The 57,671-nt window shown below is 44.4% G+C and carries 51 protein-coding genes, 1 rRNA gene and 2 pseudogenes (1 of these 54 cut by a window edge); 9 read left to right on the top strand and 45 right to left on the bottom strand.

What is annotated here, in order from left to right; all coding sequences use genetic code 11:
* The 18 genes from DW981_RS06245 to DW981_RS06160 form a co-directional block, all read right to left on the bottom strand.
* Positions 1-855, bottom strand: partial view of a phosphatidylserine decarboxylase gene (locus tag DW981_RS06245; RefSeq protein ID WP_118507131.1) — the 5' portion only. It extends 15 nt beyond the left edge of the window; the window shows 855 of its 870 coding nt (coding positions 1-855); the start codon lies at positions 853-855; the stop codon falls past the left edge of the window.
* A gap of 24 nt (positions 856-879) precedes the next feature.
* Positions 880-1,590, bottom strand: a complete 711-nt coding sequence (locus DW981_RS06240; RefSeq protein WP_182434161.1) for a CDP-alcohol phosphatidyltransferase family protein — start codon at positions 1,588-1,590, stop codon at positions 880-882.
* A 72-nt stretch (positions 1,591-1,662) separates the two neighbouring features.
* Positions 1,663-2,688: a lysylphosphatidylglycerol synthase transmembrane domain-containing protein gene (locus DW981_RS06235; RefSeq protein ID WP_118507130.1), complete on the bottom strand. Its 1,026-nt coding sequence runs from the start codon at positions 2,686-2,688 to the stop codon at positions 1,663-1,665.
* Complete coding sequence (locus DW981_RS06230) at positions 2,669-3,436, bottom strand: phosphatase PAP2 family protein (RefSeq protein WP_118507129.1); 768 nt, start codon at positions 3,434-3,436, stop codon at positions 2,669-2,671. Before DW981_RS06230 ends, DW981_RS06235 begins: the two co-directional genes overlap by 20 nt.
* Before the next feature lie 145 nt (positions 3,437-3,581).
* Positions 3,582-3,887, bottom strand: coding sequence for a hypothetical protein (locus DW981_RS06225; RefSeq protein ID WP_118507128.1), 306 nt, complete (start codon positions 3,885-3,887; stop codon positions 3,582-3,584).
* Positions 3,884-5,215, bottom strand: coding sequence for a replication-associated recombination protein A (locus DW981_RS06220; protein ID WP_118507127.1), 1,332 nt, complete (start codon positions 5,213-5,215; stop codon positions 3,884-3,886). The genes DW981_RS06225 and DW981_RS06220 overlap by 4 nt, the downstream gene beginning before the upstream one ends.
* Before the next feature lie 102 nt (positions 5,216-5,317).
* Entirely contained in the window at positions 5,318-5,986 is a 669-nt protein-coding gene (locus DW981_RS06215) for a YigZ family protein (protein ID WP_118507126.1), read from the bottom strand.
* A 36-nt stretch (positions 5,987-6,022) separates the two neighbouring features.
* The gene (locus tag DW981_RS06210; RefSeq protein ID WP_022024908.1) at positions 6,023-7,057 is read right to left on the bottom strand and encodes a lysylphosphatidylglycerol synthase transmembrane domain-containing protein; all 1,035 of its coding nucleotides are present in this window, start codon (positions 7,055-7,057) and stop codon (positions 6,023-6,025) included.
* 59 nt (positions 7,058-7,116) lie between these two features.
* The gene (hydF, locus tag DW981_RS06205) at positions 7,117-8,364 is read right to left on the bottom strand and encodes a [FeFe] hydrogenase H-cluster maturation GTPase HydF (protein WP_118507125.1); all 1,248 of its coding nucleotides are present in this window, start codon (positions 8,362-8,364) and stop codon (positions 7,117-7,119) included.
* 31 nt (positions 8,365-8,395) lie between these two features.
* The gene (locus DW981_RS06200; protein ID WP_118507124.1) at positions 8,396-9,643 is read right to left on the bottom strand and encodes a glutamate-5-semialdehyde dehydrogenase; all 1,248 of its coding nucleotides are present in this window, start codon (positions 9,641-9,643) and stop codon (positions 8,396-8,398) included.
* 75 nt (positions 9,644-9,718) lie between these two features.
* Complete coding sequence (locus DW981_RS06195; protein ID WP_118507123.1) at positions 9,719-10,582, bottom strand: DegV family protein; 864 nt, start codon at positions 10,580-10,582, stop codon at positions 9,719-9,721.
* Positions 10,583-10,683: 101 nt separating this feature from the next.
* On the bottom strand, positions 10,684-11,571 hold the full coding sequence (locus DW981_RS06190) for a DUF3881 family protein (protein ID WP_182434160.1): 888 nt from the start codon (positions 11,569-11,571) through the stop codon (positions 10,684-10,686).
* 20 nt (positions 11,572-11,591) lie between these two features.
* Entirely contained in the window at positions 11,592-14,144 is a 2,553-nt protein-coding gene (locus DW981_RS06185; RefSeq protein WP_118507121.1) for a transglycosylase domain-containing protein, read from the bottom strand.
* 85 nt (positions 14,145-14,229) lie between these two features.
* On the bottom strand, positions 14,230-15,516 hold the full coding sequence (locus tag DW981_RS06180; protein WP_022024303.1) for an adenylosuccinate synthase: 1,287 nt from the start codon (positions 15,514-15,516) through the stop codon (positions 14,230-14,232).
* Positions 15,517-15,542: 26 nt separating this feature from the next.
* Complete coding sequence (gene purB, locus DW981_RS06175; protein ID WP_022024304.1) at positions 15,543-16,997, bottom strand: adenylosuccinate lyase; 1,455 nt, start codon at positions 16,995-16,997, stop codon at positions 15,543-15,545.
* A gap of 29 nt (positions 16,998-17,026) precedes the next feature.
* A complete protein-coding gene (gene purF, locus DW981_RS06170; RefSeq protein ID WP_347474519.1) occupies positions 17,027-18,454 on the bottom strand; it encodes an amidophosphoribosyltransferase in 1,428 nt (475 codons plus the stop codon).
* 143 nt (positions 18,455-18,597) lie between these two features.
* A complete protein-coding gene (locus tag DW981_RS06165) occupies positions 18,598-19,239 on the bottom strand; it encodes a glycoside hydrolase family 3 N-terminal domain-containing protein (protein WP_118507120.1) in 642 nt (213 codons plus the stop codon).
* Positions 19,227-19,997 carry a glycoside hydrolase family 3 protein gene (locus DW981_RS06160; RefSeq protein WP_182434159.1) on the bottom strand — a complete coding sequence of 257 codons (771 nt, stop codon included), beginning with the start codon at positions 19,995-19,997 and terminating at the stop codon, positions 19,227-19,229. The genes DW981_RS06165 and DW981_RS06160 overlap by 13 nt, the downstream gene beginning before the upstream one ends.
* 153 nt (positions 19,998-20,150) lie before the next feature.
* Between DW981_RS06160 and DW981_RS06155 the strand changes: the two genes are divergently transcribed.
* Complete coding sequence (locus DW981_RS06155; RefSeq protein WP_118507118.1) at positions 20,151-20,351, top strand: chorion class high-cysteine HCB protein 13; 201 nt, start codon at positions 20,151-20,153, stop codon at positions 20,349-20,351.
* A gap of 244 nt (positions 20,352-20,595) precedes the next feature.
* Here the strand turns inward: DW981_RS06155 and DW981_RS06150 are convergent, their stop codons facing one another.
* From DW981_RS06150 to DW981_RS06135, 4 genes and pseudogenes are all read right to left on the bottom strand, one after another.
* Complete coding sequence (locus DW981_RS06150) at positions 20,596-20,790, bottom strand: hypothetical protein (protein WP_118507117.1); 195 nt, start codon at positions 20,788-20,790, stop codon at positions 20,596-20,598.
* 144 nt (positions 20,791-20,934) lie between these two features.
* Positions 20,935-22,044, bottom strand: a complete 1,110-nt coding sequence (aroC, locus tag DW981_RS06145) for a chorismate synthase (protein WP_118507133.1) — start codon at positions 22,042-22,044, stop codon at positions 20,935-20,937.
* A gap of 55 nt (positions 22,045-22,099) precedes the next feature.
* Positions 22,100-23,274, bottom strand: a pseudogene (locus tag DW981_RS06140) (phosphoribosylaminoimidazolecarboxamide formyltransferase).
* A gap of 37 nt (positions 23,275-23,311) precedes the next feature.
* Positions 23,312-24,025, bottom strand: coding sequence for an IMP cyclohydrolase (locus DW981_RS06135; protein ID WP_022025387.1), 714 nt, complete (start codon positions 24,023-24,025; stop codon positions 23,312-23,314).
* A gap of 223 nt (positions 24,026-24,248) precedes the next feature.
* Here DW981_RS06135 and DW981_RS06130 point away from each other — a divergent pair, with 223 nt between their 5' ends.
* The 3 genes from DW981_RS06130 (at position 24,249) to DW981_RS06120 (ending at position 26,042) form a co-directional block, all read left to right on the top strand.
* Entirely contained in the window at positions 24,249-24,782 is a 534-nt protein-coding gene (locus DW981_RS06130) for a hypothetical protein (RefSeq protein WP_118507116.1), read from the top strand.
* On the top strand, positions 24,748-25,035 hold the full coding sequence (locus DW981_RS06125; protein ID WP_022025389.1) for a hypothetical protein: 288 nt from the start codon (positions 24,748-24,750) through the stop codon (positions 25,033-25,035). The genes DW981_RS06130 and DW981_RS06125 overlap by 35 nt, the downstream gene beginning before the upstream one ends.
* Positions 25,036-25,103: 68 nt before the next feature.
* On the top strand, positions 25,104-26,042 hold the full coding sequence (locus DW981_RS06120) for a hypothetical protein (RefSeq protein WP_118507115.1): 939 nt from the start codon (positions 25,104-25,106) through the stop codon (positions 26,040-26,042).
* Positions 26,043-26,047: 5 nt separating this feature from the next.
* Here DW981_RS06120 and DW981_RS06115 read toward each other — a convergent pair whose 3' ends face one another.
* The 3 genes from DW981_RS06115 to DW981_RS06105 all read right to left on the bottom strand — a co-directional run bounded on the left by DW981_RS06115 (position 26,048) and on the right by DW981_RS06105 (position 27,894).
* Positions 26,048-26,725 carry an HAD family phosphatase gene (locus tag DW981_RS06115; protein ID WP_182434157.1) on the bottom strand — a complete coding sequence of 226 codons (678 nt, stop codon included), beginning with the start codon at positions 26,723-26,725 and terminating at the stop codon, positions 26,048-26,050.
* Between the two features lie 13 nt (positions 26,726-26,738).
* Positions 26,739-27,620, bottom strand: coding sequence for an AraC family transcriptional regulator (locus DW981_RS06110; RefSeq protein WP_118507113.1), 882 nt, complete (start codon positions 27,618-27,620; stop codon positions 26,739-26,741).
* Positions 27,621-27,684: 64 nt separating this feature from the next.
* A complete protein-coding gene (locus tag DW981_RS06105) occupies positions 27,685-27,894 on the bottom strand; it encodes a small, acid-soluble spore protein, alpha/beta type (RefSeq protein ID WP_118507112.1) in 210 nt (69 codons plus the stop codon).
* 220 nt (positions 27,895-28,114) lie between these two features.
* Here DW981_RS06105 and DW981_RS06100 point away from each other — a divergent pair, with 220 nt between their 5' ends.
* Both DW981_RS06100 and DW981_RS06095 read left to right on the top strand, forming a co-directional pair.
* Positions 28,115-28,372: a hypothetical protein gene (locus DW981_RS06100; RefSeq protein ID WP_118507111.1), complete on the top strand. Its 258-nt coding sequence runs from the start codon at positions 28,115-28,117 to the stop codon at positions 28,370-28,372.
* A 35-nt stretch (positions 28,373-28,407) separates the two neighbouring features.
* Positions 28,408-28,674 (top strand): hypothetical protein, encoded by a 267-nt coding sequence (locus tag DW981_RS06095; RefSeq protein WP_147352615.1) that lies wholly within the window; start codon positions 28,408-28,410, stop codon positions 28,672-28,674.
* A 130-nt stretch (positions 28,675-28,804) separates the two neighbouring features.
* On the opposite strand, the gene scfB is transcribed toward DW981_RS06095, so the two are convergent.
* Both scfB and scfA read right to left on the bottom strand, forming a co-directional pair.
* Positions 28,805-30,166, bottom strand: a complete 1,362-nt coding sequence (scfB, locus tag DW981_RS06090) for a thioether cross-link-forming SCIFF peptide maturase (RefSeq protein WP_118507109.1) — start codon at positions 30,164-30,166, stop codon at positions 28,805-28,807.
* Positions 30,167-30,264: 98 nt separating this feature from the next.
* Entirely contained in the window at positions 30,265-30,414 is a 150-nt protein-coding gene (gene scfA, locus DW981_RS06085) for a six-cysteine ranthipeptide SCIFF (protein ID WP_022025397.1), read from the bottom strand.
* 253 nt (positions 30,415-30,667) lie between these two features.
* Here scfA and DW981_RS06080 point away from each other — a divergent pair, with 253 nt between their 5' ends.
* Positions 30,668-30,874 carry an alpha/beta-type small acid-soluble spore protein gene (locus DW981_RS06080; protein ID WP_022025398.1) on the top strand — a complete coding sequence of 69 codons (207 nt, stop codon included), beginning with the start codon at positions 30,668-30,670 and terminating at the stop codon, positions 30,872-30,874.
* Positions 30,875-30,992: 118 nt separating this feature from the next.
* On the opposite strand, the gene DW981_RS06075 is transcribed toward DW981_RS06080, so the two are convergent.
* The 11 genes from DW981_RS06075 to DW981_RS06030 form a co-directional block, all read right to left on the bottom strand.
* On the bottom strand, positions 30,993-31,493 hold the full coding sequence (locus DW981_RS06075) for a phosphatase PAP2 family protein (RefSeq protein ID WP_118507108.1): 501 nt from the start codon (positions 31,491-31,493) through the stop codon (positions 30,993-30,995).
* Entirely contained in the window at positions 31,490-33,286 is a 1,797-nt protein-coding gene (aspS, locus tag DW981_RS06070) for an aspartate--tRNA ligase (protein WP_118507107.1), read from the bottom strand. Before aspS ends, DW981_RS06075 begins: the two co-directional genes overlap by 4 nt.
* 81 nt (positions 33,287-33,367) lie before the next feature.
* Positions 33,368-33,751 carry a hypothetical protein gene (locus DW981_RS06065; RefSeq protein WP_022025401.1) on the bottom strand — a complete coding sequence of 128 codons (384 nt, stop codon included), beginning with the start codon at positions 33,749-33,751 and terminating at the stop codon, positions 33,368-33,370.
* A gap of 32 nt (positions 33,752-33,783) precedes the next feature.
* Entirely contained in the window at positions 33,784-34,893 is a 1,110-nt protein-coding gene (gene hemZ, locus DW981_RS06060) for a coproporphyrinogen dehydrogenase HemZ (RefSeq protein WP_118507105.1), read from the bottom strand.
* 22 nt (positions 34,894-34,915) lie between these two features.
* On the bottom strand, positions 34,916-35,554 hold the full coding sequence (locus tag DW981_RS06055; protein ID WP_022024187.1) for an MBL fold metallo-hydrolase: 639 nt from the start codon (positions 35,552-35,554) through the stop codon (positions 34,916-34,918).
* A 12-nt stretch (positions 35,555-35,566) separates the two neighbouring features.
* Positions 35,567-37,870 carry a bifunctional (p)ppGpp synthetase/guanosine-3',5'-bis(diphosphate) 3'-pyrophosphohydrolase gene (locus DW981_RS06050; protein ID WP_243034668.1) on the bottom strand — a complete coding sequence of 768 codons (2,304 nt, stop codon included), beginning with the start codon at positions 37,868-37,870 and terminating at the stop codon, positions 35,567-35,569.
* Positions 37,871-38,037: 167 nt separating this feature from the next.
* Complete coding sequence (locus DW981_RS15045) at positions 38,038-38,208, bottom strand: hypothetical protein (protein ID WP_022024190.1); 171 nt, start codon at positions 38,206-38,208, stop codon at positions 38,038-38,040.
* A 67-nt stretch (positions 38,209-38,275) separates the two neighbouring features.
* Positions 38,276-39,325: a GNAT family N-acetyltransferase gene (locus tag DW981_RS06045; protein WP_118507103.1), complete on the bottom strand. Its 1,050-nt coding sequence runs from the start codon at positions 39,323-39,325 to the stop codon at positions 38,276-38,278.
* 72 nt (positions 39,326-39,397) lie between these two features.
* Positions 39,398-41,152, bottom strand: a complete 1,755-nt coding sequence (locus tag DW981_RS06040) for a CDP-glycerol glycerophosphotransferase family protein (RefSeq protein WP_118507102.1) — start codon at positions 41,150-41,152, stop codon at positions 39,398-39,400.
* Between the two features lie 75 nt (positions 41,153-41,227).
* The gene (locus DW981_RS06035; RefSeq protein ID WP_118507101.1) at positions 41,228-43,201 is read right to left on the bottom strand and encodes a hypothetical protein; all 1,974 of its coding nucleotides are present in this window, start codon (positions 43,199-43,201) and stop codon (positions 41,228-41,230) included.
* Between the two features lie 20 nt (positions 43,202-43,221).
* Positions 43,222-44,346, bottom strand: a complete 1,125-nt coding sequence (locus DW981_RS06030; protein ID WP_118507100.1) for a CDP-glycerol glycerophosphotransferase family protein — start codon at positions 44,344-44,346, stop codon at positions 43,222-43,224.
* Positions 44,347-44,506: 160 nt separating this feature from the next.
* On the opposite strand from DW981_RS06030, the gene DW981_RS06025 reads away from it, so the two are divergent.
* A complete protein-coding gene (locus DW981_RS06025) occupies positions 44,507-45,412 on the top strand; it encodes a S8 family peptidase (protein ID WP_118507099.1) in 906 nt (301 codons plus the stop codon).
* Positions 45,413-45,556: 144 nt separating this feature from the next.
* Here DW981_RS06025 and DW981_RS06020 read toward each other — a convergent pair whose 3' ends face one another.
* Both DW981_RS06020 and DW981_RS06015 read right to left on the bottom strand, forming a co-directional pair.
* Positions 45,557-46,456 carry a chemotaxis protein gene (locus tag DW981_RS06020; protein WP_118507098.1) on the bottom strand — a complete coding sequence of 300 codons (900 nt, stop codon included), beginning with the start codon at positions 46,454-46,456 and terminating at the stop codon, positions 45,557-45,559.
* A gap of 121 nt (positions 46,457-46,577) precedes the next feature.
* Positions 46,578-47,897, bottom strand: coding sequence for a sulfotransferase domain-containing protein (locus DW981_RS06015; RefSeq protein ID WP_118507097.1), 1,320 nt, complete (start codon positions 47,895-47,897; stop codon positions 46,578-46,580).
* A 258-nt stretch (positions 47,898-48,155) separates the two neighbouring features.
* On the opposite strand from DW981_RS06015, the gene DW981_RS06010 reads away from it, so the two are divergent.
* Positions 48,156-48,647: a shikimate kinase gene (locus DW981_RS06010; RefSeq protein ID WP_118507096.1), complete on the top strand. Its 492-nt coding sequence runs from the start codon at positions 48,156-48,158 to the stop codon at positions 48,645-48,647.
* Here DW981_RS06010 and DW981_RS06005 read toward each other — a convergent pair.
* From DW981_RS06005 to DW981_RS05985, 5 genes and pseudogenes are all read right to left on the bottom strand, one after another.
* Positions 48,644-49,969 carry a chromate transporter gene (locus DW981_RS06005; protein WP_118507095.1) on the bottom strand — a complete coding sequence of 442 codons (1,326 nt, stop codon included), beginning with the start codon at positions 49,967-49,969 and terminating at the stop codon, positions 48,644-48,646. The two genes, DW981_RS06010 and DW981_RS06005, sit on opposite strands and share 4 nt — an antisense overlap.
* A complete protein-coding gene (cysC, locus tag DW981_RS06000) occupies positions 49,969-51,780 on the bottom strand; it encodes an adenylyl-sulfate kinase (RefSeq protein WP_022024658.1) in 1,812 nt (603 codons plus the stop codon). Before cysC ends, DW981_RS06005 begins: the two co-directional genes overlap by 1 nt.
* 132 nt (positions 51,781-51,912) lie before the next feature.
* Positions 51,913-52,814 (bottom strand): annotated as a pseudogene (cysD, locus tag DW981_RS05995) (sulfate adenylyltransferase subunit CysD).
* A gap of 446 nt (positions 52,815-53,260) precedes the next feature.
* Complete coding sequence (locus DW981_RS05990) at positions 53,261-54,058, bottom strand: ZIP family metal transporter (RefSeq protein WP_022024661.1); 798 nt, start codon at positions 54,056-54,058, stop codon at positions 53,261-53,263.
* A 582-nt stretch (positions 54,059-54,640) separates the two neighbouring features.
* Positions 54,641-57,530, bottom strand: a 23S ribosomal RNA gene (locus DW981_RS05985).
* Positions 57,531-57,671: the final 141 nt, after the last annotated feature.

The raw sequence follows: 57,671 nt of genomic DNA, 5'->3' as shown, positions 1-57,671 counted from the left end.
GGTTCCAATCTTTTCTCCCTGTTTAACAACCGTCTCAATACCTTCTGCACTATTTTGCCAAATATCCTCATCTATGCGTACCTGACCTGCTTGTACCGCTACAATGACCGTGGAGCCGCCAAATTCAAAATATCCTTTTTCTTCCCCGCGAGATACCGTTTGCTCGACGTCATGATTCACAATTCTACCAACAAGCAATGCCCCCACTTCCATCAACAATAAACGGCCAAAATGTCTGCTCTTTTGAATACAAAACTCTCTGGTATTTTCTTTATAGATCGGATAATATTCTCCTGCCACAGGATTCACGGTATGATATACTCCCGGAATATGAAACTCTCTGGAAAGCTCTCCATCATCTACAAACGCATATCGATGGTAATCATCCACCGTCAAACGAAATACGCACAGTATACCCCCCTCATATTCTTTGGCAACCCGCTTACTTCTCGTCAGACTTTCCATCGTATACTGTGTATCTTTGATGCAAAACTGCGCCTCCTCTGTGATCGGATACACCGAAAGCTTACTGTCACACGGTGCTGTAAACGCCTCTGCCGCCTCTGCAAACGGTCTGCTGCTCGGACGGATCTTCCGTGTAAAGAAATCATTATAACTGGTAAATTCCTGTTTTTCATATTGTGACAAGTCGATATGATTTTTCTGAACAAATGGGGAAACCAATACAGTAGACAAGCCGGAGTCCATAAATCGCCCTGCAATTCTTGAAACAACAGGCTGAACTAACACTGACAGCAGCTTGCGCCCCAGTGCTGTTCCATACAATTTTTGCAGGAATACATCCTGCTGCCCATTCGCACAAACTTCCTTGCCTGTCCGGTCTTTATAACGCATCGCTCGAATCCTCCCTTACTATGATCAGCCCATAATAAAATATTCTGTTATCCATTTCCAAAAAGAAGTACGTGGAAAATGCATTTTCGGTACCATCATCTTGGAATTAAAGATCACCAACAACACTGCAATTGCAACGACAACAACGATTCCTGTCAAGACCAGATTGCCCGGCTTGCGCAGCTTAAAATCTACGACAAACAACGTACCTACTGTCAACAGCATTACATGTAACAGTACCAAAAAGGTCGTATTGTTTAACACCATCTGTACAACAAAGATCAATGGAAGTACAATGGCAACCGTCGTGATCGGCAGCCCATGATAATAATGGTTGGCACCGTCCTCGTTTTGCTGGCGTTCAATTTCCAATACATTAAAAAATGCCAGTCGGATCACTCCACAAATTGTATAATATCCGATACAAAACCAGCCAAGTGCTCCACGCACTCCCATCAGATAACAGATCATTGCCGGAAACACACCAAAACAGACGCAGTCGCACAGAGAATCGATCTGCACACCAAACATCTTTTCCCGGTCTGTACGATTCTTTTTGCTTCGCGCAATCTTGCCATCGAACATATCACATAAGCCGGACAACGCCAGGCAAAAAACTGCGGAGCGAAAACTGCCTTCTATCGCAAGTGAAATACCAACCAATGTAATGACCAAACTAATATAGGTCAAAACAACCGTATAATCATATACTCCTATCAAACGTATCTTTTTCATAACACTCTAATCCTCCAAGTTATCGACAGCCCACATGGTTTGAGCCGCCATTGCCGTCTTCTCTCTAAAGAGCTATCGGCCAATTTTAATGTAAGCGAATATTGACATTATACCACAAATTGCAAGCTGCGTATAATAACTTATTCCTCGACTAACGATCAATACCGGAAGTGCCAAAGTTCCTCCACATAATGGAGTAAATATTCTTAAGAACAATGCCTCTGATATTCCTACTCCTCCAGGAAACGGAAGCATATCTACCGCAACCGATATCATTCCCTGTAATAATACGATGAGTCCTATACTTCCCGCCGTTACCCCTAAGCTTCGACACGCTGCTACAGTCACCAAAAACAAACATCCACGTTGAAGGAATGTGATAACAAGTACCTGTAGCACAATAATCTTATGAGACTTAAAAAATGCTGCTGCCTGGCTGTATTTTTCCATCGCACCATCCAGTCTTTCTCGTAGTTTAATCCCCCGTTTCCAATGAAAAATCCGGGTAACAAGGTCGATCATCGCTGCCACCATTCGATGCATCCAGTCAGGATGAAAAACTAACGCTAACATTACCCAGACACAGATCACATTTAAGATGATCCCTAAATAACACCAAAACAAAATGGGATTCAAATAGTGCATCACTACCGGTGGTCGGATCACCAGCACCGCCAATCCTAAAATTACCAGCACCATCTTATAGGTGATCGTTACGATCAACAGGATAAGTGTAGAAACAGATAATGGCAGCTTATCTTTTTTCATAAAGTATAACTGCATCGGCTGCCCACCGGAAGCCGACGGTGTGATCGCACTGAAGAAAAATCCGACAAAAGAATACAGACAACAATGGGATGCCTTCGCCTTTTGTCCGGACGTTCGAAACAGCCACCATAAAATAACGGATTCTCCTAATACAAACACCAGCACTAAAAAGATACTGCCGATCAGGTAACGTATATCTGCCCCTCTAAGGCAAGCCCATATCGCAGCCGGGTCTTGCTCATGAAAGATAGAATATAACGTAAGTGCAATGATCCCGAGCAGAAACACAGCTTCTAAGACTACCTTTTTATTAATTTTTAGAGCTGTCATCTTCGGTGATCACCTCGCTTTCTCCAAATATTTTATGATCCAGGCGTTCAAAAATATGCTGAACCAATTGATAACATTCCGTGTGTCTTCCAAAATACAAACAACCTTCACTGATCACCACTGCCCCCAACACATCGATCAGATAATGTTGTTTGGTAAACTGTGTGGATGCACAGACAAGCACTGCAAATACACCGGAAAGCACGCGATACCATTTTGGAATCTTATCATTACCGCGAATTGCCGCAAAGCAAAACCAACTTACAAGACAATGAATTGATGGAAAAAGGTTCGTCGGCGCATCAATTCCCTGCATAAACGACATAAGGACACCGCTTAGTCCGGTTCCAACCTCAGAAGGCCTGATATTCGTTGTCGGTAAAATAACGAAAAAAACACCGCAAATAATACGCGACAGATAATCTCCCACTGCAAAGCGATACCACTCCTCTTTGCCAAGACCGGTGATCAATACGTAATTGATCGCCCAAAATGCAAAGCACCCCAAATAAATCCAGATCCAGTCCGGTTCATATGGAATCTGCCTATCAATCCATAATGTCAGATCATAATGTTTTGCATTGCGCATCAAAAACTGCGTTCCGGAATAGATCAGTGAATTAAACACAAAACAAAAAATAACGCTAAATATCGCATATCTCGGGATCCATTTCCCGATACTTTTGTCATAACGTTCTCTTCTAATCTTTTTACGGTTGGAAGCAGTCCTTACAGGTCGATTGCTCATTGTCCTATTCCTTCCTCTATCAGCTTCGGTGATTCTTCGAAACTTCATTGTGCGCTAAAATTATGCGCAGCTATTATAATAACACAATTTGCCGCCAAAAAGAACGCATTCAGGGTCATTGTCATAATATCGTCAGAAATCGTTATTATTTTGACTGTGAAGAATGAGAATGATTTATATCTGCTGCCTCTGCAAAGCCCTTTTGATTGTCCGACGGCAGTTCCGGATCCGGATCGTTCAAATGCAGAAAAATTTTCATTGTCATCTGATATGCATACAGAAGCAGCGGCACGACCATCGTCATGATCATGCTTGCCAAAAACAAACGAACTGTATATTTTTTCACAAAGACAGCCGCAATAAATGTCGCCGCATACATAAGCACGATCAATATAATTCCAAGGATCGCCATTACTCTTTTTATTGTTCGAAATACCTTTTCACGTTTCATTCTTTGGTCTCCTCTCCATGAATCCATGCAAAATACTGCCGGATCTTGAGCTCATACCCATGATCGACCGGATGGTAAAAGGTTCGATCCGCTATCTCATCCGGCAAATACTGCTGTTTTGCATAATGTTTTGGATAATCATGTGCATACTGATATCCGATTCCGTGTCCTAATTTACCGGCACCGCCATAATGTGCATCCTGCAAATAGGGTGGGATTCCGGAAATTTTCGTATGCTGAACACAATCCATTGCCTCACTGATCGCCGTTACTGCAGAATTGCTCTTTGGCGCACTTGCTACATATGTCGCTGCCTGCGCTAAAATGATCTGCGCCTCCGGCATTCCGATCCGTTCTACCGCCTGCGAAGCACTTACAGCAACTACCAAAGCCATGGGATCTGCATTAGAAACATCTTCTGCTGCACAGATCATAATGCGTCGGGCAATAAATTTGATATCTTCCCCTGCATTTAACATTCTTGCGAGATAATAAACCGCCGCATCCGGATCAGAACCACGCATACTTTTAATAAACGCTGAGATCGTATCATAATGGTTATCACCGGATTTATCATATCGCACCACACGCTTCTGAATACATTCCTGCGCCACGTCAAGTGTGATCGTAATAAGGCCGTCTTCTCCACGCTCTGTTGTCAACACAGCCAGCTCTATCGCATTCAGTGCAGCTCTGGCATCTCCATCTGCCATATCTGCTAAAAAGTCCAGTGCATCTTCTGTCAATCGAACCTTATAACTGCCCATACCACGCTCCGTATCCTCTACCGCACGCCGTAAAAGCCGCTTTATGTCATCCGTCTGCAGCGAATGCAGCTCAAAAATGATCGACCGCGACAGCAAAGCGCCGTTTACTTCGAAATACGGATTTTCTGTCGTAGCTCCGATCAAGATGATCGTCCCATCCTCCACAAAAGGGAGCAGATAGTCCTGCTGACTCTTATTAAAACGATGAATCTCGTCTACAAACAAAATCGTGCGCTTTTGATACATTCCTGCATTATCCTGTGCCTGTTTTACAACTTGTTCCATATCTTTTTTGCCAGCGGATGTTGCATTGATCTGCAAAAATTCTGCACTCGTCGTATTGGCGATCACCTTGGCAAGTGTTGTCTTCCCGGTACCCGGCGGTCCATAAAATATAATAGAACTCAGTTTGTCTGCCTTGATCGCACGATATAACAGCTTTCCCTTACCGATAATATGCTCCTGTCCGACAACTTCCTCCAAAGTCGTTGGACGAAGACGAGAGGCAAGTGGGGATTCCTGTTCCTTTGTCTGTTCTCTCATATATTCAAATAAATCCATGTTCTTCCTCCAAGCGCCTACATAACGATATTGCTATCCCGAAACCATTCCTGCCCTGATCGGACAGAAATATAATTCCTATCAAAGGCTATCTGTCACATTCTAATCAAATAGCAGCACCTCGCCGTCACGCACGCCAAAATAAATATGTTCTTCTTGTCCGCTGATCTGTGCCTGCCCGGCAGTCGCTTCTGTCACTTTATTAATCAAACTGTCTTTGTCACTATCCGGCACAGCAACTGTTACAACTACATCTTCCGCATAAACCGTATCCATCAGCGGTAATCCCATCTGCCCAAAAATATACTGTAATTTCCCAATCCCATTATAATCTGTGCGGATCTCCAACCGATATCCCATCAGTTTATCTATGATCGTACTCGCCGCAAGCCCCGCCTGCGCCGCCTGTGAATAGGCACGCACCAGTCCACCGGTACCGAGCAGCGTACCGCCAAAATAGCGTGTCACGATCACTAAAATATCATGCACGCCCGCTCCATGTAACACCTCCAAAATAGGTCTGCCCGCAGTTCCTGACGGTTCGCCATCATCTGTACAACGGCTGACTTCCCCATGTTCGCCAAGTATGAAAGCATAGCAATTATGTCTGGCATCCCAATATTTCTTTTTGGTCTGCTCAATGATCTGCATCGCCTCCTGTTCTGTCTGAACGGGAAATACCTGTGCAATAAATCTCGATTTTTTTTCTATGATCTCATCCGTGCCACCTTCGAGCACAACACATCCAATCCGATTTGTTGAAATATCCATTCGTTCCTCCATCGTAACAACAATGATCCCACGTGCCTACTTTTGCTTGTGACTCCGGTATACCAAGGAAATCTGCGTACCGATCGTGATCAGGGCACTTATGATCACCAATGCATAAAAACTGACGCCACGGCTTAACAGCATTGCCGGATAAACGTATTGATTCTGCATGATCGTTCGAAACATCACCACGCTAAATCCCTCATTCGCTCCAACGCCACCCGGAACCGGCAGAATATCAATACACACAGAGATAAAACTCTGCAGAATGATCACTTCGATCACCGTGCTTCCGGATAGTCCAAGTGCCAGATAAATAAACCATGTGACCAAAAAGTAGACCAAACGCTGTGCTAATGTGATCACTAACACGATCCCGGCAGTTCCCCAATGAGTACGCATATATAGGGCGCCCTCTTCATAGGCTTCCAGCATATGATCCAATTTCTTTTCCAAGCGTTCTCTGCGTTTTACCAAACGCACTTTATGAAGCAGCCACGTTGCAAACCGAACAATATAGCGTGCTCCATTTTTGGAAAATACAATAATTCCATACAATACGATCGAAACAACATTAACTGCCATCCCAACCCAGAACAACCATTGATAATGTCCCAGTGTCTTTACCATAAACGGATGGTAAAACAGCACCACGATCGCTTCCACGATCACCAATGCGATCTTGTAAATAATCGTCCAAAATAACATTGCCACCGAAGATGCGCCCATATTGATGCCGTCAGCTTTCATATACAATACCATCATGGGCTGCCCACCGCTGGCTGACGGTGTCAATGCATTAAACAAAAAGCCGATAAAAGAATACCGCAGCGACGGGAAAAAATGCATACGCTCTCCAAGCGAGCGCAATATAACGATCAAGGACGTGGATTCCAAGATCAAATACATGACCGCACACAACACAGCAAATAATATCATGCTTCCCGATGCCCCCTGCAGCAGTCGTCGGATCTCCGGAAGATCCTGATCTTTTAACAGCAAATACATGGTTGCTCCCAGCAACAACAGCATAAATATAATGTTTCCGATTAATTTTGTCTTTTTTTGCATATATCCCTCACTTTATCATTGATAACCTTATAACCCACTTTTTAGGAAGGATCCTCACCTTACTTATCACGAAAAAGCTCTGTGGAACGCTGCACAATGCCGTTAATATAAGCAATAAATATTCCATAGTTCACAATCGGCACCTTTTGTTCCTTTGCCATAAAAATACGATGTTTCATCTCTTTTTCATGAAGCGTACAGCCTCCGCAATGGATCACCATGGCATATGGAGATAAGTCCGCCGGAAAGCTGGTGCCACTGCAAGTCTCAATATCGAGCTTACACCCTGTATGTGTTCTCAACCAATTCGGTATTTTGACCGTACCAATATCATCGCACTGACGTCTATGCGTGCACCCTTCCGCAATTAACACTTTATCGCCATCCCGTAACTGTTCTATCATCCGGACGCCCTCCATCAGCTGCTGCAGATTCCCCTTGTGTCTGGCAAACAAAATTGAGAAAGATGTCAACGGTATATCAGCCGGTACGATCTGATTCACTTCCTTGAAAGCCTGTGAATCTGTGATCACCAGCTTTACTTTATCTGCTAACGCAGACAACACACCGGCAAGTTCTTCCACCTGCGTAACGATCGGAATGGCATGGTGATCCAAAAGATCACGTATTGTCTGCTGCTGCGGCATGATCAGACGTCCCTTCGGTGCCGCAGAATCAATCGGCACGACTAATACCACCATATCACCGGTCTGTACCAAGTCGCTGACGATATGCATTTCATCGTCTTTCTGTGGAGCTGCAGCGACCAATTGATCTTTCAACTCTTCGATTCCCTGCTTCTTTACCACACTTGTCAATACAACAGCATGACCGGGATACTTTCCCTGTGTCTGATGTCTGATCTGCTCTGCTTCCTGTACAGGTAATTGATCTGCCTGATGCAGCACAATAATTACCGGCACCTTACGTTCTTCCAACCAAGTGAGCATATCCTGCTCTAACCGTGGCATCTGCCCGGAAAATTCTTCCTTCTCTGCCAGTTGTGCAATATTTACTACAAGCACTGCAACGTCTGCACGCCGCAACACTTCCTTGGTCTTCTCCACACGTTTTCTTCCGAGCTCACCTTCATCATCAAGTCCCGGTGTGTCGGTCAGAAGACACGGCCCCACCGGCAAAATTTCCATCGCCTTCGACACCGGATCCGTTGTCGTTCCCTTCGTATCAGAAACGATTGCAAGCGGCTGTCCTGTAATCTCATTGATCAAACTTGATTTGCCTGCATTCGTCTTGCCAAGCAGTACGATCTGCAGACGATCACCATACATTGTTGTCTGTAATCCCATCGCTGTCTCTCCTTTTTGTATGACGTCTCCATTATCGAATCTGTCCATCTCCACAGATCAAATACTTCATTGTTGTCATTTCCCGCAGTCCCATCGGTCCTCTCGCATGCAGTTTCTGCGTCGAAATTCCAATTTCTGCACCCAAACCAAATTCTCCACCATCGGTAAATCTTGTCGAGCAATTGACATATACACATGCAGAATCCACTTCCTTTTGGAATTTTTCCGCATTACGATAGCTTTCCGTGATAATACACTCCGAATGACCTGTAGAATATTTGGAAATATGTTGTATTGCCTCATCCACAGAACTTACAACGCGTATGGAGATAATATAGTCCAAAAATTCCGTTGCATAATCTTCTTCGGTTGCCGGGATAACACTGTCTCCCAAAATCTGTCTTGTTCTCTCACAGCCGCGGATCTCCACCTGATGCTCTTCCAGCTTTTGCTGCAGCATCGGCAAAAACTGCTCTGCTACTGCCTCATGCACCAAACAGGTTTCTAATGCGTTACATACGCTTGGGCGCTGTGTCTTGCCATTGTCAGTGATCTGCACTGCCATTGCAAGATCTGCCGTCTCATCAACATATATATGACAGTTGCCTGTTCCCGTCTCGATCACGGGAACCGTTGCGTTCTGTACAACTGCCTGGATCAGCCCGGCACCTCCACGCGGGATCAGCACGTCAATACTGTCATTGGCACGCATCATTTGCGTAGATACTTCTCTAGATGTATCTTCCACTAATTGGATCATGTCTTTGTCATAGCCGCATTTAGCTACAGCCTCGCGCATCAGTTCCATTAACTTGCAATTGGAATGAAATGCTTCCTTGCCTCCTCGCAGAATAGCTGCATTACCACTTTTAATACATAAGGCAGCAGCATCTACCGTAACATTTGGTCTGGACTCAAATATAATACCAATAACACCCATCGGTACTCTGATCTTAGTGATCTTCATGCCGTTTGGTCTGGTCGATCCTTCGATCACCTCACCTACCGGATCTTCTAAATCAGTCAGCTTAAGGCACGCATCGGCAATACCGTCAATACGCTCCATCGTCAAACGCAATCTGTCGATCATCGTATCGGATATTCCATTGTCCTTTGCCTGTGCAATATCCTGTTCATTTGCCTTCAGAATTTCTGATGCATTAGCACGTAAAATTGCTGCAATCTCTGTTAAAATACGATTCTTTTCCCCTGTCGGGCAGCCGGCGATCTGCTTTTTGGCTCTTGCTGCATTTTGTCCTAATTGCTGTATGTAGTTCATTCCTGTCCTCCTATTCCAATGTAAAAGTGCAAAAGCTGTCACACGTGTAACGCATAACAGCCCTTATATGTTTGTTTATACTGATAACTTTTTCGTGCACGCGATTGCTAACGCCTTTGGACCAATGTGACACGATACACTTAGCGACAATGGATCTGTCATGATCTCGCCCACGTCACCAAAACGTTCCCTGATCAGATCACAAAACTGTGCCGCTGCCTCTTCATTGCAGGTATGCGCAACCTCCATATGGACATTTTCGATACCATCAAAACGTTTCTCGATATCATCCTGTATCGCATCTAACATCTTGGAAATGCCACGCTTACTGGTCTTTGCGACCGTAAAGGCATCTAACTTCTCTCCCTGTATCTGAAGAACCGGCTTTAAGCGCAGTGCTGTTCCTAACGCTGCCACTGCCGGGGTGATACGTCCACCTTTTTTGAGATATTTTAAGGTATCTAACATAATATAAATGCTGGATTCTAACTTTTCTTCTTCTAACTTTTCTTTGATCTGCTTTGCGCTCCACCCCTGGTCCGCCAAAGTGAGTGCATCTAATACAGACTGCTTCTGTGTAACCGAAATGCGCTGATTATTAACAACCTGTACCTTTCCATCATAATCATCTGCAAGCATGATCGCTGTCTGACAGGAGCCGGACAATCCACTGGACATCGGAATATATACTATCTCCTCTGATGTTTCAAGTGCTTTATCCCAAATTTCCATCACGGTTTCGGGAGAGGGCTGCGATGTTGAAATATCAACATCTTCCTGCAATCTTGCAAAAAATGCATCATGTGTCAACGTAACATCTTCAAAATACGTTTCTCCGGCTATCAAAAACGGCATTGGCACAACAACAACCCCATACTGTTCTGCCTGCTTTTGCGTGATTCCACTATTGCTATCCGTTATTACTGCAATCTTTCCCATGTTATTTCCATGCCTTTCTCATTTACTTGTTTCACAATCCTATTCGTCCATTATAGCATATCGAATTTCCGTTGGAAATACAATATTTCCTGTGCAACTGTCTATAACTTATCCGGACTGTCATAATCTGCATTTCCCTGCATCCAGACAATGCCCTTAAATCTGGCACCGAGAATCGGTTCTCCCATCAGATCGTCCCTGTGAATACTGATCGTGATCAGCAGATCATTACAATTGATCTGCAAGAGCACGATCTGCTCTCCGGTGTATTGATTGGATACGCTGGTCCAATTGATGATCGTACCGATCACCATATAATTGTCCGATTCTGAGCCGTAAGGCACAAATGTTGTCTCTACAATGCTATACAGATCTTCAGTTTTTATGCGGCGGCGTATCTGTGAACTCAGATCCATCTCATCTAAGGTTAAACTGTCAATGGCATCTTGATCTCCTTCTTTTGCCTGCTTGATCAGTTCCTGTTTCTCATGTCCTTCACACATTTTCTGTATTTGAGAAGTATTTGATCGATACACACCTAATATAATCTTGCCGCCTAATGACAAACCCGAAAAGGAAATCTTAGCTCGGTGCGGAGTGTTGTCTTCACAACCTAATCGCAGATAATCTGCAGCATTTTGCAAGTAAAAGATCAATGATATACCAATACGAACATCATCACACATGCCGGTATATGCATCCGTATCTACACGTTTGTTTACGACAACATCCTCCAAGGCTGTAAAAACATCACTAAAAACGTATGGAAAATAGTGCTTTACATGAAAAAAACCTACCTGATCATATTCGCCACAGATTACGATGCCTGTCTTTTTACCCGTTTGTCTTCTAATTTCTACATATTTAGTTTTTCCACTCTTTATTATTGTATGATAATCCGGCTCATTCATCACATACCCAAGCAACTGATCGATCTCTTGTTTGCTATATTGTTTGCTAAAACCGATTGCTCTTAAAAAACGATGCATTCCATTCCTCCATGCTACTATCATTGCTTTTCATTCTCTGCATGCAGCTTACAAGTATCCCCTATCGTCTTTGGAACAAGATACGGCGCATCTTTCGTTCCCAGATCATCTTCTTTCTTGAGGTATACCTTATATTCGCAATCTTTATCCGGGCAACCGGCTGCAGCTGCCTTTCCGGACTTCTTACATATCTTGTACTTCACATGACAAGAACAATTTTGTAAAGGCTGTGTTCCCTTTGCAAAATACTCTTTGCGCACGGTCGAACCGCCCATAGCATTCTCACATAATCCGGGAACTGCCAGATTGCCACATTTTGTACATATCTTTACTGAAATAATATCATCCGGTTTAGCAAACTTCTTTGCCTCACATGCTTTAGCTTTGTGTACCCGGGTCATGATCTTTTTCCATATCTTCTGGTAATAGTACGTATTATCCTGTTTGGCAGTTCCATCATAACCGGTCCAGATTCCAGCTGTATAATATGGCGTAAATCCCTCGAACCAAAAATCATAATTTTCTTTCGAAGCACCATTCTTGCCTGCTACCGCCATCTTTTGATCATCGAAAGCTGCCTGTCTGCCATCCCCACTCTCTAAGGTTTCCTGCAGCACATCCGTTAACATCCATGATGTCGAAGCCTTCATCACTCTTGTCTGCGAAGAATCACTGCTTAACAATACATTACCATCCTCATCTACTACTTTGGTATAAAAGGTTGGTTCACGATACACTCCGCCGTCCGCAATGCTTGCATACGCTGCTGTCAACTCCAGATTGGTAACTCCATCCGTCAGTTCCCCCAATCCGGCAGACAACTTAATATCTGTGCTGGTTACTCCATCATCATCTTTGCGGGCATCTACTAACGTAGAAAAACGCATTTGCTTCAGATAATCAAATCCCGTTTCAGCCGTGACTTTCTCAAAAATACGCGCTGTCACAGTGTTCACAGAATTTGCCAGTCCGTCCCGTATCGTCGTCAATCCCCCATATTCCTTTGCCGTATTTTGCACCATATGATCTGTATCCGTATAACGATACGGTGCATCCTCCACCACAGTACCAAGTGTCATTCCACACGTGTCAAGTGCCGGAAGATAGGCTGCCAAAGTACTAAGTACGGTTCCCGGCTGGCGCACGGAAGAAGTAGCTCTATTCAACGTGCGTGAGGAAGTCTTTCCTCCACGACCACCCACAATAGCGCGAACTTTGCCGGTTCCCTGTTCCATAAGCACAAAGGATGCTTGCGGCTGTTTTACCAGACGGATTGTCTCTTCTTTTGTTTTGGCCCCGCCAAGCGTCATTGCCTTACGGAATTTTGCAATCATATGCTTTGCTTTTTGTTCATTATCAAAATATAATGTAATTTCTTTGCCGGACTGTATATAAAACTGTTGCAGATCCAGCTCGGTATACTCTGTCACGGTCCCGTCCGGTCCCTCGACCGCCAAATGATATGTCAGATATGACGGCGTTCCGGTTGGATAGTTCGCATCATTACCAATCACTTTATCACAGATTGACTGCAGCTCTTCATCTTGGCAAGAATATATACGCAAACCATCGCGATATAACGCATTGTATGCCTGCGTTTCCGTATATCCTAATTTTTCTTTCAGGTCCTCAAAAACATTGTCAATGACCGCATCTACATAATAGGAATTACCACTCTCGCTGTCATTGCTTTTCTTTTGGTTTGTTGTCTGCACACGGGTATATACATCATCTCCTAATGCATCTTCATAATCCTCTTCTGAAATATAATTTTGATCCAACATCGCCTTTAACACTTTTTTGCGCTGTTCGCTATTATTTTCCGGATTGGTGATCGGATTATCATCTGTTGGATTCTGCTGTGTTCCTGCCAAAACTGCCGCCTCCGATATCGAAAGCTGCGAAATATCTTTATTAAAATATCGCATGGAAGCATTTTGCACTCCAATTGCGTTTTGTCCCAAATTAATTGTATTTAAATAGTATTCTAAAATCTGTTCTTTATCCAGCTTTTGCTCAAGCTGCACTGCCAAATACTGCTCCTGAATTTTTCTCGTAATCTTTTCGTATACAGAGCTGCCATTTCCTTTCCAGATCACTTGATTTCGAAGGAGCTGCTGCGTGATCGTACTGGTACTTTTTACCTGATCTTTTTCAGAAAGATCATCAACAAATTCCTGAAAGATTGCTGACAGATCCACACCCTTATGCTCATAAAAACGGCTGTCTACCGCTGCAACAAATGCATATTGCACGCAAGCCGGTATTTTATCAAGTTTTACATACTCTTTCTGCTCACTAGACGTGCTTAACGTCTGCAGCTCATTGCCACCCTCATCATAGATCACCGCTCCCGTTCCTTTTGCCAACAGATCGAGTTTACTCAGACTCGGTGCACTGTCCGATACGCCCTTAACCACACCCGCCACACAAAAAAGCTGTAGTAAAAGAAATGCGATCAACAATACAATTACCGCTATACGTGAACTAACCCGGAGTCGATTTTTCCATTTGATCCGGGTATCTAACAGCATATTCTGTTTTTTCGTCAACTCCTGCTCACTATAATTCATGAATCCTGTTTCCTCTTCACCTGCTTATAGTCGGAAGGGCAAAACATTCGTTTTGCCCCTCCCTATGCCCTTTACGGTAAATATTTTACTTGTTGCGGTAAATAATATCGGTACGCTTTGGTCCGTTAGATACCATTGTGATCGGTACACCAAGTTCTTTTTCAATAAACTCAATATATTTTCTGCAATTTTCCGGAAGCTTATCATACTCTTTGATGCCGGAGATATCACATGCCCATCCCGGAAGCACTTCATACACTGGTTTTGCTTTCGCAAGCTTAGCCGTAACAGGGAACTCTTTGACTACTTCCCCATCGATCTCATAGCCAACACATACCGGAATCTCTTTGAGATATCCTAAGCAGTCTAACACCGTTAATACTACATCGGTAGCACCCTGAATCTGGCAGCCATAACGGCTTGCTACTGCATCAAACCAGCCCATACGGCGTGGTCTTCCTGTCGTAGCACCATATTCTCCGCCATCACCACCGTGATTACGAAGCTTTGAAGCTTCCTCTTCGTCTAAAATCTCGCTGACAAACTCGCCGGCACCTACTGCGCTGGAGTATGCTTTTACAACCGTGACAATGCGCTTGATCTCATATGGCGGAATACCTGCGCCGATCGCACCATAAGCTGCCAATGTAGAAGAAGAAGTAACCATTGGATAAATACCGTGATCCGGATCTTTCAAAGAACCAAGCTGCCCCTCTAACAGGATATTCTTGCCCTCTTTGATCGCTTCCCTTAAATATGCTGATACATTGCATACATACGGAGCTATCATATCACGATACTCATGCAGTGTAGCTATAAGCTCGTCCGGCTTGAGTTCCGGCTTATTATACAAATACTTCAAAATGACGTTCTTCTGCTCGCAGATTCGATTTACTTTATCTCTCAAAACCTCATCATCGGCAAACAACTCAGATACCTGAATGCCGATCTTAGCATATTTATCAGAATAGAACGGAGCAATGCCTGATTTGGTAGAGCCAAAGGAAGCCTTTCCAAGACGTTCCTCTTCATACTGATCAAAGGCAATGTGATATGGCATTAAGATCTGTGCACGATCTGATACTAAAATCTTTGGCTTTGGTACACCACGCTTCACAATCTCATTGATCTCATTGAAAAGATAGGGAATATTAAGTGCAACACCATTACCAATAATACTTGTCGTGTGATCATAAAAAACACCCGATGGTAATAAGTGCAATGCAAATTTACCATAATCATTGATAATCGTATGGCCTGCATTACTACCGCCTTGGAAGCGCACGATAATATCGGACTCCTCTCCCAACATATCGGTAATCTTTCCTTTTCCTTCGTCACCCCAGTTTGCACCTACAATCGCTGTTACCATTTGTTTTCCTCCTTGCCTTTGCTGCTTTATACATTAATTTCTGCCTTCATGCCAAGAATGTCCTTATTGGCATCAAGAACAGGCTGTACAACCTCTTCGATAAACTCCTTCACCTGGGAAACCGAACGACCTACATATTTCTCCGGTTTCATAGCCTCTTTGAGCTCATCGATACCCATTGGGAACTCTTCATCTGCTGCGATCAGCTCTAACAGATTATTCTCCTTACCAAGTTCCTTCACATTACGCCCTGCTTCCATGGAAAGCGTACGGATCTTCTCATGAAGCTCCTGGCGATTGCCACCCGCCTTCACTGCATCCATCATAATATTCTCAGTAGCCATAAATGGAAGTTCTGACATCAGTCTTCTCTCAATAACCTTATCGTATACGACCAATCCATCTACGACATTCAAAAGCAGATCCAAAATACCATCTGTTGCCAAAAATCCCTCCGGAATACTAATTCTCTTATTTGCAGAATCATCCAAAGTACGCTCAAACCACTGGCAAGCTGATGTAAACATGGTATTCGTAACATCTGCCATCACATAACGTGACAAAGAAGCAATGCGCTCACTTCTCATTGGATTTCTCTTGTAGGCCATAGCAGAAGATCCGATCTGATTCTTCTCAAACGGCTCCTCGATCTCCTTTAAATGCTGTAACAAACGAATGTCATTGGAGAACTTGTGTGCACTTGCAGCGATTCCTGCCAAAACATTTGCCACACGTGTATCTAACTTACGGGAATATGTTTGGCCGGATACCGGGAAGCAGGACTTGAATCCCATCTTCTCTGCGATCAAATGATCCAATTTCTTTACTTTCTCCTCATCGCCGTCAAACAACTCCATAAAACTTGCCTGTGTACCTGTCGTTCCCTTGGAACCGAGCAATTTCATCGTAGACAGTACATAATCCACATCTTCCAGATCCATCATAAATTCCTGAAGCCACAAGGTTGCACGTTTACCAACTGTTGTCGGCTGTGCCGGCTGAAAATGGGTAAAAGCAAGCGTCGGAAGATCCTTATACTTCATAGCGAACTTTGCCAGCTCATCAATAACATTGACTAATTTATTTTTCACAAGCTGTAACGCCTCTGTCATAATAATAACGTCCGTATTGTCTCCTACATAGCAGGAAGTTGCTCCCAAATGAATAATTCCTGCTGCTTTCGGGCACTGCTGTCCATAGGCATAGACATGACTCATAACATCATGACGAACCAGCTTTTCTCTTTCTTTGGCAACATCATAGTTAATATCCTCTGCATGTGCCTTTAACTCCTCGATCTGTTCCGTCGTCACCGCCGGACCGCCCTGCTCGTTTTTGAGTCCAAGCTCGTTTTCTGCTTCCGCTAATGCAATCCATAATTTTCTCCAAGTTTTAAACTTTTTATCCGGAGAAAAGATATACTGCATCTCCTTACTTGCATAACGCTCTGACAATGGGCTTGTGTACTTATCTGTGCTCATAATTCTCCTCTTTTCGTTGATAATTTATTTTAGTGGTCATATTCACCACGAATATCCTCTTTTGGTGGTTCCATTGGATACTGACCGGTAAAACATGCATGGCAGTATCCCTCATCGCCGTCGATCAATTCTGCCAAACGTTCTTTGTCCAAATACCCCAAAGAATCTGCACCGATCATCTCGCAGATTTCCTCTACAGAATGATTATAAGCGATCAGCTGGTCACTGGATGGAACATCCGTACCAAAATAGCATGGATACATAAATGGCGGTGAACTGATGCGGACATGCACTTCTTTCGCACCTGCATCGCGGATCATCTTTACAATACGTGCACTCGTTGTACCTCGCACGATCGAATCATCGATCATAATCACGCGTTTGCCATTTACTACCTCGCGCAGTGCATTTAGCTTCACCATAACACTGCTCTCTCTAGCTGACTGTTTCGGCTTAATAAAGGTTCGTCCCACATAACTGTTCTTAACAAATGCGGTTCCATATGGGATTCCCGACTCCATGGAATATCCCATCGCTGCTGCATTACCGGACTCCGGAACACCTACGACAATATCCGCATCCACCGGATGCTCCTGCGCCAGGATCTTTCCTGCTGTCAATCGAGAGGAATGCACACATATCCCATCGATATAACTATCCGGTCTGGCAAAATAAATATATTCAAAAATACATCTTGCGCATTTGTCAGAAGCCATACTGCGATCTGACTGTATTCCCTGCGGCGTGATCGTAACGATCTCTCCCGGTGCAACATCTCGTACAAATTCTGCACCAACTGTGTCCAACGCACAGCTTTCAGATGAGAAAAAGTATGCATTATCCCGCTTACCAATGCAAAGCGGGTGGAATCCAAACGGATCTCTCGCACCGATCATTTTGCGCGGACTGGCAACCACCAGCGAGTACGCACCCCGGATCTTCTGCATCGCTAACTTCACCGCATCTTCCACAGTTCCAACATGCAATCTCTCACGGGCGATCAAATAGGCGATCACCTCAGAATCAATGCTGGTATGAAAAATTGCTCCCATCAATTCCAACTCTCTGCGCAGATCAACTGCATTAACGAGATTACCATTGTGTGCAACCATCAGAGTGCCTTTAATATAATTCAATACCAACGGCTGCGTATTCTCCGGAATACTGGCTCCAGCCGTTGAATAACGCACATGCCCTACGCCAATATCACCATGAAGCTGTTCTAACTTCTCTGCATCAAATACTTCGTTGACAAGTCCCATTCCCTTGATCATCTGGGAATTCCGTTTCTCACCGTCTGTACGGCTCACTGCGATACCACAGCTTTCCTGTCCTCGGTGCTGCAGCGAAAACAGTCCATAATAAATGGACGAAGCAACATCGCCGCCATCCATGTCATACATTCCAAATACGCCACATTCTTCTCCTAATTTCGGATCTTCAATGCCAGCCATCATACACGATCTGTTGGTGCATGCGAGGCATTCTTTCTGTCTGTCACACATCATTTTGTTCTCCTTCATGCTGTCTATCCTCTTTTGGATGGAATACTTTCACCAATAACATTATAACTGTTTCTGAAAATCTAGCAAGGGGACAACTACTTTTTCGACTTATTTTTTGTCGATTTTTTTATTGTTTTTGCGGATTCCCTATTCTTTTTCCCTTTTTTTGCCTTTGGCGATGCAGTAACTGCCGGTGTAACACTCGGTGTTGCGGTCGGCTGTTCCCATACCGTCAGATCCTCTTGCGTCAAAATACCGTGCTTAAATTTTGTTGTCAAAATACGGATCACCGACTCATCTAAGCGGCTCTGCGTAATTTTTTTGCTGTTTACCGCATTCAATATTGCCTGATAGGCCTGTGTCAGATCGTTCGGCATCAAAATAATATCTGCTCCAGCCATAAAAGATTGGAGTGCAGCTTCACCCGGTGTATAATTATCCGTGATCGAAGCCATATCAAAAGCATCTGTGATCACGATTCCCGAAAAGCCAAGTTCTTCACGTAAGATCGTCTTCATGATCAATTCCGACATACTAGCCGGCTCTTTCGTCTCTGTAACACGACTGACCGATATATGGGATACCATAACAAACTCTGCCCCCGCATCAATTCCCGCCTTAAACGGCACGAAGTCCAGATCACGCAGTTTGGAAATGCTGCTGTCTATGTCAACACTTCCCTGATGCGTATCTCCATCGGAAGATCCCTGTCCCGGAAAATGTTTTACGTCGCACATACCCCGCGCTCCTGACTGCCTTGTACGAAAGCGGCTACCATATCAGATACTTTACCGGGATCAGATCCAAAGGAACGTTCTCCGATTTCCGTATTCAGATCACTCGTTTTAACATCTGCAACCGGCGCAAAATTCACATTGAATCCAAGTGCCCGTATCTCTCTGGCAATCGTCCTTCCCATATTATAAACGTATTCCCCGTCTTTCGTCTTGCCAATGCTTTCTGCCGTCGGGAATTTTGTCGTTTTCATTTTCTTGTTAGAAGCAATACGCGCAACACTGCCTCCTTCCTCATCTACAGTGACAAACAACGGTGTCTGGCTGTTGACCTGTAATCTCTGGATGAGTTTTGATGTCTTCTTCCGAGTGGAAATATTTCTCGAAAATAACACAACACCACCTACCGGGATCTGACTTAAAGTTGTCTTCATCCCTTTCGTGCATTTACGAAATTCATAGTATCCTCCCTGTGAGCCATCCAGTTCCTCTAACTTAACTACGAAAAGCTGTGCCACCTTTTGTTCGGTCGTCATCTTCGCAAGATAACGTCTGGCAAACTCTCCCGCTTGTTCTTCCGATAAATTAACAACGGGCTGTTCGGATGCCACCGGCGTTTCTGACACCGACGGCTTATAGGTTTTGTACGGCTTTTGCTTTGGTCCAAACACACTACATCCTGTCGTTGTGAACAATAATCCTGTCACAATACACAGTGCAAGAAACCGCTTGCAATATTTTGTTACGTTTCGATCTGACATCATAAACACCCATGCCTTTCTATGTATCTGCACGTCTCACGCACAGCTACAAAATCTTTTTTATATTTTTGGAAACTGTCCAAGCACCTCCGCATAGGATAACACTGTAAATATATTTTACTGTCGGAACACTTCCGACAGATTGGAGGACTTATGAGTGATTTAGCAGCTACAAACTGTGGATGCGCTTCAAATGACAACGGATGCAGTTGGATCATTATCCTTTTGCTCCTGTGCTGCTGCTGTGGTAACGGCAACGGATTTGGTGGTTTCGGCGGCGGTTGTGGAGACAGCGGCTGCAGCTCCATCATCTGGATCATACTTATTCTTTGCTGCTGCGGATGCGGTTTCTAAAGCACTGCATCACAAACCCTTCCACTCTCCGATAACCATTACAAAGTCTATGCTTTGTACTGCAGGTGAGGGCTGAACAGTTAAGTCTGACAATTGCAGCTTAGGGCTGTCTCTCAGACTTTACCAACCAGCTTGAAAGAAGGCTGACATTCATCCAATGTCAGCCTTTTTTGCGGTGACGTACAAAGTGCGCAAAGCACACTCTGTTCCCATTATAGAAAACTGTCCTTTTTCACTATATAATTCAGACCCGTTTACCTGCTCTGACCCTTTCCTGACGACAACCAAGACATTCTCTGTCAATCTCATAAATTGTATCGTCTTCAATGATCAGATCCCGGTCGCCTCTGCAAAAAGCATCTGCCTGTTCCGACAGCGGCATTCCGCTTCCTTTCAGTACGTTCTCATGCCGCTTAGTTCCGTAATGATAGTATCGCATAAATATCCTCCAAAGTACGTCTGCAGCTTCATCGCACATACAAACATACAAAATATCGTATTTTTTAGGATTGTTAAGGTATCCCTAACATATTCTATGCAAATTACGGAACAAAGACACAATCTGCCGCGATCTTGTCGTATCCTATTCCGGGTCAATCCCAAAATAATGCTGCATCCGGTCAAGACGAGAAGTCATCGACATCATCAGCAAGTCTAACAAGGTGATCGCCGTCATAGATTCTACCACTACTACGGCACGAGGTACAATGATCGGATCATGCCGGCCTTTGATATGAATCTCCCTCTCTGCGCCGTCACGACCGATCGTCTCCTGCGCAGACGCAATGGATGGTGTCGGCTTTACTGCCGCACGGAGAATAATGTCACAGCCATCACTAATACCACCTAAAATTCCGCCGGCATGATTTGTCTTAGTACAAACAGCGCCGTTGTGCACAACAAAACTGTCGTTAAACTGTGAACCACGGCTTTGTGCTGCCAAAAATCCATCACCGATCTCTACTCCTTTGACAGCCCCGATCGACATAACTGCCTGCGCAAGTTTTGCATCCAGCTTGTCAAATACCGGTTCACCAACGCCAACCGGCATTCCATGAACCACACACTCGATCACACCGCCTGCAGAATCCTGCTCCTGCATACATGCCATAAGAGCATCTTCTGCCTGTGCAGACGCTTCCAGATCCGGCATATACAATGGACTCTTGCTGATATTGCTGCGGTCTGCACGCTTTGGATCGATCACAATACCGGCAATCTCCTTACTGTACGCATAAACCTCAACTCCCAGTGCCCGAAGCACTTCCAATGCCACAGCGCCTCCGGCAACACGTCCGATCGTCTCCCGACCGGAGGAGCGGCCACCACCGCGATAATCTCGAAATCCATATTTTTGATCAAACGTATAGTCTGCGTGCCCAGGGCGATAGTAGGATGCAATCTCCGAATAATCAGAAGACCGCTGTGTTTTATTGTATACCACCATGGATATCGGCGTTCCCGTTGTTTTCCCCTCAAAGACACCTGACTGAATCTCTACCAGATCATCTTCTTTGCGAGGTGTAGAATACTTTGTCTGTCCCGGCTTGCGTCGGTTCAGGTACTGCTGCACTGTCTGCTCATCCAATGGAAGCCCTGCAGGGCAGCCATCTACAACCACACCAATACCGCGTCCATGTGATTCACCCCAAGTCGTCACGCGAAATAAATTTCCAAATGTTGATCCTGCCATATTTCTTTCCATTTCGATGCGTACAACCGCATTCGACCTTTCTTACGAACTCGCATTAATGATGGAACAGACGGATGCCTGTAAAGCTCATTGCGATACCATGCTTATTACATGCTTCGATCACATCATTGTCACGAATGGAGCCACCCGGCTGTGCAATATATTTTACACCACTGCGGAATGCTCTCTCTACATTGTCACTAAATGGGAAAAACGCATCTGAACCACAAACAACATCTGTTGCCTGAGAGATCCACGCCTGTTTCTCCTCTTTGGTAAATACCGGCGGTTTCTCCGTAAATACGCGTTCCCACTCGCCATCTGCCAATACATCCATATAATCCTCACCGATGTAAAGATCGATCGCATTGTCGCGGTCTGCACGTTTCATTCCCTCTTTGAACGGAAGCGAAAGCACCTGTGGAGACTGACGCAAAAGCCAGTTATCTGCCTTGTTGCCTGCCAAACGGGTACAATGAATACGTGACTGCTGTCCGGCACCAATACCGATCGCCTGTCCGTTCTTCACAAAACATACGGAGTTAGACTGTGTGTATTTCAACGTGATCATTGCGATCGCCATATCGATCTTTGCCTGCTGTGGAATGTCTTTATTCTCTGTTACAACATCATCAAAGAAATGCTCATCAATATTCAACTCATTTCTTCCCTGCTCGAAAGTCACACCAAACACTTCTTTATGCTCGATCGGTGCCGGCTCATATTCCGGATCGATCTGAATGATCGCATAATTTCCTTTTTTCTTTCCCTTAAGATATTCCAATGCTTCCGGCTCGTAACCCGGTGCAATAATACCATCTGAGAACTCTCTCTTTATCATTTTAGCGGTACACACATCACACACATCAGATAACGCAATAAAATCTCCGTAAGAAGACATTCTGTCTGCGCCACGCGCTCTTGCATAGCTGCCGCTAATGGTGTCAATTCGCCAAGATCGTCCACCCAGTAAATCTTTGCTTCCACTTCACTAAGCGGAAGACCAACAGCCGCACCTGCAGGTGAAACATGCTTAAACGAGGTGGCTGCCGGAAGTCCCGTGGCTTTCTTTAATTCGCGCACAAGCTGCCAGCCGTTGAACGCATCCAAAAAATTAATATACCCCGGCTTACCGTTTAATACCGTGATCGGCAGCTCGCCTTCCTGCATATAAATCTTAGATGGTTTCTGATTTGGATTACATCCATATTTTAATTCTAATTCTTTCATGAACTAATTCCTCCATTTTCAATATAAGATTATAGTTTTATTTATTTTTATTAACGATCACAGACTCTGCCTCGCCTGTAGCAATGTCGATATAACGAACAAACAGCGATACTTTGTTATCCTCATTTAAGCTGTTCCAAAGCATATCCGTAAATGCTTTCATATCGTCCGGAATCGCTACTAACTTTGGCTCTCCCTCAAAGCTTGGAAGCGGATCGCCATCGCACTGATACGTATGTATAAAATGGCCTTCGCCTGCTACCGGCTGCTGATAAGCAAACGTATAACGATTGCAGGAATCACCATTGCCATTGTTGCTTTTCAAGATAGACATAGCGTAACTGTAATTTCCCTGATCCACATGCATAATGCCGGAAATACGCGGCGTATAATTTGGTGCATCCGGCTCAAATTCTCTTGTGCGCAATGCCTGTTCGAATGTCATCTGTTTATCCATCAACTCATAAATGGTATCTGTCTGATCACCATTTGTTACAATAGTTTTATTACCGAGTACACGTACCGGTGCATATATGATCAGGCTCGGATCGCTTAATTTCGATGGATCAAATGCCTGAGTACGGATCCCATCACCATCTTCAACAAAAACGCGATTACGGCTGTTTTCGCTTCTTCCCATAATAAAATAAGCGGTCACCGCATACTTTCCATTTGCAGACTGCCCAATGACGATGCCTCGTCCCGGATACGCATTCTGCTTTAACTCCTGCTCCAATGATATCATTTGCATTGCTTCTCCTCTTTTCTGCATACACCAGCCTCTCCGTCTCCTGCGGGTATGCCTGCATCAGGAGACGGTATTAGAATACACGATATTCTCAAAAATCTCAACTATAATTTGTTCTGACTTGTCACCCGGATGCATATCGTATATAGAACACTGCACCGGATTTCTATGCAAAATACACAAAATATCCATACTGCAGTTGTCGCCTAAAAAAGGAGGAAATACTATGCAAGTACCACCCGATCACAACCGACACATGGCAATGCTTAAAGCAGCACTTCCTTATGCAATGCCGGAAAGCAGGCGTGCTATTGAGATCATGCTGCAGGCAGATGCATTGATCCATACCGCCAGAGGGCAAAGCGATGAACGGTATAGTCTGGAGGCTGCCGGACTCTCATTAGAGGGCCAGCCGTCTGCACCGGATTTCACACCAAATCCTGAGACAATGCTGCAATGTATTCGTGAGTACTGTACTCCAAAAGAAGCTGATTTTGTCCAGACTGTCTTAAATGTTTTACAAGCTAACCGCCTGTTTCGAAGCTATCGGGAATTTCAAAAATCACATCCCGCAGCTGATCTTACAGACACCGGCAGCAATTCACCCAACAGTCAATTGATGGAATTTTTGTTATCTCAGCTTGCGCCGGAGCAAAAATCCACCTTTGAACAATTTCAACAAATCATGTATAATGGACGGTGCCAGTCACCAGAAAGGAACGCCTATGACACAACAACTTCACCCATGGCAGAACAATGAAAAATTCCGTTCTCTGGATCCTAAAAAGCAGGAAATGATCTTACAGTTGACTGGTCATCTGCAGGGACACACGATCACAGAAGCACTTCCGGCATTGATGGAATGGAAAACGCAGATAGATCGTGAAAACATCCGTTTCACCGCAGAGGAGAATGAGTTACTTACGGAGCTGTTCACAGAGAATTTATCTGCTTCCGGTCAAAAGCAATATGAATTTATCAAACCCTTTCTCCAATCCGGTCTGAGCCGTTAATGTCCCCGTTTACGAATCACAAATATAGTACAATGCAAACGCATTCCTACTGGAAATGAGGATAATCTATGGTACAAGATACACCCGTCACAGATCGTGATTTTGCTGCGCTGTTTCGCGAAGAAGCAGGTTCTATCTTGACGGAGCAGCAAATAAACGACGAAATAGAACGCGAACAAACGCGCAGTGCACAGGCAGCAAGAGCAGGGATTGCGCCAAACCGATTCCGAGGGTTCAATCTGCAGCGTTACTGCAAAGACATCGTACGCAGCCACCAGCCGCTCTCCTGTCTGTATCTCCTTTTAAGCGATCTGACAGGAGCTGTCAGTGTACTGCTTCCTATCTGTTGTCTTTTGTGGGTGGTACGCAGACTGATCGCCTTTCCTCTGGCAGGGGCTTACTGTGTCTGCGCTATTGTCTGTGTCTGTTTTTACGGCATTTCGTCTATTTGCCGCCGCAGACTTCGCACACTGCTTAGCAGTTCCGTTCCAAATGCGACCACACTGCGTCAAAAAGCAGGACATTTGCAGATCATCTCCACCGTAACCGCTGCAATACTCTCCTGCCTCCTGTTCTTTGTATATCAATCGTATTTCCAACAGATCACAAAATTTGCATCATTACAAAATATCTTTCTGTGGTTTGTCAGTATGATGTTTTTATCCGGTGTACACAATGTATTGTACGAAAGCCACTGCATCTCATTTTTTGCGGTCGGCTGGTATACCGTTGCCCATCAAAAAAGCCGAACTGCATCTGCAATTCGACATTATACGGAAAGCAGGGGCAATACACCGCTTCGCCCCCATTTAGTAACGATCCGCATTTATCTGCTGATCGCACTGTTTATTATATGTATTTTGGATTTTCTGTGCATCCGACAATGTCTGATGCATTTTGACTACGCAGTTCTCACGCTCGGCACGGTTTCGACATTGTGCACTTTGATCGGTGTGATCTCTCTGATAAGCTGCATAGTATTATTTCGACACTGTTCCAAAAAATGATCCGGTCATTCCGTTATTTCTCCGGCTGTGACAATAACATCGATCAGCGGCAGCACCTGTTCTCCCGGATATTTTAGATCCGGCACACAGATCGTCGCGATCCCGGCTCTTGACGCACTGCGAATACCATTTTCAGAATCTTCCAGAACCACCGCCTCCTCTGGCGTTACCCCGGTCTTTTCACAGCCCAAAAGAAAAATATCCGGCTCCGGCTTGGATCTTTCCACCATATCTCCACCGATCACTTCCTTAAAATAAGAATCTATCCCCGCATATTCTAAGTATTTTCGTACATATTTTGCGTGCGTGGAAGAAACGACCGCACAGTTCTTATGATGCTCACACAGCCACCCGAGCAATTGCCGGATTCCAGGCTTTACCCTCAGTCCCACTGTCTCAGCAACGATACTGACCCTTCTGCGGCTCTCTGCGCTAAGTTCTGCAAAAGGATACTCTTCCCCATACGCACCACACATCAGGCTTTTCAGGGTTTCTCCCGTCAACCCAAGACTTTGTATATAAAACTCTTTTGTCAAAGTATACCCATGTTCTTTCATGACGATTGCAAGCTGCTCCATGAATAATTGTTCTGTGTCAAATATCAGTCCATCCATGTCGAACAAGAACGCTTTCTTCTCTTCAAAATGCTTTGCTGCCTCTAAAATCGTTTTATAATAAACCATCCTCATTCCTCCATCAATACATACTATTCGCACGATACTCTTTTGGAGTACATCCGATCGTATTCAAAAATACTTTGTTAAAATAACTGATATTATTAAAACCTGACAAATTGGCAATCTCCCCAACTTTTTTATCCGTGTCTTGCAGCATCCTACAGCTTTGTAAAATACGATATCGCATTAAATACTGCATTGGCGAAAGCTTCATCACCTGCTTAAAAACACGACAGAATTGACCTTCGCTCATGGGCAAAAGTGCCGCCAGCTCTGCTAACGTGATCTCATAAGCGTAATTCTGATGCATATACTCTACGACCGGTGCAAGACGCTCCGAAGAGTGTTTCCCGGATTTTTCCCGCATTGTATATGCTGCATGATGTGTCATCTGATCCCATACTGCATAGATCCGACTGCGAACCAAGAGTTCATGATCGGTTAGACCATGCTCCGGACACACTCCGATATCCTGCAGCAAGCTGATCACTTCCTGCTGCCACTGTTCTCCATCTCCTGCCAGATAAACTGCAAACTCCGTCTCACCATTCAGTACCGGTCGGATATATTTTTGGGCAAAACGACTATGAATATCCTCTGCTAATATCTGATAGGAAAAATCCACCGCAAAAAAAGCACATGCATGACCATCTATTGTTTTGGCAGAATGCAGCTGATTCGAATTGATAAAGATACCATCTCCCTTGCGGAGCATATATTCTCTCTCGTCGACCATAAACAGCACACTGCCCTTTGTCACGACAAAAAACTCAAACTCCTGATGCCAATGTAAATAAAAAATAGCGTCTGTTCCCTCCGGATATTCCATCTTGTGTAATCCCAGCGGCAGTTCTACCGTACCATGACGCTGCTTCTCTTCATATTCCTTTTTATGTCCCATTATCTGTCACCTCAAAAATAATTGTGTCCATGTAGAAAATAGTATACTCCTGTCGGAATGTCAACTACTTTTTCTTTCTCTGAGCTGCAGCCAACATTCCTCCGATCCTGCCACTCTCCCGTGCCGTCAAAGCCTCCCAGCCCTGTTCTATGATCTTATCAAACAATCCAAGTTCTGCAGCGATCTCCCACTTATGCTGTTCCTGCTGCGGCAACTTAACAATGTCCTCCGGCGTTAAAATTTCCACCGGATTCTTTTTTGGTCCTACTAACATCCCAGACCACGCTCCTTTCTCTGTGCAGACTCTTCTTTTCACTTTATAGGAATCTGCTCACAATGTGGTGTTATGCAAAGCACTGACTTTGCTTTTTATTCAGAATCCCCACTTTTATTTTTTTTAATCCGTAGTTGAAACAAACGCTCAGACCATGTATAATGAGCATATAATTATGATTATGCAAAATGTGTGATAGATTTAACGGGAGGTACTGATTATGAATACCATACAAAGCCAAAGTTATTCCTTACTCAGTCAAGAGGAAATTGATGTATTGGTTGATTTTTTGAATGCTAAGAAAGGCTCTGTTAACAGTGATGTCATGAGCCAGAAGAGCATCGACAAATTAATATATCTTATTACAAGCGATAAGCAACAGATCATTAAGGATTTATGCAATCCATTAAATGATGTGAATTCTTCTTTATTGGAGACAATGCATTTCCGAGAGAATTTCGAAGAATCTGTACTTTAAGCTGCACGACGGATCCTCAGACCGGATTTTTGAAATTGACAGCCACAAATACTAAAAATGGCAAGACATTAGCCATCACACCAAAGCTATTTGACGAAAATGATTCGGAAGAGTGGGGCGTATGCATCTCTCCATTGATGTTTAATCATTTAGCAAGAGTACTGTCTCTGGTTTATACTACAGAGACACACGAGCGGATCTGTTCTATTTTTGCCAAAGGAAATTACAATGATGAGAATTATCCGATTCCTGCATTTTATATGCCAACGAATGTAAATTTATTAGAAATGCTGATAGATTAGGTATTATTACCTAACTATTTACAAAGAAAGAAATCCCGGTAAACTGCAAATCAGTTACCGGGATTTTTTCCACTTAATGATAACTTTCCATATCAGAAGTTATTGTTCAGACCACATTCTGCGCTCTCGCCTATTTCAGCATATCGCGAACCTGACTTAGGATCGCACACTCTAAACGCTTGCGCATGATCTTACAGGATAATTCATAAGCATCATGAATATCCCCATTATAAATATAATTGTTCGCATTGCATCCACCGCTGCAATAGAATTTTGCCCAGCAGTCTCGGCAAGTCGGTTTGGAATATACATGTGCACCGGCAAATTCTTTTTTAATGTCGGTGTTAAACGTTCCCTGCTCCAAATTACCCATACAATACTCTTCATGACCTACAAACTGATGACATGGATAAATATCGCCATCCGGCGTGATCGCAACATACTCGTTGCCACTACCACAGCCACGCAGTCTCTTGATCACACATGGTCCCTGATCCAGATCGATCATGAAATGAAAGAAATTGATACTTCCACCGTTATCCTTGATCTCCGCAATCTGATCCACCAATTTGTCATACTCCGCATAGATCTGATCTAAATCTTTCTCTGTGATTGCGTATTCTACACTTTCATCTTCCATAACCGGTTCCACAGAAACCTGATCAAATCCTGCATTGTACAAATGCATTACGTCTTCTGAAAAGTCCAAATTGTATTTCGTATACGTTCCACGCACATAATATTCCTTATCACCGCGCTTCTCAACTAACTTCTTATAGTTATCTACAATGCGGTCATAACACCCGCTGCCATCAACTTTTACACGCATACGGTCATTGACTTCTTTACGGCCGTCGATAGACAATACGACATTAGACATTTCTTCATTGATATAATCAATCTTGTCATCGGTCAACAACATGCCATTCGTTGTGATCGTAAAACGGAAATTTTTATGATATTCTTCTTCTTTGCTGCGAGCATACTTCACGATTTCTTTGACTACCTCAAAATTCATCAAAGGCTCTCCACCAAAGAAATCAACCTCCAAATTCTCACGTCCGATCGAGTGCTCTAACAAAAAGTCAATTGCCGCAATGCCTACTTCTAACGGCATCAACTTACGTCCTGTACCGAAATCTCCCGTAGAAGCAAAGCAGTACTTACAGCGCAGATTACAGTCGTGTGCAATATGCAGGCACATTGCCTTGATCGGAGACTCTACTGCTGTATTTGCAAAATCTCCGTAAATATCCTCACTAAACAACAGCTTGTCGTGATACAGAGCAACAATATCTGCATAAGACTCTTTAATCTCTTCCTCGGAATAATCTGTCTTCAACGCATCAATATATTTTGTCGGACATTCTTCCTCAAAAGGCGGCTGTGCATAGTCTAACAGATCATATGTCACATCATCGATCAAATGTACTCCACCACTGTTGACATCGAGCAAAATATTCAAGCCTTTCGCTTTAAATTTGTGTATCATATATTTATCCTCATTTCTATACTTCTTTTCGTTTGTGTCAACAAAATGGCTGTTACAGTGTTTGTAACAGCCATTTATCATTCTTGATCTGAAGAAAATTATTTATTTTCCTCATTTGCACACTTCTGATTTCCTACTGTACAAGAAGTCTTGCATGCAGACTGGCAAGATGCCTGACATTTGCCGCATCCACCCTTTTTCGCAGTAGCACTCAGATTTGCGCGATTCAATGTCTTGATATGCTTCATAATAAGTATCCTCCATTAACATATTCTAAAGTCCATCTCTCAAAATGAACCCATATAAGTTTATTGTACCATAATTCTCAAAAAAAACAATCTTTTTCCTATATCTGCCAACATATTTTTTTTGCATTATCGCATACTAGTACCATGATAAGCGTGAAAAAACACTTATCAAATCCCGGCAGCTATCAATTTGGGCAGGATTTATCTGTTCGAAATCAAAGATGTCGGACAAATATAAAGGAGGGTAAAAACCATGACAAACAATAACAGTTCCAGAATGGAAGTGCCACAGGCTAAGGAAGCAATGGACAAATTCAAAATGGAGGTAGCTAACGAATTAGGCGTACCTTTGAAGAACGGTTACAACGGTGACCTTACTTCTAAGCAGAACGGTTCCGTTGGTGGCGAGATGGTTCGCCAGATGATCAAGCGTCAGGAGCAGGAAATGGCAGGCAAATAATGCCGGCAGTTTCCGGAGATAGACTGCATTAGCAGTGATCTGTCTCCTACAAAGCAAAGAGTGATATCTGTCATCTGTAAAGATAACAAATATCACTCTCTTTTGCTGTTTCCGCTTATCAATACAAAAAGAACCGACAGGCTGCTCCCAAAATGATACCGATACACATTCCGGCGATCACATCTTTTGGAAAATGTACGCCACCGGCCACACGAGTCACCGCAAGGACGATACCCAAAACCCAGACGACCACTGCTGCCCACATACACTGCCAAGCAATTGTCGTACCGATCACAAAAATAGAAAATACATGTCTGCTCGGAAAGGAATTTCCGCACTTATCCTTCGGGATCAATGGTTGAAACTGATATACCTCATAAGGTCTGCGTGCATTTAATTTGGCACGAAAAACGCTTACAAGTATAAAAGATACTGCCGGCACGGCTATCGTAACACAAGCGTCACAATAGCTTTCCTGCCACACCAGCCAAAATAAAACGCTAAAATACAGCACGGCTGTCACATATGTGATAGCCGTACTTATTCCATTTATGATCTTCACTCCATAACGTGTTTTTTGAATACACGCAAAGATTCGTTCATAAGCTTCTTTTCTCACTCTTCTTCCTCATTTTTCACAACGTCTAAGCATAACTCCTGCAACTGCTTATCATCTACAGCATTTGGCGCATCTGTCATAAGACAAGAAGCATCTTTTACCTTTGGAAAGGCGATGACGTCACGGATGCTGTCCTGCTTCGCCATAAGCATGATCAAACGATCCAGACCATATGCAAGACCTGCATGTGGCGGAACACCATACTTGAATGCATTGATGAGGAAGCCAAACTGTTCGTTCGCTTTTTCTTTGGTAAAGCCAAGTGCCTCAAACATCGTTTCCTGTACATCGTCCTGATGAATACGGATGGAACCACCACCAAGCTCAGTACCGTTCAGCACGATATCGTATGCTCTGGCGCGTACTTTCTCCGGATTTGTCTTTAACAATGGAATATCTTCTTCCATTGGCATCGTGAACGGATGATGCATTGCTACATAACGACCCTGCTCTTCCGAATATTCAAACTCTGGGAACTCAGTAACCCAAAGGAATTTATATACATTTTTATCCAACAGATCAAGATTGCGTGCGATCTCTAAACGCAGATTACCAAGAACATCCCAAACGATCTTGTTCTTGTCTGCTGCAAATAACAACAGATCACCGGCTTCTCCATCCATTGCCTTAACCAGTGCATCTAACTCTTCCTCTGTCATAAACTTTGCAAACGAAGATTTATATGTGCCATCTTCATTAATGCACAGATAAGCCAGTCCCTTTGCGCCAAAATCTTTGGCAAACTTCACTAATGCATCGATCTTCTTACGAGGCATTGCCCCCTGACCTTTTGCATTGATACCGCGAACGGAACCGCCATTTTCCAATGCGCCGGTAAATACGCCGAAACCGCATCCCTTCACGACCTCAGAAACATCATGTAACTCCATGCCAAAACGAAGATCCGGCTTGTCTGAACCAAAACGATCCATCGCTTCCTGCCAAGTCATTCTCTGAATTGGGAGCTCTACATCAACATCCAGCACTTCTTTGAAAATCTTCTGAAGAAGTCTCTCATTGACGTCCATCACATCGTCCTCATCCACAAAAGATAACTCCATATCGACCTGTGTAAATTCCGGCTGACGGTCTGCACGCAGATCCTCATCTCGGAAACAGCGGGCGATCTGGAAATAACGATCATAACCGGAGCACATCAAAAGCTGCTTAAACAACTGTGGAGACTGTGGCAGTGCATAAAAATTACCCGGATGCACACGACTTGGCACAAGATAATCTCTGGCACCCTCCGGTGTACTCTTGGTAAGCATCGGTGTCTCGATCTCTAAAAATCCTTCGTCTGCCAAAAATTGACGGATCAATGTTGCCACACGACTGCGCATGATCAAATTGCGCTGCAGATCCGGTCTGCGCAGATCCAAATAACGATATTTTAATCGAATGTCTTCTTTGGTCTTGCTGTCTGCCTCAATCGGGAATGGCGGTGTCTCAGACTCTGATAACACACGAATTGCTTTAGCACGAACCTCGATCTTACCGGTTGCCAGTTTATCATTCACGGCACCGGAACGTGCTGTCACTTCACCGGTCACAGCCACAACAAACTCGCTGCGCAGCTTCTCTGCTTTTGCAAATCCCTCACTGCCGATCTCGCTCTCCTCGAAGATCAACTGCAAAATGCCGGAACGATCTCTCAGATCGACAAATATAATGCCACCTTTATTTCTCTGTTTTTGTACCCATCCCATCACGGTAACGGTATCTCCAATATTCTGTTCACTCAGCTCCGCACAACGGCATGTGCGTTTTAAGCCTTTCATCGACTCAGCCATAGTTCCTCCAATCTCTGCTGCAGGAATCCCTTTCCTGCACGGTAATTCTAATTTTCGTTTCCTATCTTACAACAAATCCCTCTATCTTTCAAGCGCATGCCTTTTGCGCTCGATCATTTCATCCACACGGGAAATATAATCCGTAACACTCTTCACATTTTCAATCCGGCTTACCTGTCCCCGGTCACTATGATATTTCTTCGTTGATGCACCTGCTCCTAACGCAACGATCGACTGCATCTCCTCCATGATCAAAATGTTATACAAACATTCGCTCCCCGGTTTTGCATATCCAATATTTTCCTGGCCACCACTTCCGGCATGACCGGCAGAATTCTTTTGGCGGTACATATAATACGGCAGATATCCCTGTTCTCCGGCAAACTGCTCCCCGCGAGCCAACATCTGCTCCATCCGTCTGCCGCGTATCTGCTCCGTCTCCCCCAATGCGCCTTGTTCTTCCAAGACACTCCGCAGTCTCGAAGCTCGCTTGATCACTAAGGATGGATCGTCAAACTATCCGGTGCCAACTGCCCCACCTGACGCAATGTATCCTCAAAATCGGACAGCTCTTCTCCCGGCAGACCAATGATCAGGTCCATATTAATATTGGTAAATCCAAGCTTTCTTGCCAGCTCAAATGCCTGTATCGTCTGATCGACCGTATGCCTTCTTCCGATCAGATCCAACGTCTTTTGCTGCATTGTCTGCGGATTGACCGAGATCCGGTCTACACCACACTCACGCAGAGCCAACAATTTGTCCTCCGTAATGCTATCCGGTCTTCCCGCTTCCACTGTAAACTCTACAGACGTGTCCATCGGAAAATACTCCTGCATCGTCTTTATCACAGTACGAAGCTGCTCCGGTGATAATGTTGTTGGCGTCCCACCACCCATATATACACTTGTCAGCCGCTTTCCCTGCATCAACTTTGCCGTTCCCTTGATCTCCCGCTGCAGTGCTGCCACATAATCATCCCGCAAATGACCAAAACGATCGCACGGATACGACGGAAAGGAACAATACAAACAGGTGGTCGGACAAAACGGAATACCTACATACAAACTATATCCGTCCTGATATTCATTTTGCTGCAGCAGAGCTGCCTCTCTTGCAGCAATTTCAGTTCCAAGCGCAGCCTTTTGCTCACTGCAACAATAAACGTTCTGCAGTATTTCCATAACTTCCGTTCGCTCACGTCCCTCTAGCAACATATTCATCGGAATCTTTGTCGGACGTACCCCTGTCATCGTGCCCCAAACCGGAAGTCGTCGTTCAAAGCCCTCCGGCAGCCATTCTTCCGGGAAATCACGGAGCACTGTAAATACTAATTTTTTAACGATATTTTTGTAATACGTCCGATATGGGTGCGCAAGCTTCCCCTCTTTTTTGTGCCAGTCGTCATCTCCGGTTACCGCTGCACTAGACGCTTTACGTCCGGCTTTTGTCTCCACACAAACAGAAATCTCCGTATCACCATAATCAATGGCAATATGGAGGTCTCCTGATTCCCCATTTATTTGTGTGCGTTTTCCGGAAAATCCGGTTGCCAACGCCTGTAGTTCATAGTCAAACTCTTTTTCAGACAATGTAAATCCTATCATCTCAATCCTCCATGTCCGAAAATCATTCTACCGCAAATGGATTAAACATCTTTTCATTTTTGATCGATGTCATAAGTCCATGCCCCGGATACACCTGCACGGCATCCGGAAGAACAAATAATTTTTCACGGATCGACCGCACGATCTCTGACATACTTCCTCCCGGAAAATCAGTCCTGCCGACCGATTCCTGGAAAAGTGTATCTCCGGAAAAAAGCATTCCCGCCTTAGGAAAATAAAAACACATACCGCCCACCGTATGTCCCGGAGTCAAAATGCAGCGTACTTCCTGATCTAACAAAGTGATCGTCTCCCCATCTTTCAACCAGTGATCTGCTTCTACGGACAACATGGCACCGCCCATATTGATGGAAAGATTGATGGACGCATCCTGCATTGTCTCCTTTTCTGCTTCTGCCGCATACACCGGAATATGATATGCCGTACGCACGCTATCCACTGCCATAACATGGTCAAAATGTCCGTGTGTCAGCAAGATGGCAACCGGATGTAATTCCTGATCTTCTATAAACTTTTTAATACGTTTTGCTTCATCTCCCGGATCCACGATCACACAGTCTTTTGTATCCTCACGATACAAAAAATAACAGTTTGTCTGTACCGGTCCCACCACTTGAAATTTACAAATCAATCGACTCATAATTACTCCTTTTTATGAATGTGTTCTTTGTATATCCTTAACGCTCTCTACCTGACGCAGTTTTGCGGTTAGCACATGCAGCGCTTCTACACTACGGATCGCAAATCCGATCGTGATCGTTGCAATGCCCTGTTTGCTCGTACGGGAATTGACATTATTGATCGTAATACCGCTTTCCGTAAATACTCTGGTCAAGTCTAACAATACACCAATTCGGTCATATGCATAAATAACCAGTTCGGTATCATACAGCTCATTTTCCTCTTTATCCGGAGTCACCTGCCATTCTGCCTCGATAATTCGCTGACGATCCGCCTCATTCATGTTCATTACATTCACACAATCTGTACGATGAATGGATACGCCACGACCTCTTGTGACAAAACCAATGATCTCGTCTCCCGGCACCGGACTGCAGCAACGTGAAAAACGTACAGAAACATCGTCCAGCCCTGCAACTACAATACCACTCTTGGACTTGATCGCTGCCATTGCTCTCGTCTGACCATTGGATGATGCATTATTTTTTCCTACTGCTTCTAATATATCTTTATCCGTTGCAAACTGCGGATTTTTCTTACGATAAGCGTCCTGCAGCTTATTGATCACCTGTCCCTCTTTCAGACCACCATGACCAAGTGCAGCCAAGACAGAATCCCAATCACGGAAACCATACTTTTTCATACAAGCCTGCGTATATTCCGGTTTGACCAGATCCGTAAGTACAATTCCTTGCGCTTTACAATAATTCGTTAACAATTCCTTGCCACGCAGTATATTTTCTTCCTTAAACTGCGTTCGAAACCACTGATTGATCTTATTTTTGGCCTGTGTGCTTTTAACAATAGACAGCCAGTCGCGGCTTGGACCTCTGGAATTTTGTGACGTGATGATCTCCACACGGTCACCATTTTGAATATGATAATCAATTGTCACCAGATTGCCATTCACCCTGGCACCTACCATGCGGTTACCAACCGCACTGTGTACTGCGTACGCAAAATCGATCGGTGTCGAACCTGCAGGCAGATTCTTGACATCACCATCTTTCGTAAAGCAATATACATAGTCGGAGAACAGATCCAGATCGCTTTTAAGCAGACTTAAAAACTCCTTATTATCCGACATATCACGCTGCCATTCCAAAATACGGCGCAGCCAGGAAAGCTTTTCTTCCTCACTCTTGGAAGTATCCTGTCCATATTGATTTTCTTTGTATTTCCAATGTGCTGCGATACCATATTCTGCGGTACGATGCATCTCGTACGTACGGATCTGTATCTCAAACGGTTGTCCTTCCGAACCGATCAATGTCGTATGAAGCGACTGATAATTGTTCGGCTTTGGCATTGCGATATAATCTTTGAATCGACCAGGTATTGGTTTATAAATCTCATGAATAACACCTAACGCCGTATAACAATCTCTCTCTGTGTCTACAATGATACGCACAGCGAACAGATCATAGATCTGATCCAATTTTTTATTCTGGGTAACCATTTTCTTATAAATACTAAAATAATGCTTTGCGCGTCCATCGATCGTCGCTTTGATCCCGGCCGCTGCAATGTGACTGCGCACCTCTGCCACGATCTTGGCGATAAACTCGTGCCGCTTCACTTTGCCCTGCTCCAGACTTTTTTCGAGCTGTTTGTACATTTCAGGCTCTAAATATTTAAACGACAGATCATCCAACTCGACCTTAACTTTGGAAATACCGAGTCTATCCGCAATCGGTGCGTAAATATCTAATGTCTCTGTTGATTTCTCTTTTTGCTTGATCGGCGTCTGGTACTGCATTGTGCGCATATTGTGCAGGCGATCGGCTAACTTGATCAAGATTACACGAATATCTTTTGCCATCGCAAGAAACATCTTACGCAGATTCTCTGCCTGCATTTCAACTTTATCGGCCACATAGTCGATCTGTGTCAATTTCGTCACACCATCGACCAACAAAGCAACCTCATCTCCAAACTCTGCTGCGATCTCCGGTCCGGTCATAACGGTATCCTCAACAACATCATGAAGCATCCCGGCAACGATCGTCTCCTTATCAAGTTCCAATTCCGCAAGTATCAAACAGACACAGATCGGATGGATGATATATGGTTCCCCCGATTTACGAAGCTGCCCCTCATGCGCCTTTGATGCGATCTGATACGCTTTCTCGATCATCGAAATATCATCTGACGGATGATATTTACGGATCATTGTAATTAACTTTTTATATAACTCCTCCGGTGCTGTAAAATCCTCCGGAATCGTACTTGTTGCCAACTCCCCCGTATCAATCTTAAACCCCAATTGTCCCATTTTGTTGTCTTCCATATGCAGCCTCCTAACCACTCATGTGTCCAACAACCCGTATATATGGCCGCCAGCCGTGGGAGTATGTAACTTTTGTATTGTCATCATCGAAACACTTTGTATTGTAGTATACGATTTTTTTCATTCAAAATCAAGTAACGAAAAGCCCATCTTTACTCGCATTCAATACCCATTAGCTTTTGCATCAGCATATCAAACTGTTCATCTGTCAACTCTTCCTCTTCGTAAGCATCTGTAATCAGTTCTTCCAGCTCATCCCATTCGTATTTACCGGTTCCCTCCTGCAGTTTATTCAATTCTTTGTCCCATTTTTTATAGGTCATATTCTGATCCTCCACGATGTTATTTGTATATAGCAGACACTGTACTTTTTGTATCCCATTGTACGGCTCATACTAATTCCGGAGTATATATCATCACTCCCTGTAACCATAATTTTACCAAATTTTGTATATTCATACAATCACCATCCGCAGGAGAAATTCGCTTTGCAAACCATTCCTCTTGCAGCGGTCGTATCATTGTCGTACAATGCATTCTTTCTGCATCAAAAGAGTACGCCGGCAGATCACAAACAAGACGTATATCCTGCCTGTTCGAACGTTTCCGTACATATTCTGCCAACTGCCTGCACACCAACTTCTGATACTGCTTTGCTGCCAATACATGAGTGATCTCTGCCTCACTTTGATCTTCCTCACACAGATAGGCGGCAATTGCGATCGGTTTTTCCTGATCCCACACTGCAACCAGCTCTCCGTCGTAGCATTTCATCTGCTGATCTGTTTCTGCAAAATATGCCGCCGTCCATGCTGCGTGCATATCCATCGGCAGCTCTGCCGCAAAACTCTCCAGTTGCTTCGTCTGTCCCGCCGTCCAACGATCAAACGGGCATATCTGTAATGTATGATTTCCGACATTTTGTATTGATCCCGCCTGTCCAAGTTCCGGCACAATAGCATCCCATCGTGCCTGTGGCAGGGATGGGTCTGCTTCTTCTACTTCTTCTGCTTCTATCACGAACTTATCACACCATCCCGCTGACACAAAGTCATACGGACGGTAGATCGCCTCTGCCGCCGGCATCAGATACGTAAACGGCTCCCCGTCCTCTTTGCAGATACGAAGTGCCTCCGTAACCAACTGCCCCATATATCCTTTTCCCTGTTCTGCTTTCTTCGTGCAAACACCCACAATGTAATGCAGATCGAGCCGCTCGCCCTGCACAATGCAAGTGTACGGATTAAGATGCAACATCGATACAATTTCCTCTCCACGCAGCAAAAGCAGCACCCGGTTGTGTTTCCAGGTGCTGCTCATGTAATGATCTACATAACTTTCTTTATCTTCAAACATCTCGATCCACAGTGCCTTAACCGCTGCTGCAAATGGTTTCTTTTCTGCCTCTGTCTGAAGATCTTTCATCTTGATCTGATCCACGAATCCCACATTCCTTTCCGTTCCCGCAGACTGATAACAATTTCATCCTGCCGCAGGCACATCATTGCTTCGCTAGTTAATATATGTCGGCTGATCCGTACCATCTAACATGTCATAGATCAGATCTGTCGTCCGGCGTGTGGAACTGCCATCCAACAGGCCTAAGAAAAATTGACGAAAAGAATCATCCACAGAAGTTTTCGCCGGACTGATAAGTACTTCCTTCATCCTACTTATCAGCGTCTGCAGATCTTCTACGATCTCACCCGGTACAAACTCTGCGAAATCAAAATAAAGATCTCTCTCTCTCAAATACTCCTCAAGATCAAACGCATAAAAGATCATTGGAATATCTATCAATGCTGCCTCAAAAATAGACGAGCTATAGTCTGTCACCAACAGATCGGTGATAAATAACAGATCATTAATATTTTCTTTGCCGGTCAGATCAAAGAGACGATCTGCAAAATCGCATTCCCGGTACATCGAAAGATCGGAACGTACGAAAGGATGCTGCTTTACAAGCAACACGGTATCCGGCGGTAATGCATTCATCACAAGATCGATTGGAAATCGTTCCATCGGATAAAACGCCGTTTTATTACCACTTCCACGAAAAGTCGGTGCAAAGAGCACGATTTTTTTGTCTTTCCACTGCGGATAACGCTCATAAAGAGCCGCAACCGTTTCTTTGCGATAATCCTCATCAAAAAATACATCGGTACGTGGTATGCCTGTCTGACGAATATTATTAATGTGCATACCAAAGGCTTCACTGTAAAACGGTGCCATTGCAGATCCACTGACGATCGCCCGTGTATATGTTCTATGATTTCTCGTATTCTGTGCCAGATCCGTAAGCCCAAGCTCTGACAACCCAAACAGCTTAAATGCGCCACAGGCATGCCACAATTGCAGCACCTCAGTCTCCTGTCTGACGTTGAGTGCCCCTAGCTGCGGCACAAAATCTTCTAAAACGATCACCTTTGCCCCCGCTGCGAGATATGCACTTTTTTTCAGTTCCCTAAAAGTCAGTTTATCTACTGTCTTCGTTGTCAAAAACTCTTTTAACTCTGTCTTTCCCTCTTCCTGCAAAAGACTCCGAACCCGGTCCAGATTACCGCCTGCATCCACCTGTCTTTCCGACAGAAATAACACACCCTCCGGCGTGGTGATCTGTTTTACGGCACGAGCATACTGTCTGGCAAAATATCTGGTTTTGTGATCGCGAACACTATAATCATATCCCGTCCACGCCTTTACCATATCATTTGCATGATAAAAAATTGCCTTTTTACCGGATGCTTTCTGTGCTCTCGGGCTAAGCTTACCAATTCCTTTCGAGGCAAGCCAACCGGAACACAACCATACCGGCAGCAGCACTGTGCACAGACCAAACAACGCGCGCTTAACTATTCTGATCAAAACACGTGGTTGCTGATATAGGTCAAAAAACTGCTCTCCCCGCAGATTTCTTGAAACTTCTATTTCCTGCCACTGCATATTCTGATCCACATAACAAAGTGAAACCGACACATTCCGATCAGACTGCAATCCTTTTTTATCCGCAAACACGTACGCCAACTCCACTTTGGAGGTGCCTATAAACTTGCAATCTCCCTCCTTAGTCATTGTGCATTCTACAAACATTGGATAATACCGTTGCTTTTTCTTTTGTCCGTCGATGTCCTGTACAAAACTAAGCAGCATATGCATCCTCGCCGCAGTCGTTTTGTATCCTTTTAACTTTCCGGATACCGTCAGTTCATAGACAACCGATCGGTCTGTTTTGGTCACATCAGCAACAGCCTGCAGATTCTTTATCACGCTATCTCTCCATTCCTTTCTCAGCCTGTCAGCCCATCAATATTTTTTCACGCGCTGCTACAGGTGTCCTCCATATTACTTCTTCGTTCTTTTCTTCGTACTTTTCTTTGCCTTTTCCTTTTTTGTCACAGCAGCCACCTTAAAAGCACAGATCCGGTCAACCCGCTTCGTAGCTGAAGTAAACTGTACCGATTCAAAATTTACATATAAATACTTACCACTTACCGCAATCTCCTCATTCATCGACGGCATATTGATCACTTTATTGCGTTTGCCAAGTGTGATCTTACCGGCTCTTGCTTTTTTCAGATTCGGTTTGTACACATCCATCTGATGCAGATAGCCTCGTTTCGTCGAATTGGTCTGACAAGATCTCGACAGGATCAATCGTCCATTCGAAGTAAACGTTAATCCCTGTACACGGTTAGGAAGCTTAATACGCCCACATACGGTAAGCACCGGCTTACCGGTCTTGTCTGCGATCCGATAGGAGCCCAAATAGCCGGAATTACTTTCGCTATACGAAGCCACCCACAAAAGTCCCTTATAATACGTTACCGCAGCCGCCTGCTGCCCTAACGCATTCTTGGTCCCATACGCCTTAATCTCTAAATATTTCTTTTTAGCAACCGCCGCTTTTTTGATCTGAGCAAACGATATGCTGCGCAGATATGTCGACTGGCATATCCAAAGATTACGCCCGTCATAAGCAAGACCACCCGCATGTGTCTTATTTGGCAATACAACTGTCGTCAACAGTTTTTTACTGGATCTGCTCATAACATATACCACGGAATTATCGATTCTCTTGCTGTCATAAGCACTGACGAGTAAATACGAGCCGGCAAACGTCATTCCCTGCGGTACCATTGTTTTACTTCCAAATTCCAAAACGTTAGTATTTGTCATTCCCGGCAAAACGATACTCTTTGCATAGTTTAACTGTTTCTTTACAAAACTGCACGCCTTAACTGCTGCCGATCTCAAAAAAGCCTTTTTCGATTTATACAGCTTGGCACCGGTACTCGTCTTTGCTACAGCAATCGGTTTGACGCCGCTCTTCGTCGCCTTGCTGCTCTCATAATCTTTCTCTTTATAGGTGCGGTATGCTGTCATCGTGTAATAATATTTGGTACCGTTTTTGAGTCCGGTACGAAGATAACGGACCGTAGATTTTTCTTTCAAATCAGCTATAAGAACCGCCTGTGAACCATTAAACTGATAAATACGGTATCCTGTCGCACCATTTACCGCTGTCCACGTGAGCTTTACCCGGCCATTTCCGGCACGAAGCTTCATGGACGGTTTGGCAGGATTCGTCGTGGTCGAAATCTGCTCCGAATATTCTCCGGTGTTTTCCTCGTCTGCAAAATAGGTTCGAATGCGATAACGGTATGTGACACCCGATTTCAAGCCGGTATCCTTATATTCTAATGTCGTTGTGCTTCCTACTTTTGTTTCTACGCCATTTGCCTCTGTGCGGTAGATCAAATATCCGGTCGCACTCTCCACCTTCTCCCAGCCAAGTGTGATCGATGTGGAAGCATTTTTTATGATCGAAAATGTCGTAAGTGCTTCCGGCCGGGTAAACGTGTGAACCGGTTCTGCAAAGTGGCTCTGTTCTCCGCTTGACTGACGATAGGCACACACTGTGATATAAAATTCATCACCGGCTTTTCGGTCTTTCCACGTATATTTCTGCTCTTTCGTCTCATCTAAAAAAACATAAGCAGACTTCTCAAAATCATAATAATACACAAGATACGATGTCATTCCGGGCATTTCATCCCATGCTACCGTGATCGAGTCCGTGGTCGTTTCTGTTACTTCCAACCCGGTCAGCACATCTTTCTCTTCCAAAAATACAGCACCCTCCACCGGTGCGATCAAATCTACTCTATCCGGTGTATAGATTTCCTCGCCGGTCTCCTCTGCCTTTGCCATTGGGGCAGCCGTAAACCCTCCCAAAAGACTGCAGACAAGTGCAGCAACGATCATAACCGCTATTCTGGCTTTCCGTTTTCTGATGCTGTCAAACAACTGTAACATAATGCTTCATCCTCCATGCTCTACTCTTTCTGTAATATTGCAAATACTCTGTCAAGAGATCCGCCTTCTATATAATCATACTGTAATTTGGCAAAATCTTGGCGTTTTTGAGCATTATCCACATTTTTTTGCAAAAGCTGCAAAAGTTCTTCTGTCGAATATGCAATATCACCCGGAACCGTCGAACGATAGTCACGATAAAAACCGCGGTCATATTTGTCAAGGTCATAGGCAAATAATATAATCGGCTTATCTAAAAGCACATATTCCACAACGGTTGAAGAATAATCTGTGACCAAACAATCTGCGACCATATAAAGATCTGTTATATCACTATAGTCTGTCATATTCAGGCAATGTTCATGCAAGGTAATATTTTCTGACGGAAATTTCGGATGAAGTTTAACAAGAACATACCAATCATCTCCAAGTGTCTGACAGATTTTTGCAATGTCAAATTTTTCCAATAATTGTGCATTTTCCTCTGCCGTTGCCCGAAACGTCGGCGCATACAATAATACCTTTTTATCACGAAGGACCGGATACTGACGATATACATTCTCTGCTCGTCTTTTCTTGTCCTCTTCATCAAAATACGCATCCAAAACCGGAATGCCCGTTGCATAAATGCGATCTGTCGGAATGGCAAAAGCCTCACTATAATACGGTATGATCTGCGTCGAAGTGACAAACAGATGTGTCACATGCTTATTAGCCTCAGCAACCTGTTTACGAACATTCGGATTTTCTTCTGTAGAAAGACCAAATCGCTTAAACGCACCAGCACCATGCCACAACTGAATAATCTGCTGCCCCTCCGTATGCATATAGGCAAGCGGAAGCAGATTGTCATTGAGAAAGATCTTCCCGGCATCTGCCATATTCCACGGTACTTTTACAAAAAAACACAGTATTCCCTTAATCTTAGAACATATCCCTCCGTTCGGATGAAAGAGATCCTGCTTGCTAAATGCCACAATCTGACAGCCCTGATCACGTTTTGTAATCTCCTCAGACACCAACTCCAAATTACCATTCAGCCCATGGTTATGTCCATTAAAAAGTACAACTTTATTATGCATCTTCGCAAATTTTCGATGCAAATTATATATTCCCGCAAATACATAGTAACCTAACTGTTTCATACGACTTTTTTATTCCTTTCCAAACTCGCCAACGTTCATTGCCGGCAACTAACTTTATATTTTAACAGAATATCACTTTACTTGTAAATCCCCACTTCCGTACCACCTCTCGTATGCATACAATAATAGAAAACAAATTACCACTCGAAAGGAGGGCTCTATGAACCGAGTCTCTTCTATCATTCATTTAGATTATGCCAGACAACACGGTCTGACCGGGCAAGGGATCGGTGTTGCTATATTGGATACAGGCATTGATTTTCATCCGGATTTTTATTCTAAAGAAGGCGGATATCGTCTTGCCGGTTTTCTGGATCTGGTCAATCATAAAACACACTATTACGATGACAATGGACATGGAACACACACTACCGGCATTTTGACCGGTAACGGCTCCGTCTCAAACGGACTCTACTGTGGTGTTGCACCGGAATGTCATTTTTATTCCATCAAAGTGCTTGGCAAAAACGGCGAAGGGCATATTGAACACGTCTTAGAAGCCATTCACTGGCTGTTACAGCACTACAAAGAATATAATATCCGCATCGTTAATATTTCCATCGGCAGTACCCGCGGCCGACAGTTTGACGAAAACTCTCCTCTCGTAAAAAGTGTCAACTCTCTGTGGGAACACGGTCTTGTTGTCCTCACAGCTGCCGGAAATCATGGCCCGGCTCCCGGAAGTATTGGTGCACCGGGCAACAGCCGTAAGATCATTACCGTTGGCTCTTCCGACCCGTTACAGTATCGTTTTGACTCCGACTATTCCAGCCGCGGTCCAACCAATAGCTGTATAAAAAAACCGGATATTGTAGCACCGGGATCACGCATTGTCAGTCTCGCTGCAGGCTCCTCCTATCAGGCCAAAAGCGGCACATCTATGTCAACACCGATCGTAGCCGGATGCATCGCTCTCCTGTTAGAAAAATATCCGGATCTGACGAATCGCGAAATAAAGCTGCACCTTCGCAACACCGCACTCGATCTTGGATACAGCCATACGAGACAGGGCTGGGGACTGATTCAATGCGACCTCATGCTTTCCACTCCGCCAACAAGACTATAAAAAAGCAAAGCCAGCGCTTTGCATAACACCACATTGTGAGCGGTTTCCTATAAAGATTAATGTAAAAAGAGCCTTCGTGCATCGGAAACGTCATCATGCTCGAATGACATTCCCGATACACGGAAGGCTCTTATCTGATATCTTTTATGCCAAAACACGATCCAGCTCTTTGACAAATTCAGCCATTTCATGCTTGGAAAACTGTGCATCCGCACCTAGCTGCTCTCCTTTGTGGCGCATCTCTTCATTGATCAATGAAGAGAAAATAATGACCGGAATATCTTTGTACGCAGGCGTCTCTTTGATCAGCTTGAGCAGACGGTGTCCATCCATCTGCGGCATCTCAATATCCGTCACGACACATGCAACCTTCTCTTTTAAGGTTCCCTCTTGACGGTACTGCTCCAGCAGCTCCCACAACTCCAATCCATTATTTAACGGCATCAGATTCGTAAATCCCGCTGCCGTAAGTCCATCATAGATCATTAAACTCAAAAACTGAGAATCCTCTGCATACAAAATCGGTTTGTTATTCTTTGGACGCGACCCTAACCGCTCAATATCCGACAACTGAATGCCTGCCTCCGGTGAGATCTGTGCCACAATATTTTCAAAATCCAACAATATCACAAGATGCTTATCAATGTTAATAATACCTGTGATCATGCTTGTTCGCGAATTACTGATCAAACGATCCGGCTTCACGATCTGTGACCAATTCACACGATGGATCCCCACTACGCTATGTACATGAAAAGCGGCATTCGTTCCATTAAAGGATGTCACCAAAAACATATCTGTCTTCTTCTCTTCGCGCTCATTCATTCCCAGACACTTCGCCAGATTGACAACAGTAATTGTCTCTCCGCGCGTACTAAATGCTCCCTCCACAAAAGGATGTGCATTCGGGATTGGCGTTAATTCTGTATAACTGATGATCTCGCGGATCTTTGCCACATTGATTCCATAGTTATGTCCGTCCACGACAAACTCCAAAATCTCCAATTCATTTGTTCCACTCTCTAATAAAATATTTGTATCCATAGTAATGCAAACCTCCGATCTGACTCCACTATTCCCCATTCACATATTTCGTAACGAGCAAAATATGATTCTATGTATACGTATATTTTACATGACTACACACTGTTTTGCAAGCGGACACTCAAATATCCCACAATTTTCTCACCGGCAGCCCTGTCATCTTCTCCAATCTTTCTACACTTGGCTTATAGAAAGCATCCATCTTACGTTTCTGTTCATCTGTCATCTTGTCGTGATTTTCGATCGTTGTATAACGCTGTACCCATCTCGCAAATCGAAAAAATAATTTTTGCTTTTTACTGCGTGTCGTATTTTCCTTTCGCCCACGGATCGACGCATAATACCGATAATTGATATATGCCCCCAGCCAGTTGGCAGAAACAGCACTGCCCTCATTGCTGTTTGGCATTTGTTCCACACAGATCGGATGTTTCACACCGATAAACTCTTGAATCTCCTTCATCTGCTCTTCGGAGTTCCGCATCAGTTCTTCCATCACAACAACCTTGATCTGTTCCGGTCGAAAGTATTGCAAATACTCATTGATCCATTTGTCATACTGAAAACGATCTTTACGCTCCGTATAAATCTCCTCATTTGCAAACTTGGTAAATAATTTGACCGAATAACGGCGAAATCCCCGATAATAGCGAACATATCGATAATGTCTCGGTCTGCGCATTAACATTTTATAATAAGAAAACGTCGCAAGCGACGGCTGTCGTACCAAAAAAAGCAGCTTGACCTCCGGTCCAAAACACTCATACACATTGCGTGCCGATCCATGATAGGACGGCTCGATATCCCCATATAATTTATCTGGATTCTGCTCTGGAAAATATTTGTGGCGGAACCGTTCCGGCGCATCATCATATTTGTTACGCCAATGCATATAGAACGTCTCCTTCCCCTTTGGAAGTACGATCTCCGGACATTCACGTAATGCATTGCTAAGCGATGTCGTGCCGCACTTCGTGAAGCCCACACATAAGAAATCCATATGCGGATTTTCCTGCCGAGAAATCTCTGCAAACACTTCATAATCCACCAGCAAAATACGTACTGCACCAAACTGCTTAGCTGCTTCCACAGCCTCTTCATGCGCCTCTTCATGTAAACGGACGATCACATACAATGCCTTTGCCCGTGCCGTGGTCATTGTCGTGTCCACACAAGGTGTTCCAAGAATTTTTTTCGGTGCCGTCAGCGGAATAAACGTAAGCACTTCCTTGATCTGTGGTTGAAACGGCAGATGTCCGGCAAACCTTAGCAATACACGGGCTACCCTTTTGTGCTGCACGATCACAAGATCTTCTTCCTCTTCAAATACTTTTGTCAACTCCTCTTTCGTATGGATTTCTTTCATTTCGCATTTTTCCATCACAATTGTTTCCTTTCTTCCTTGTTCCCCATATATTTTTTCTCTATCCTTTTCCCTCACTCTCGTTCCCCATATATTTCTTCTCTATCCTTTTCCCTCACTCTCATTCCCCATATTTTTTTCTATCCTTTACCCTCTTCCCTCACATATTACTTCTTCACTATGTCATACTTCCGTCATATTTGTAATATTTTTTTGACATTTTAGCCAAAATCTACTACAATACATACTGCATATTACGAACAGGTACATAACAAACAAATTCGTATTGTACCAAATCACCCTGACCGGGTGGTCGTGGGAGTATGGAGGATGATTATGAATAACATTATTTTAATTGGTATGCCGGGCGTCGGCAAAAGCACTGTCGGCGTTGTATTGGCAAAAACACTCGGATACGCATTTCTTGATTCTGATTTGTTGATCCAGGAACGGGAGGGACTCCTGCTTCATGAAATCATTGAAAAATACGGATTGGAGCGTTTTAATCAGATCGAGTCTGAGGTAAATGCATCTATCGAAGCAGAAGACACTGTCATTGCCACCGGTGGCAGCGTTGTATATGGCACCGAAGCGATGATGCACCTAAAAGCCCTCGGAACGGTCGTCTATCTTAAACTATCCTATGAAGAATTGACCGAACGTCTTGGTGATCTCAATAAACGTGGCGTTTCCATCCGTCCCGGAGAGACTTTGGAAACCCTGTACGAAGAACGTATTCCTATTTATGAGCGCTATGCAGATGTGACTGTAGACTGCGAAGATCTGTCGATCCGCGATATCGTCAAAAAGATCACTTATCTTTTCTAAACCATCGGCAGCCATATCTGGTTCAAAAGCGCAACTATAACATTGAGCAGCAAGCCGCCAATGATCGGATGAAGCCATCGCTTGATCAGTTCAAACAACGGCAACTGCTCAAAATTTTTGCAAAGGTAATCCCCTATCGAATATACGATCCCCGACGCACAAATACTGCATACAAATCCTGAGAAAGCAATCAAAATCCCATCTATGATATTCTGATGAATCCCATAGCCGATCAAATAGCCAACACCGGTAAGTATCTTACACAGGATCGACCCCGGCAATACATTCGCAATGGCAACCAATTGTTGATAAAATACCCCTTCCTTTACCATCCCGGTGTCTACAAATACACCATCTGCAACAGTCAGATAAGCATCGCCTCCTCCGTAAGACAAAAAAGACGAATACATTCCCTTAAGCAGATAATCCGCAGCGGGTGAAAATAAAATGATCATCGGCAGCGTACATGCAACAAGAAAACACAGCCATACAACAATGTCTCCGATAGTCTCCTTACCAATTCCAAACAAAGTCGTTCCAATCGATCCTACCGCATGCATTCCTTTCATTCGCTGAATATACGTAACATATAGTTTTCCTATGGTAACCATGATCATGAGTATCACTAAAATGCCTTTTACCGGTGCCACCTCATAATGCCGTTCTAAGCAAACACAGGCGAGATACGCACCGATCAATATTCCCGGCACCAAAACACGCTTCACTGAATACCGCCCCTGTGTCCACAAAATAAAAAACAGTGCCAGACCCAGAATACTAACTGTAGAAAGTACAAATAACGGCCTGGCGTGAATTCCCATCAGACGGTACAGATTTTTGCCACCACAGAGCAAAAATACTGCTACAAATATCAGAAGCACCTTTCCAAATCGTTTTCGGCTCTCCTGCATCGCCTCGTGGGCAATACCGCAAATGTAGCGAAACAACAGATAGATCAAAAATAAACTAACCGCTTTGGTAAACACAGATAACCAACGTATTGTCTGCTCATCAATATGTTCCATCATCGCTAACAGTGCAACGGTAGCCACAGCTCCCGGAAGTGCGACCAGACTGGCAGCAAGCAGCATACAAGCTCTTCCATACTTGCGGCCAATACCGCAGGCAATCTCCACAGGAAGTGCCCCGGGCGTAATACTTGCTGCCAAAACCGCCTCGTCATATTCTTCTTTCGTGACGTACAGTTTCTTCGTCACAAACTCCTTTTCCATAACCGGGATCAACGCATTGCCACCTCCAAAGCCGATCACACCGACTCGCAGCATAGCCTGCATCAATCCCCTGATCCTTGTACCTCTCATTACTGACAAAACTCCCAAAGTTCATCTACCACTTCTTCTACACTTCGATTGGTTGTATCCACGATAATGTCCGGATGCTCCGGTGGCTCATACGGACTGGAAATACCCGAAAATTCAGCAATTTCTCCACTTCTCGCCTTTTTGTACAGCCCCTTCACATCTCTGCGCTCACATTCTTCTAAGGATGTGCTCACATACACCTCAACAAACGGCTCTCCAATAATTTCCCGCGCCTTTCGTCGTTCTTCCCGGAACGGAGAAATAAATGACACTAATACGATCAGTCCGGCATCATTCATCAGTTTTGCCACTTCACTGACCCGACGGATATTTTCAATACGGTCCTTCTCCTCAAAACCAAGATCTTGATTCAGTCCCATCCTCACATTGTCTCCATCCAACGTCATTGTGAATCTTCCCTCTGCAGCAAGACGTTTTTCCAAAGCATTTGCAATCGTTGACTTACCGGCACCAGATAATCCGGTCAACCATATTGTCTTTGGCTTTTGATTCATATGTTCTGCACGATACTGTGGTGTGATGTCCATCTTCTGCCAAACGACATGATCCTCCCGCTGCAAACGCTGCTCAATCGTTCCACAAGCTGAAGTCATATGACTAACACGATCAATTAAAATGAAACCGCCCAGTTCCTTATGATGTGCAAAAAGATCATAAACGATCTTTTCCTGACAATTGATCTCACACACTGCCATTTCATTTTTGAAAATTTTATCTGCCGGGACCTCATTCCCCTCATTGACTTCTATTTTGGCACGGATCTTCATAACCACTGCGGGTACTGATTTCGTCCCTACTTTTAAGAGATAATTACGCCCTGCGATCAATGGTTTATCATCCATCCACAAAAGCTTACCGATAAACATATGCCCTACTTGCAGCGATGCATTGCGATATAACATGCATCCCCTGGATACATCCACCTCTCGGTCTAAACATATTGTTACCGCCTGCCCTTTTATCGCATGTTCCACGGATCTGTCCGTGTTAAAAATCTGCGTCACTTTCGCTGTTTCGCCACTCGGCAGCGTCCTTATTTCGTCTCCTACAGATAACTCTCCAACCTCGATCTGCCCTGCGAACCCACGAAAATCCTTGTTGGGACGACACACCCTCTGCACCGGCATTACAAAGCCATTTTGTGCTTCCTCCGTTTGCACATCTACTGTTTCCAAATAATGCAACAGCGTATCTCCCTTATACCACGGCATATGCTTGGACGGGCTGGTAATATTATCTCCTGCTGTCGCAGATACCGGAATGATATAACTTTGGAACGCATACTCTGCTGTCAGTTTCTTGATCTGTTTACAAACCTTATCATATCTGTCCTGTTTATAGGACACTAAGTCCATTTTATTGATCGCATACACAACGGATCGTATTCCCATCATTGCACAGATACGTGTATGCCGTTTCGTCTGAGATAACACACCTTTTGTTGCGTCGATCAAGATGACTGCCAGATCTGCAAAAGATGCCCCAACCGCCATATTTCTCGTATATTCCTCATGTCCCGGTGTATCTGCCACGATAAAAGCTCGTTCCTTTGTCGTGAAATAGCGATACGCCACATCTATCGTAATTCCCTGCTCCCGCTCGGCCATTAGTCCGTCTAACAACAACGAATAATCAATCTGTCCTTCGGTACTGCCTACTCGGCTGTCTAATTCCAGTGCCCTCTTTTGATCGGCAAAAAGCAGTTTGGCATCATATAACATATGCCCGATCAATGTAGACTTTCCGTCATCTACGCTGCCACATGTAATAAATTTCAATAAGCTTTGCATCGTTATCCTCTCACTTCCATATTTCGTAATTTATGCCTTATGATCTGTTCCTTCTCTTCCTATCTCGTAAGGTTTTCTTTCAGATCCGCATATTTATATTCAACGCCAGATCGTAACAGGCAACGTATTATACTAAAAATAGCCCTCTCGTTTTCTGCGTTCCATACTTCCTGCCGCCTCATTGTCGATCACGCGGCTCGTCCGCTCTGAGGATACGGCGCCAAGCGTCTCTTCAATAATCTCATCTAACGTATCCGCATCCGATTCCACACCTCCGGTGAGCGGATAACATCCCAACGTTCGAAATCGTATTTTACGCATTTGCGGTTTCTCTCCCGGCAGCAAACGCATACGGTCATCATCCACCATAATTAAATTGCCATCGCGTTCCACCACAGGTCTTTCTTTTGCAAAATACAAGGAAGGGATTTCAATATTTTCCTTACGAATATATTGCCAGATATCTTTCTCTGTCCAATTGGACAACGGGAAAACACGAACTTCTTCCCCCTGAAACAATTGCGTATTAAATAACTTCCACATCTCCGGCCGCTGGTTCTTTGGATCCCAGCCATGTTCACTATTTCTAAATGAAAAAATACGTTCTTTCGCTCTAGATTTTTCTTCGTCGCGACGACCGCCTCCAAATGCTGCATCAAAATGATATTTGTCCAACGCCTGCTTAAGTGCCTGCGTTTTCATGATATCTGTATATGCAGATCCATGATCAAATGGGTTGATCCCCTGCTTTACCCCCTCTTCATTCGTATAAACTAACATACGGAGCCCATATTTTTGCGCCATCTTATCTCGAAACGTAATCATCTCGTGAAATTTCCACGTAGTATCTATATGTAAAAAAGGAAACGGAGCTGCTCCGGGTAAAACGCTTTCAACGCCAAATGCAACATCACCGAACTGTCCTTTCCGATCGAATACAACATCACCGGATTCTCACATTCCGCTGCTACTTCCCGAATAATATAAATCGCTTCCGCTTCCAAATTATCCAAATGAGACAATCTGTCTTTCATTTTTATCCTTCTTTCTTGACATTATTATCAGACGATACCTTTCATATTAAGAACAAACTCTTACAACATCTCCCTAATACTTCATCATTCATCAGTCCGATTTCGTCAAAAAAAATAATATCGACCAAATTTGACATTAATTGGAATAAAATGTGTCAAATTTGGTTCAGATTTGTGTCATTTTTTTGTCAGCCATTTTTTGCCGTTTTATTGTCCCCTCCTTGAATTGCTTCATTATCAGTCCTCTTTGTATCGCTTCATTATCAAGCCTTTTTTTATCGCTTTATTGTCAGTCCTCTTTGTATCGCTTCATTATCAAGTCTTTTTTTATCGCTTTATTGTCAGTCCTCTTTGTATCATCTCATTGTCAATCCTCTTTGTATCACCTTATTATAAGTCCTCTTTCGTAATAATCTGTTCTTTTTTATAGGTCACCATCCTCATGGTCAGCCAAGGGCGACATCTAACACCATCATCAACGCAAATCCAACCGCTGCGCCGATCGTTCCAATATTGCTATGTTCCCCCGCCTGCGATTCCGGTATCAACTCGTCGATCACGACATATATCATCGCCCCTGCCGCAAACGATAATAAATATGGCAAAATCGGAGAGATCAGCCCGGCGATCAAAATTGTAATAAATCCCCCGATCGGTTCCACAATACCGGAAAGCATCCCGCAGATAAACGCTCTTTTCCGGCTCATTCCTTCTGCGCATAACGGCAGAGAAATAATGGCTCCCTCTGGAAAGTTCTGAATGGCAATACCGATAGCTAAGGCAAAAGCTGCCGCTGTCGAAATGCCGGATCCCTGTAAGGCAGCCCCCGCATATGCGACGCCAACGCTCATTCCCTCCGGAATATTATGCAGAGTAACCGCAAATAGCATCATCGTTGTTTTGGATATATGTCCCTTTTTTACTGATATTCCCTCCGGCTCTGTACTTTTCAGATGTAAATGCGGTATTACCGTATCCAAAAGCAATAAAAATGCAATGCCAACCAAAAATCCTACCAAAGCCGGCAGCCATGCCACACCATTTCTCGCCTTTTGCATATCTATCGATGGGATCAACAAAGACCACACCGATGCTGCGATCATCACCCCCGATGCAAAACCTAACAATAATTTTTCTAACTTGGGTGCAATATTATCTTTCAGCAGAAAAACCATTGCTGCACCAAGTGTAGTTCCCATAAAGGGTATTGCTAATACAAATAATTCTGATGTATTGATATTCATAGTAATCTTACTTTCCCTTCTGCCAACATATTTGCAAATGTGTTAGTTATAGCTAACCCAATGAGTATACTACCATAATATGCTGTTAAGGTCAAAATGTCACATTTATTGCTGACATAATAAGCGATATGTAGTTTTGCAATAACTTCCGGGATGGCAAGTTTGAGTAAGTAATACGTTACGAGTATTTTCCTATATCAAAAAAAGACATAGCCGAAACCATGTCTTTCTTAGTATCCTCTTAAACACTCAAAACTGCATATAGTATCTTTCATCCACAAAGTTGAACTTGTTCTTGGTATTCCGGCATCGTCCTTGCCTCTTCGCGGGGTCATTATCTTCCCACTCAGATGCCTTATGCCTTCGTTCCTACGCTCAGATGTTACTGCCTTTTCGCGGTCATTCATATCTGAGACTCCACTCCAGCGTCGTCTACGCCTCCTCGCGGGGTCATTCATAAACTCGCTTCGCTCGTTTATTTCATGCCTTTTCCCACTCAGATGCCTGTCTGCTCTTTCAACCAGCCATTGAAAATTCTTTTCATGGCTACTTTCTTTCGCAGACCGACGCCTTCGTTCCTTTTTGGTCAAGCCCTCGACCTATTAGTGACAGTCAGCTCCATGTGTTACCACACTTCCACCTCTGCCCTATCTACCTCGTCGTCTTCAAGGGGTCTTACTGGATTAACTCCAGGGATATCTTATCTTAAGGGGGGCTTCACGCTTAGATGCCTTCAGCGTTTATCCCTTCCAGACTTGGCTACCCTGCTATGCCATTGGTATGACAACAGATACACCAGCGGTCCGTCCAGCCCGGTCCTCTCGTACTAAGGCCAGCTCCTTTCAGATATCCTACGCCCGCGCCGGATAGGGACCGAACTGTCTCACGACGTTCTGAACCCAGCTCGCGTACCGCTTTAATGGGCGAACAGCCCAACCCTTGGGACCTGCTACAGCCCCAGGATGCGATGAGCCGACATCGAGGTGCCAAACCACTCCGTCGATGTGAACTCTTGGGAGTGATTAGCCTGTTATCCCCAGGGTAGCTTTTATCCGTTGAGCGATGGCAATCCCACTTTCTACCACCGGATCACTAAGTCCTACTTTCGTACCTGCTCGGTCCGTCGACCTCGCAGTCAAGCTCCCTTCTGCCTTTGCACTCTTCGAATGGTTTCCAACCATTCTGAGGGAACCTTTGAGCGCCTCCGATACCCTTTCGGAGGCGACCGCCCCAGTCAAACTCCCCGCCTGACGTTGTCCCTCCACCGGTTCACGGTGGCAGGTTAGAAACCCAGTACTACAAGGGCGGTATCCCAACAGCGACTCTGATACAACTGGCGTTATATCTTCCTAGTCTCCCGCCTATCCTGTACATGCAGTACCGAATCCCAGCATCAAACTGGAGTAAAGCTCCATGGGGTCTTTCCGTCCTGGCGCGGGTAACCAGCATCTTCACTGGTATTTCAATTTCACCGGATGCATTGTCGAGACAGTGCCCAAATCATTACGCCTTTCGTGCGGGTCGGAACTTACCCGACAAGGAATTTCGCTACCTTAGGACCGTTATAGTTACGGCCGCCGTTTACTGGGGCTTAAGTTCGAACCTTCGAGTTGCCTCTAAGCTCTCCCCTTAACCTTCCAGCACCGGGCAGGCGTCAGCTCATATACTTCACCTTTCGGTTTCGCATAAACCTGTGTTTTTGCTAAACAGTTGCTTGGGCCAATTCTCTGCGGCCTACATTCGTAGGCACCCCTTCTCCCGAAGTTACGGGGTCATTTTGCCGAATTCCTTAACAATGCTTCTTCCGTCGGCCTTAGGATTCTCTCCTCATCCACCTGTGTCGGTTTACGGTACGGGTTCATGATACGCAATAGCGGCTTTTCCTGACAGTGACTCCACACGCTTCGCTACTTTTAAGTTCGCTACGCTTCACGCATTCGCCTTATACATGGGGGTTTTCCCTCCCATGAAGCTACCTCGCTTGCACCGGTTTTTCCATTCCCGGCTCGTCCTTTGTCTCTGTGTCCCCACAGTTCTGATATCATGAAGTACAGGAATCTAAACCTGTTGTCCATCGACTACGTCTTTCGACCTCGCCTTAGGCCCCGACTTACCCAGAGCAGATCAGCTTTACTCTGGAAACCTTAGATATTCGGCCGAAAGGATTCTCACCTTTCTCTCGCTACTCATTCCGGCATTCTCTCTTCTTATCTCTCCACTGCTCCTTTCGGTACAGCTTCTTCGTGATAAGAATGCTCCTCTACCAATCTCTCGATTCCACGGCTTCGGTGTTGTGTTTCAGCCCCGGACATTTTCGGCGCAGGGACTCTCGACTAGTGAGCTGTTACGCACTCTTTGAATGAATGGCTGCTTCTGAGCCAACATCCTAGTTGTCTTCGAATCCCCACATCCTTTTCCACTTAACACACACTTTGGGACCTTAGCCGGTGGTCTGGGCTCTTTCCCTTTTGACTACCCAACTTATCTCGTGCAGTCTGACTCCGTTACATCATCTGGCTGGCATTCGGAGTTTGATATCCTTTAGTAAGCTTTGACGCCCCCGCAGGAATTCAGTGCTCTACCTCCAGCAGACTAATAACAGGCTAGTCCTAAAACTATTTCGAGGAGAACCAGCTATCTCCGGGTTCGATTGGAATTTCTCCCCTACCCACACCTCATCACCACCCTTTTCAACGGATGTGTGTTCGGTCCTCCACCACCTTTTACAGCAGCTTCAACCTGGACATGGGTAGATCACCCGGTTTCGGGTCTATGCTATGTGACTTGACGCCCTGTTAAGACTCGGTTTCCCTTCGGCTTCACAGTTTCTCTGCTTAACCTTGCCACACCGCATAACTCGCCGGACCGTTCTACAAAAAGTACGCGGTTGTGCATATATAGCACTTCCACAGCTTGTAGACACAGGGTTTCAGGTTCTCTTTCACTCCCCTCCCGGGGTTCTTTTCACCTTTCCTTCACAGTACTATGCGCTATCGGTCACTAAGTAGTATTTAGCCTTGGGGGGTGGTCCCCCCGACTTCCCACAAGGTTCCACGTGTCTCGTGGTACTCCGGATACTGCCGCTGCCTTCCAATTTCGATTACGAGGCTTTCACTCTCTATGGCGGGCTTTCCCAAAACCCTTCTTCTATCTTTCAGCTCACTTTTGCAGTCCATTACCCCGGATCGCACGCGATCCGGTTTAGGCTCTTTCCCTTTCGCTCGCCGCTACTCAGAAAATCGATGTTTCTTTCTCTTCCTCCGGGTACTTAGATGTTTCAGTTCCCCGGGTTCCCTTCCATACGTTATGTATTGGCGTATGGATGACTGAGGTTTGCTCAGCCGGGTTTCCCCATTCAGAAATCTGCGGATCACGGAATATTTGCTTCTCCCCGCAGCTTATCGCAGCTTGTCACGTCTTTCTTCGGCTCTTAGTGCCAAGGCATCCACCCTGCGCCCTTATCAGCTTGACCTGATTAAGAACTTTGTTCTCGTTCGATGTATAGCGTTACATCTTTTTTTCTTTGCTTGTCAATTAATTCTTCAGAATTATTTGGCTTGGATGTCTGACAAATCATATCTCTATGATTTATTCTTCTATATGCAGTTTTCAA

It is taken from the genome of Clostridium sp. AM49-4BH, from assembly GCF_003478335.1.
Classification (GTDB): Bacteria; Bacillota; Clostridia; order Lachnospirales; family Lachnospiraceae; genus Butyribacter.
Note: the sequence above shows the minus strand (reverse complement) of the source record. Positions and strands in the feature narration are given on the sequence as shown.

Coding starts and splice junctions, on each gene's coding strand:
- DW981_RS06240 (WP_182434161.1), bottom strand. CDS start 1,590: ATGAAAAAGATACGTTTGATAGGAGTATATGATTATACGGTTGTTTTG.
- DW981_RS06235 (WP_118507130.1), bottom strand. CDS start 2,688: ATGACAGCTCTAAAAATTAATAAAAAGGTAGTCTTAGAAGCTGTGTTT.
- DW981_RS06230 (WP_118507129.1), bottom strand. CDS start 3,436: ATGAGCAATCGACCTGTAAGGACTGCTTCCAACCGTAAAAAGATTAGA.
- DW981_RS06225 (WP_118507128.1), bottom strand. CDS start 3,887: ATGAAACGTGAAAAGGTATTTCGAACAATAAAAAGAGTAATGGCGATC.
- DW981_RS06220 (WP_118507127.1), bottom strand. CDS start 5,215: ATGGATTTATTTGAATATATGAGAGAACAGACAAAGGAACAGGAATCC.
- DW981_RS06215 (WP_118507126.1), bottom strand. CDS start 5,986: ATGGATATTTCAACAAATCGGATTGGATGTGTTGTGCTCGAAGGTGGC.
- DW981_RS06210 (WP_022024908.1), bottom strand. CDS start 7,057: ATGCAAAAAAAGACAAAATTAATCGGAAACATTATATTTATGCTGTTG.
- hydF (WP_118507125.1), bottom strand. CDS start 8,364: ATGGGATTACAGACAACAATGTATGGTGATCGTCTGCAGATCGTACTG.
- DW981_RS06200 (WP_118507124.1), bottom strand. CDS start 9,643: ATGAACTACATACAGCAATTAGGACAAAATGCAGCAAGAGCCAAAAAG.
- DW981_RS06195 (WP_118507123.1), bottom strand. CDS start 10,582: ATGGGAAAGATTGCAGTAATAACGGATAGCAATAGTGGAATCACGCAA.
- DW981_RS06190 (WP_182434160.1), bottom strand. CDS start 11,571: ATGCATCGTTTTTTAAGAGCAATCGGTTTTAGCAAACAATATAGCAAA.
- DW981_RS06185 (WP_118507121.1), bottom strand. CDS start 14,144: ATGAATTATAGTGAGCAGGAGTTGACGAAAAAACAGAATATGCTGTTA.
- DW981_RS06180 (WP_022024303.1), bottom strand. CDS start 15,516: ATGGTAACAGCGATTGTAGGTGCAAACTGGGGTGACGAAGGAAAAGGA.
- purB (WP_022024304.1), bottom strand. CDS start 16,997: ATGAGCACAGATAAGTACACAAGCCCATTGTCAGAGCGTTATGCAAGT.
- purF (WP_347474519.1), bottom strand. CDS start 18,454: ATGATGGCTGGCATTGAAGATCCGAAATTAGGAGAAGAATGTGGCGTA.
- DW981_RS06165 (WP_118507120.1), bottom strand. CDS start 19,239: ATGTGCGACGTAAAACATTTTCCGGGACAGGGATCTTCCGATGGAGAT.
- DW981_RS06160 (WP_182434159.1), bottom strand. CDS start 19,997: ATGTCAGATCGAAACGTAACAAAATATTGCAAGCGGTTTCTTGCACTG.
- DW981_RS06155 (WP_118507118.1), top strand. CDS start 20,151: ATGAGTGATTTAGCAGCTACAAACTGTGGATGCGCTTCAAATGACAAC.
- DW981_RS06150 (WP_118507117.1), bottom strand. CDS start 20,790: ATGCGATACTATCATTACGGAACTAAGCGGCATGAGAACGTACTGAAA.
- aroC (WP_118507133.1), bottom strand. CDS start 22,044: ATGGCAGGATCAACATTTGGAAATTTATTTCGCGTGACGACTTGGGGT.
- DW981_RS06135 (WP_022025387.1), bottom strand. CDS start 24,025: ATGCAAATGATATCATTGGAGCAGGAGTTAAAGCAGAATGCGTATCCG.
- DW981_RS06130 (WP_118507116.1), top strand. CDS start 24,249: ATGCAAGTACCACCCGATCACAACCGACACATGGCAATGCTTAAAGCA.
- DW981_RS06125 (WP_022025389.1), top strand. CDS start 24,748: ATGACACAACAACTTCACCCATGGCAGAACAATGAAAAATTCCGTTCT.
- DW981_RS06120 (WP_118507115.1), top strand. CDS start 25,104: ATGGTACAAGATACACCCGTCACAGATCGTGATTTTGCTGCGCTGTTT.
- DW981_RS06115 (WP_182434157.1), bottom strand. CDS start 26,725: ATGGTTTATTATAAAACGATTTTAGAGGCAGCAAAGCATTTTGAAGAG.
- DW981_RS06110 (WP_118507113.1), bottom strand. CDS start 27,620: ATGGGACATAAAAAGGAATATGAAGAGAAGCAGCGTCATGGTACGGTA.
- DW981_RS06105 (WP_118507112.1), bottom strand. CDS start 27,894: ATGTTAGTAGGACCAAAAAAGAATCCGGTGGAAATTTTAACGCCGGAG.
- DW981_RS06100 (WP_118507111.1), top strand. CDS start 28,115: ATGAATACCATACAAAGCCAAAGTTATTCCTTACTCAGTCAAGAGGAA.
- scfB (WP_118507109.1), bottom strand. CDS start 30,166: ATGATACACAAATTTAAAGCGAAAGGCTTGAATATTTTGCTCGATGTC.
- scfA (WP_022025397.1), bottom strand. CDS start 30,414: ATGAAGCATATCAAGACATTGAATCGCGCAAATCTGAGTGCTACTGCG.
- DW981_RS06080 (WP_022025398.1), top strand. CDS start 30,668: ATGACAAACAATAACAGTTCCAGAATGGAAGTGCCACAGGCTAAGGAA.
- aspS (WP_118507107.1), bottom strand. CDS start 33,286: ATGGCTGAGTCGATGAAAGGCTTAAAACGCACATGCCGTTGTGCGGAG.
- hemZ (WP_118507105.1), bottom strand. CDS start 34,893: ATGATAGGATTTACATTGTCTGAAAAAGAGTTTGACTATGAACTACAG.
- DW981_RS06055 (WP_022024187.1), bottom strand. CDS start 35,554: ATGAGTCGATTGATTTGTAAATTTCAAGTGGTGGGACCGGTACAGACA.
- DW981_RS06050 (WP_243034668.1), bottom strand. CDS start 37,870: ATGGGACAATTGGGGTTTAAGATTGATACGGGGGAGTTGGCAACAAGT.
- DW981_RS15045 (WP_022024190.1), bottom strand. CDS start 38,208: ATGACCTATAAAAAATGGGACAAAGAATTGAATAAACTGCAGGAGGGA.
- DW981_RS06035 (WP_118507101.1), bottom strand. CDS start 43,201: ATGTTACAGTTGTTTGACAGCATCAGAAAACGGAAAGCCAGAATAGCG.
- DW981_RS06030 (WP_118507100.1), bottom strand. CDS start 44,346: ATGAAACAGTTAGGTTACTATGTATTTGCGGGAATATATAATTTGCAT.
- DW981_RS06025 (WP_118507099.1), top strand. CDS start 44,507: ATGAACCGAGTCTCTTCTATCATTCATTTAGATTATGCCAGACAACAC.
- DW981_RS06020 (WP_118507098.1), bottom strand. CDS start 46,456: ATGGATACAAATATTTTATTAGAGAGTGGAACAAATGAATTGGAGATT.
- DW981_RS06010 (WP_118507096.1), top strand. CDS start 48,156: ATGAATAACATTATTTTAATTGGTATGCCGGGCGTCGGCAAAAGCACT.
- DW981_RS06005 (WP_118507095.1), bottom strand. CDS start 49,969: ATGAGAGGTACAAGGATCAGGGGATTGATGCAGGCTATGCTGCGAGTC.
- cysC (WP_022024658.1), bottom strand. CDS start 51,780: ATGCAAAGCTTATTGAAATTTATTACATGTGGCAGCGTAGATGACGGA.
- DW981_RS05990 (WP_022024661.1), bottom strand. CDS start 54,058: ATGAATATCAATACATCAGAATTATTTGTATTAGCAATACCCTTTATG.